Origin of the sequence: Candidatus Poriferisodalis sp. (genome assembly GCF_965221945.1) — a bacterium.
Taxonomy (GTDB): Bacteria; Actinomycetota; Acidimicrobiia; order Acidimicrobiales; family Poriferisodalaceae; genus Poriferisodalis.
This window is the reverse complement of the sequence record NZ_OZ244925.1, coordinates 2,577,333-2,635,003: the sequence shown is the minus strand read 5'-3', so window position 1 is coordinate 2,635,003 and position 57,671 is coordinate 2,577,333. Positions and strand designations below refer to the sequence as shown.

Below are 57,671 nucleotides of genomic sequence, written 5' to 3'. Positions count from 1 at the left end.
GCGCCCTTGAGCCCACCCTCGGCAAGTTCGGCGTACTCGTTCGAGGAATTCGCCTTGTGAAATGCGCGCGCCAAGGCAACGACCGACACCGGCATCAGTAGCGGGTTCACACTGACGGCGGCCGACATGCCAATGCCTGCCGCGAGCCTCGCGAATGTCTCGGTGTCGGCTCGATTCCAGCCGAAGATCACCGAAACCACGCCGACGGTTCCTCCCAGAAGGTCGCCGGCGTCGTAGGTATTCAGGTCGTAGAACCACTTCTTGGGTATGCCGAAACTTGAGTCCAGCGAAGCTGCAACGGCGTCAAAGGTCTCCTTGTCCCAAGTGGCGAGGGGCAGTCCCCGCGGCGTCGACACGTCTCGCAGTAGGCCCTGGATCGCGCCAAGAGCTTCCTGGATGAGGGAATCGTCTGGGGATGCGTTGTGGGACGCCTTGAATGCCCCGAAGATCGTGTGTCCGCCATCGAAGAGCCGGTGGTAGCTGCCGCCGACGCCGCTCTCGATGAACGCAGTATCCATCGCCTTGTCGAAGATGGTCGGAGCGCCCTTGACGGCGGCAGCGACGATTTCGTTGACGGTCGTCGACAGGTCACTGGCCACGAGCGCTTGTGCAGATGAGAACGCCTGCGCGGTGGCTGCACTGGTCGAATCGAACACCCATCGAGCGCTCTTGCCGACGGCTTGTCCACCGGCAACACTCGCTTTGGCGGTTGCACTGCCGACCGCTTGCGCTGCTGATGCACCAGTTGTCACTGCAGTCTTGGCGCTATTGCCGATGGCCCGAGCTGTCGACACTCCGGCCGAGCCGACAACCTCGGCCGCCTCTTGGCTTCCGGAGACTGTCGCATCGGCCGCCTGCTTGCCGGTGGCAAGTGCGGTGTCAGCAAGACGCTTGAGACGTCCGGCTTCGTCATTCTCGAACTCTGGTTCGGCCGGAGAAGCGGGGTCCGGCGCGATCGGGTCGGGACTTTCCGAGGGTGGTCCTTCCCTTTCCGGACGGTGAGCAGCAACCTCGTTCGTGTCTGGCAGTTCCTCGTCCACCTCGTGGAGGTTAGGGCCGACGAGGTTTCTCAGATCGATTCGCAGGTGACGGGCACCTATAGCTGTAACACCCCCTCTCTACCTTGGAAATGAGAGAGGCGGCGGCCGAAGTACGGCACCGCAACCAGCGAATCCGGCCGCTATGGCGAGGGCGCTGGGCTCTGGACGAAGGGAAGAGACATGGGATCAACAACAGCCGACGGTTCAACGAACGGGCAGCTCGAGCGGAGCGGCACGGCACCTTGGGAGCGCGGCGACGACCGCGGAACTTCGGCGGATGACGCACGGCAGGCGAAGAGCACCAAGAGCGGCAAGAGGAGCGGCGATGGGCCGTCGTCGGACCGGTCGAAGGTGTGGATGCTGTTGGATCGATCGGGCTCAATGTCGGGTCGGGAGGCTGCCGTCGTCAAGGGCGTGGGTCGCTTCATCGCCGAGCAGGCGGTTGAGCCGGGCACATGCCGGCTCACGGTGGCCCAGTTCGATTCGGAAGCGCCGTTTGAGGTACTCGTCGACGACGTCTCGGTGCACAAGGCCGATCCGCACTTCCTCGAGCGGTACAAGCCGCGGGGACTGACGCCGCTGTTTGACGCTGTCGCGAGACTGATCAGTGGTGCCGACCAGCGGGTCTCCCAGCGCGCCAAGGCGGGCAAGAAGCCCGAGGATCAGACCTTGGTCATCGTCACCGATGGTCTCGAGAATGCCAGCACCGATTACTCAGCAGCCGACATCCACAACCTCATCACCAAGCGGCGGGAGCAGGGCTGGGCGTTTGTGTACATGGGCGCCAACCAGGACTCGTACTCCGAATCGGCGCGCCTGGGGTTCGACGCCCGGAGCGTGCAGAACTACGAGGCGTCCGACGAAGGCATCGACGAGGCCTTCGCGTCGGTGAGCCGTGCACAGCGAGATCGGCGCACAATGTCGTCTGTCGGGCTTGCGGCAAGTCAGGACGACTTCTTCGGCGGCGTACGCGAGGCCGAGGAAGGGATGCGTCGTCGCGGTAGCGGGGACTAGCTCCGGTCGTTGCGCTTGGCTAGCCCGGTCGCGGCGTACGGCGGCAAAGTACGATCCGCGACGGGCCTGGACAGAAGGAGGGAATATGGACGTCGACTATCCGATTATCTCCGCCGACTCGCACATCGCAGAGGCGCGCAACTGCTACACGGACTACATCGACCCGAAGTGGCGTGACGTCGCGCCGCACGTCCAGTGGACCGAAGAGCGTGGCGACGTCTACGTCATCGACGGCATGAAGCGCACCATTGACATGGGACTCATCGCCGCGGCGGGCCAGAAGCCGGAGGAGCTGAAGCGCAGCGCGGCCTACGAAGAGCTGCCGCGCAGCAGCTACGACTCGACGACGCGCACTGCCGACCAGGATCGCGACGGTGTCTCCGCCGAGGTGATCTACCCGTCAGTCGGCATGGTGCTGTGCAATCACAGCGACCCCGACTACAAGAAGGCGGCCATGGACGCCTACAACCGGTGGATCGCCGACTATTGCTCGGTCGACACCGATCGGTTGCTGGCGGTCGGGCAGACGGCGCTGCGCTCGGTGTCCGAGGCCATCGAAGACATCGAGGCCATGGCCGAAGCGGGCATGCGCGGCGTGATGATGTCCGGCAACCCGCACACCGAGTTCGACTTTGACGATCCCCGTTGGGACCCCTTCTGGCAGGCGGCGGTAGACCTGAACCTGCCGGTCTCTTGGCACATCCTGACGAGCCGCGGCCAAGGCCGGACCCGGGGCCCGAAGGCGAACGCCTTCATGACCATCATCCGGGCCAACCAGGACATCATGGGCACGCTGGTATTCGGCGGCGTGTTCGAGCGCAACCCCGGGCTGCGGGTCGTCTGCGTGGAGGCCGACGCCGGCTGGGTGCCGCACTACATGTACCGGATGGATCACGCCTACAAGCGCCACCGGTACTGGCTGCCGCCGGGACAGGAGCTCTCGAAGCTCCCGAGCGAATACTTCAGCGAGCACATCTACACCACGTTCCAGGACGACTGGGTGGCGTTCAAGATGGTGAACGACGTCAACCACCGGCGCCTGCTGTGGGCGAACGACTTTCCGCACTCGGACAGCACGTGGCCGTGGAGCCAGGAACTGCTCGACGAGCACTCCGCACACCTCACGCCTGAGCAGGCCCACGACATCCTCTGCAACAACTCGGCCGAGCTGTACGACATCGACCTGTCAAAGCTGCCGGTCGGCGGCGACCGGCTTGCAGCAGCCTCAGCCTGACCGGTAGCAAACGGGCGCCTGATCCGACGCGATCAGAGCTTGAGCGAGACCAACTCCCGTGCCCCCGCGCGCCCCAGGCGCCATCAGGCCGAGGGGTACCGTGGGCAGCGTGCGCCCCGCGCGTACGCATCCTGCGAACGAGGAGCCCTCAATAGCCATGAAGAGCCACGAAGTCGACTACGAAGTCTTCGGCGATGACATGCAATTCGTCGAGGTCGAACTCGATCCCGGCGAGACCGTTGTCGGCGAGGCCGGCACGATGATGTTCATTGAGGAAGGCATCACGTTCGAGTCGGTCATGGGTGATGGCTCCGCGCCGGACTCCGGGATGTGGGGCAAGCTCAAGGGTGCCGGCAAGCGCGTCATCTCTGGCGAATCGCTGTACCTCACGCACTTCACGAACACGGGCGCCGCTGGCAAGGCCAAGGTCGGATTCGCAGCGGGCTATCCAGGCAAGATCATCCCAGTGGATCTCGCGGAGATGGGCGGCGAGATCATCGCCCAGCGTGACGCATTCCTGTGCGCGGCGATGGGCACCAAGCTCGACATCGCGTGGCAGCGCGGCGTCGGCACCGGGCTGTTCGGCGGCGAGGGCTTCATCCTCCAGCGCTTGACGGGTGACGGGATGACCTTCCTGCACGCTGGCGGCTCCATCAAGGCCGTCCAGTTGAACAACCAGACCGTCAGGCTCGACACTGGCTGCCTCGTCGCACTGCAACCGTCGCTCAAGTACACGATCGAGCGGGCGGGCAACCTCAAGTCGATGTTCTTCGGTGGGGAGGGCTTGTTCCTGGCGACCGTGTCGGGCACCGGCTGGGTGTGGCTGCAGTCACTGCCGTTCGAACGACTGGCGTCTCGGGTGCTCGCCAACGCAGCGGGACCGATGTCGGACGACTCACGCGGCTTGCTCTCGGGTCTGTTGGAGCGCAACTAACGCCGCACAGCGCTCTCACCGGCTGCCCGGTTCGTGTAGTCGCCATAGGGTCACGGCCATGCAGTTGACGTCGGGCCACATCAACGTCGACGACCTTGCCGACGCGCAGGAGGCGTATCACTCACGCGGCTGGACAGACGGCCTGCCGGTGGTGCCCCCCACCGCCGACGCAGTGGCGGCTTGCTTGGAGTGGGCGATGCTGGCGCCGGACCACCTCATCGGCATCGAGCCCGTGAGAGCCCGAGCAATCACCGCAGAGAAGGCCGCCATCAACGCCGTGATGGCGGGCTGCCTGCCCCCGCACTTTCCGGTCGTGGTCACGGCGCTCACCGCCATGCTGGAGCCGGAATTCGGCCTCCACGGGCCAACGGCCTCCACCGGCGGTTGCGCCGTGCTGCTGATCGTGAACGGCCCCATCAGGCACGAGCTGGCGATGGATGCCACCTTCAGCGTGCTCGGGGGAGCCGACCGGTCACGGGCGGTCATCGGCCGGGCGGTGCGCCTCGTGCTGGCAAATGTGCTCGACGTGCGGCCGGGCGGAATCGACCGCTCGACGCTGGGCCACCCCGGCAAGCTCGGCTACTGCATCGCGGAAGACGAGGAAGCAACCGGATGGGTGTCGCTGGGCGACCAGCGGCTCGGCACCACGACCGTAGAACGCGGCCAAGTGTCGTCAGTGACGGCGGTGGCCTCGATGGCGCCCCGCCAGATCATGAACGAGTGGACGACCGACCCGGCCGAGCTGTGCCAGACCATCGCCGCTGAGATCCGGGCCAACCAGCTCAACTACTCCATCTGGCCCGGCAACTACGCAGTGGTGCTGCCGCCGCAGCTGCGCGAGCACTTTGACACGGCTGGCTGGTCGAAGGACGACATCGCGAGCTGCGTTCACGAGCGAGCGCGCGTGCGCCGGGGGGACTGGGCCGCCGTCGGCAAGGGTGCGGTCGTCAAGGACCGGGCCGAGCGCGAGTACCCGGCGCTTGAGGCACCCGAAGACCTCTTGATCGTCGCTGCGGGAGGACCTGCGGGTGGCTTCGCCGCTGTCATCCCGCCTTGGTTGGGCACCCGCAGCCACGCCGCCACAGTCGCAGTCGGTGCTTGCGTGGACTGCGAAATGCGCTGAACCTGTAACCCGCTACCCAACCGACCGTCCATCGCGCAAGACTCGCAATATGAAGGACAATTCCGGCCCGCAGCAGCCGAAGCACGCCTACGGCGGTTTGCTCACCGAACTGCCGGAGGACTACCTGGCATCAGTCGAGGACTACCACCGGCTGGCGTATGCGGTGGTCGGCGAGGCGCGACGTGTCGCAACAGGACGGTTCGGTCTGCGGAGCCTGGCTGAAGGTTTCGGCACCCCAATCTTCGATGTCCCCATGGGCCGAGCCGGTGAGATGGAGTGCCGCGTGTGGATCGCTGGCGACGAGCTGCACGCGGAAGAGGGCGGCGTGCCGCGCAGCATCCACATCACGACGCTGGCGGCGGCAGCAGCTTTCGTGGGTGTCGCACCGGGGACGGAAGCTCGAGAGCACGACAGTCCTGAGCTTGGTGATGCCGAGCGCTGGCTGCGCGTCAGTCCCGAGGTGGGTGCACATCTGGTGTCGTGGTTCAGACTTGGCAACGACGTCTTGGAACAGCTGCGGGCATTGCCTGGCGCCGTTGACGCCGACGAGGTTCAGCTGTGGCCCGGGCACCTCGACATCGCAACAGCAATCGGCGATGCCGAAGGCGGAACCCGAGCCACATTCGGCCTGTCTCCGGGCGACGCAGCCCATCGGTACCCCTATGCATACGTCGGACCATGGGGCGAGGTGGATGGCGCCGACCCCTATTGGAATGACGCGGCGTTCGGCGGCGCCTCGCTTCCGTACAGCGAGATGCTCGGAACTGCGAATCCCGCCGACGCGGCGTTCGAGTTCTTGTTTGCGGGCTACGACAGCATCAACGGCTGACCTGCCAACCAGAGTGGCCAGTCCGGCGCAGAGCATGCCGGTCGGGGCGATCCTCGTGGCAGCATGTACTCAGCCGGGTGCCAGCGGGAGCGCGGTGCCGCCCAAGGAGGCGTGACGTGGAAATACTGAACCCGACCCACGAGCAAGACCCTGCGGGGTTCGCGGCGCCGGCAAGGCTCGCCACCCTGAAGGGCGCCACTATCGGCATCATCTCCAACGGCAAGGAGAACACCAAGCCGTTCTTTGAACATGTCGAGCGTCTGCTGCGCGACCGCCATGGCGTGGCCAAGGTGGTCCGGAGGATCAAACTCAACTACAGCGCGCCCGCGCAGCACGAACTGCTCACCGAGGCAATGGGCTGGGATGCCGTACTGGCCGGCGTCGGCGACTGAGGCAGCTGTTCGTCGTGCAGTCTGCACGACGCCGTCGCAGTCGAGCGGGTCGGAGTTCCCGCCGTCAGCGTCATGACCAGCGCCTTTGTGGATGCGGCCGAGTTGATGGCCCGGATCCAGGGCGTGCCTGAGCACCCGTTCACGATCATCGAGCACCCAATTGCGAGTGCTGACGGTTCAGGACTCGAGGCTCGCGCCGAAGCAGCCGTCTCGCAGGCTGTTGAGGTCCTGCTTGCCCACTAGCGTCAGGCCACTCCCGCCCTCCGGCGGACCGAACTGCGATTCGCTCCAGGTGGAGCCAACGAACTTCTGGAGCAGCTGATCATGGTGCAACCCATTCCTGACGACTACCCACGTGTCTCCCCGACACTCAGCGTCGACGGCGCCGCCGAGGCGATCGACTTTTACATCAACGTCTTGGGCATGACCGAACGGATGCGCATCGACATGGGCGGCAAGATCGGTCATTCCGAGCTGGCGCTGGGCGATTCGCTCATCATGGTGGCCGACGAGTTCCCCGAAATGGGATTCGTTGGGCCCAAGAGTCTCGGTGGGACGCCGGTCCACATGACTGTCTATGTGGAAGACGTGGACGCCATTTTCGCTGCAGCACTGGAGGCAGGCGCCTCCGAACTGCGTTCCGTCGAGGACCAGTTCTATGGCGACCGATCCGGGCAATTCGAGGATCCGTGGGGCCACGCCTGGAACGTCATGACGCACGTCGAGGACGTTGATCCTGAAGAAATGGCGCGCCGGTCCGAAGCAGCCATGGCCGAGATGTCGGAAGGCTGACGGTTCCCACCCAGCACTTGGCCGACAGCCTCAGCCTGGGAACAGACCGACGGGGCGAGTTGCCGATCATCCCCCTGAGGCCGCGGCCACCGGACGCGGCAGCCGCAGAGTTGCCGATCTCGTTCGCAGGCCAGATGCGGCCCAGAAATCCCGAATTCGGGTCTCGTGCGGACATAGAGTCACTGGCCGTACGTTGCATGCATCAGTCGCATGCACTTTCATCAAGGACTTCAACATGCAGATGCAGAGCGATGCTGCAACAGCAGCGTCACCGCCGCTCTTCGGCCAATTTCTTGAACGATGGTCAGAGGAGTTCTATTTCCTCTTCCGACTCTTCTTCGCGTTCTTCGCATTCCTGCACGGGATCCAGAAGACGTTCCTGCTCTGGGGCTTTCCCGCCGACCATCCGCTGGGCGTCAAGGTCGACATCGCCGGGTGGGTCGAATTCATTGCCGCGATCCTGATAGCGACAGGTGTCTTGACCCGACTCGCAGCCGGCGCGCTCGTCGTGCAGATGATCTGGGCGTACTTCGACGTTCACGCGCCTAACGGCATCTGGCCGCACATCTTCCCGGCTGGCGCCGGCTTCGGCGGCCACGGAGGCGAGGTGCCGCTGCTGTGGTTCGCCATTGCCGGAATCATCGGTGTCCTGGGCGCTCGCAAGTACAGCCTCGAGCGCAAGCTCCTCGGACGCGAACTCTTGTAGACCCGAAGCGCTCGCGGTTGCACGACGGCCTCCCGGCAACGGGGGGCCGTCTTTGTTGCGTCGTCTACGTTGCAGCGAGGTAATCGGCTAGCGAGCGGTGGACGATGCGCGAGTACGTGGTGTTCGATCTGGAGGCGAACGCGGACCGCTCCGACCCGCCGGCGCATGAAATCATCGAGATCGGAGCCGTGCTGGTCGTCGACGGCGCGGAGATTGGTCAGTTCGAGACGCTGGTGCGGCCGACCCGGCCGCTTCGTCTGCACACACGAGAGCTCACCGGGCTGACCGATGACGAATTGGCACATGCTCCGACACCCGACGAGGCGTTACGGCAATTCGCTGCCTTTGCCCGGGACCGACCGCTCATGGCGCACAACGGCTTTGGATACGACTTCCCGTTGCTGGACGCTGCAACGCAGCAGGCGGGCCTGTCCACGTTCGATGGCCAGCGCCTCGACACCTTGGAACTGGCACATTTGGCCTTTCCCCGTGCTGGTCGCGAAGCTGTCCGCAACGTAGACGGCAGTTCTCCACCACCGGGCCGCAACCTCGATGACCTGGCGCAGTGCTTGGTTGGTCAGGCACCCCGCGATATCCATCGGGCGCTCGGCGATGCACGCCTGCTGGCGGCGGTTGTGCCGCATCTGCTGGCGATGCTCGACGAGGATGCGGCCGCCCGTCGCCTCCAGCGCTGGGTCTTGAGAACGGCGGGGCATCCGTGGTCTGAATTCTCGACGTCGCTTGGCCAGTTGGCCAACCTGTCTGATGTTGTGCCAGAAGCTGACGTGACCGAACCCGACCCGGAATCTGGCAACTCCGAATCTGAGTCCGAGTCCGAGCGCGCTGCAGCAATGCTGGACGAGGGCGGGGTGCTCATGTCCCACGGCCGGAAGCCTCGGCCTCAGCAGGTGCAAATGGCTCGGCAGGTCGCCGAAGCACTGCACTTCGGGACGCGCCAGCTCATCGAGGCCCCCACCGGCACGGGCAAGACCCTCGCCTACTTGGTGCCTGCGATCGAACACGCTCGCGCGACAGGTCGCACCGTGGCAGTCGCGCCCCACTCGAAGGTCCTACAGGACCAGATCTTGGTGACCTTGGAGAACCTGCAGGAAGAACTTGCGCCCTTCTCAGCGGTGCTGGTTAAGGGACGCAGTAACTACGTGAGCCTGGATGCTCTGGCGGGCGAACTCGACGCGCTTGCGGAGCAGGATGTAACGAGCGCCGATCTGGATCGGGGCTTGGCATTGGCCGTCATCTGCGGCTGGGTGTCGCAGACGCCGACGGGAGACTGGGACGACTTGCGGACCTGGACGCTCACGGGGCCGCATGAGGCCATGTTGGGTCTGCGATTGGTGCTGTGCGCCGAGGACGGTCCCGGTCCAGCACGCATCCCGACCGACCGGCTTGAATTCCATCGCCGAGCTCGCGAAGGGCTGCGTCGCTGTCATGTAGCGGTGTTGAACCACGCACTCGTGGTGAGCGACGAGGAATGGCTCGATCACGCGAAGCTGCTGGTGCTCGACGAGGCGCACAACTTGGAGGACGCTGCCACCGACGCGCTGTCCGAGGAAGTCAGCGAGTCGGACTTGGCTCGTCTGTGCGACGCACTTGATGACCCGCTCCGGCGACGTGGGACTGTGTACCGGCTTGCTCGGGCAACCGGCTGGCCGCTCTCGCACGAGCATTTGGACGCGCTGCGACGCGCGGTCAATGCGGTGCGTGACCAAGTTGCAGAATTCGGCGAGCCGGCAGTGCACTACTTGCGTGTTCGGACGGCTGCGCGTCCCGACGACACCCACCCGGTCGCCCGTCGACTGCAGGCGGGAATTGACACCGCGCACCCTGACTACTACTCGGTGCTGCGCGAGGGCCGGGGTCTGGCGGAGGCGCTGCGTGGCGTCGCAGGTGCGCTGAATAACATCAACCTGCCTAATGAGTTGCGCGGTCGCTACCGCCAAGAGCGACTCGAGCGAGAGATGCGGCGGTTAGGACGACTCGCCCGTTCCTCGGCCAGGACCATCCGCCAGGTGGTGCACGCCGACGAGCGCGGCCAAACGGCGACCGATGACAAGGCGGCGGCGCGCTCCCCTCGCGGCACTGCCATTGGCAGCCCCGAGTCCGAGACCTGGATCGCCATCGCAGAGATCGCCTACCCCGAGCAAGCCTGGACGTGGAAGCTGCGGCGTTCGCCGGTCTCGGTTGCTGGGCGACTGCGGGCACTATGGGGCGGACTCGATGCGGCGGTGTTGACGTCCGCGACGCTGGCCGTGCGAGGCAGCTTCGATCACATCATCGGTTCCCTGGGACTCGGTGCCGTTCACACCCAGGTGCTGCCGAGCCCGTTCGAGCAGCTGTCGGAGAACCATCTCATGGTGCTCACCGATTACCTGCCGGCGCCACGAGCCCGGCTGATTGACGAATTCACCCATGCTGCCGCCCGTGAAATCGGTCGCCTGCTGCTGCTGGCGGGCGGACGAGGCCTCGTTCTGTCAACCGCTCGCGACCGGATGCTGCGCACACGCGACCATCTTCGGCCGATTCTCGAATCGCACGGCATCCCGCTGCTGGCCCAAGGCGATGCGCCAGCACCTGTCCTCGTCGAGCGAATGCGATCGGAGATGGCGACGAGCCTGCTGGCGCTGCGATCGTTCTGGGAAGGCGTGGACATCCCCGGCGAGGCCCTCTCCCTGCTCATCTTGGAGAAGGTGCCGTTCGATTCCCCGGCGGATCCGATCGTCGATGCACGCATGAAGGCTCTGGAGTGCCGCGGCAAGGACCCATTCGCCGACTACGCCGTTCCGCGCGCTGCGCTGAGATTCGCGCAAGGTGCCGGCCGTCTGATCCGGACTGCGGAGGATCGCGGTGTCACCGTGGTGCTCGACAATCGTGCGTGCCGGGCGACTGCGTGGCGGGACCAGTTGTTGGGCACGCTGCCCGGACCGCCCACACAAGTGCGGGCCCGCCGGCCCGAAGAGGCCTACCGCATGATCGCCAGCCACCTCGGTGATGTGGATCTTGACGACGACAAGCACGCAGAGCTGATGGCGGTGCCGAGCGCTGACCCGTGGGAACGTCTCGATGCGTTCCGCCTGACGCCCGAAGAGGCACAGGATTCCCACATCGTCGCCGACCGTCTGGAACAGGTGAAGGAGCTGTTCGGCTTTGAACGCTGGCGGCCGGGCCAGCACGAGACCATGTCCCGTTTCATCGCTGGTGAGGATGTGCTTGCCGTGCTCCCGACTGGATCGGGCAAGAGCATCACGTTTCAGATACCGGCATTGCTGCTCGAGGGGGTCACGCTGGTGATCTCGCCGCTGGTGGCACTCATGAACGACCAGGTCGGCAACTTGCGTGGTCGCGGCATCACGCGAGCTGCAGCCATACACAGCGGCATTGGCCAGAGCGAATGGCGCGACGTGCTGCGAGGCGCGCAGCGGGGCGACTACAAGCTGCTCTACGTCAGCCCGGAGCGACTGTGGTTGCAGGAGTTTGTCGAAGCGTTGTCGGCCATAGGTGTGGCACGCATCGCGGTCGACGAGGCCCATTGCATCTCCCAATGGGGTCATTCGTTCCGCCCACCGTATGCGCGCATCCCCACAGCGCTGAAGCGGATCACCGAGGCAGCGCAAGGTCGCAGCGGCGAACGGCGTCCGCCGATCTTGGCGGTCACCGCCACAGCAAATGGGCGAGTGCGAGACGACATCATGAGCTTGCTCGAGTCGGTCAGCGACCAGCCGATCGTGCTGTCGCCGGACCGTCCCGAGCTGCGCTACTACACCGAGCACTGCAAGGATCGACGGGATCGGGACGTGCGAGCGGCGCAGATTGTTGACGCCTACCGGTCGCAGTCGGCCATCGTTTACGTGCCGACCCAGCGCGATGCCGTGCGCGTGGCAGGACTGCTGCAAGCCGCCGGTCACCTCGCGCGCCCTTACCACGGTGGCATGGAATCGTCCGCTCGCCAGCACGTCGAGGACGCGTTCCGCTACGGCGAAATCGATGTCGTCGTCGCGACCAAGGCGTTTGGCATGGGCATCGACAAGCCCGATATCGCACTCATTGTCCATCTGGAGATGCCGGCAACCATTGAGGAATATGTGCAGGAAACTGGCCGCGCCGCACGTGGTGCGGGCGATCCCGGTATGCCGAAGACTGGCACTGCCGTGCTGCTCACGATGCCGCGTGATTGCTCGATCCATCGCCGATTCATCAGCAGCGCCGCGCCGACGATCGCTCAGATCCGTCTCGTGTGGGGTCGACTCCGGCCGGGTCTTGCGGCGTATGACCCAATAGACATCGCCGCGGAAGACGACGACAGCGACGATGTCGAGGCCGGGTTAGTGGTGCACTACCTCGAGGACGCCGGCGCATTGCGTCGTCACCCAGACACCTCGTGGCGAGGTCGGGTCACGGTGCTGGAGGACACGCGGCTGCGCTTGGAGCAGTTGGCTGCCGGGTTGGACAGCCGCGACCGGGCGGTGCTTCTGGCCCCCCCTGAGCGCCTGATCGAACAGGCCGAAGCGAGCGACGGCCATTACGAGGCCGAGTCGTGGGAGCGCGCGCTCAAGCGGTCGGCAACCGACATTGCGGCTGACCTGCTGGAGCTGAATCGGAACGATATCGTCGGCTTCAGCGTTTGGCGCTACGCCTGGGTGCTCGAACTCCTCGACGTGGAGCCCGACTGGACAGCGATTGAGCAACTCGCCGACCAACGTCGCGAAGATGTCGAGCGCAAGTCCGAGCAGGCGAAGGTGTTCGCAGCAGACAAGCAGGGTTGCCGAGTGCAGGCCATGCTCAACTATCTCGACGCTCCTGACGCCGGCTCAAGTTCCGAGATGCGGCGAGCATCTCGAACGGGTTGCGGTCGTTGCGACCGCTGCACCGAGCTTCCGAGGCCATGGGCGCACAGCCATCTCACGGCAAACGGACTGCAGCAGGCTCTGCCAGTGCGTCGCATCGTGCTCGGCCTGCTTGACGACGTCCGCGATTCCGGTTACTCGCGCCGCAATATTGAACGGACGCTGGTGGGAGACGTGTTCGGCCGCGAACAGCGACCGCAGGGCGGTACCGCTCACCAGCGTGTGTCCGATCATCCGTCGTCGGCCGAATTCAGCCGCAACGACGTGCCGGAGCGCCTTGCGCAGCAACCGGCCGTTGGCGCACTGGAGTTCATCGGTCCCAAGGGCGTGAGAGAGCTCATCGACCGGCTCGCAGACGAAGGTCTTCTCCAAGTGGTGCCAGCAGAACTTGACAGCACCCCGTACGACCGGCTGGAGATCACCGACGAGGGTCGAGCGTTCCTGTAGTTCTGCTGTTCGGGTCACTAGCGTGACCATTTGAAATGGCATTCATGCAGCCAGAGAACATTGCGAGCCGCAACGATGTCCCTCAGCGGCTGCAATCTGTCGCCGCCTGCCTGCGTGACTTCTTGCCCGGCGATGTCACGGTATGGCTAGAGCGAACCGGCAACGGCGAAACGGCCGCGCTCAGGCGAGAGTTCGAACGAGCACCGCGCTCTGACGACGACGGTGCCTGCTATCTCGTCGTGCTGGATCGATCCGCTGGCATCGCGGTCGTTGAGTCACCGACGCGTCGCCAGGTGATTTCGTGGGGCCGTCGCCGTACCAAGCTGAATCAAGACCTCTTGCGTCGCGAGATTGCTCAGCGAGTCGCATCGCTGCAAGTCGAGATCCTGCGGCACTCGTTGGAGACGTTGCCGGTTCGTCATGTCCTCGGACTGCCCGACGTTTCACGGGCCGACGCTTCGAAATTCGAGACGCGATTGCCGTGCTTGGCTGAAGAGGACTTCGCGCCAAGCCGACTGCGCGACGCGCTGTGCCAGGCTGTCGGCGGCACCGTTCTCCAATTCGAGCAGCCGGCACGCGTGTCCCCGCACGGGAACGGTGATGGCACCTCAGCTGGCGCCGAAACCGGATCCGACTCCGACATTTCCGAAGACGAGTTGAAGGCTGCGCGCGTGGCGGTGCAGCCCGATGTCGTGATCGGTACCGAGGTCGGGCGAATGTTCAGGCCGGTCGATGCCGACAGCGAGAACGTCATCCGGGCGCTGGACCGTGAACAGGAGCGACTGGCGCGCCACCTCGGCGAGGGCTACCGGGTCATACGCGGTGTAGCAGGCAGCGGCAAGACGTTGATCCTGATCCATCGTGCCCGACACATCGCCCGCCACCTGCCTGAATGGCGCATCTTGCTGTTGTGCTACAACATCCCGCTCGCGTCCGCGCTCGGCAACGAGCTGAGCGATGCGCCCAATGTGTCCGTCTCGACCGTCGACCGGATGGCCTACCAGCTGCTCAGGGGCACGGACTGGATCCAGAACGAGTCTGGGCGGCCCGATTTCGAGGCTCGTCGCAGCGCCGCGGCGGAAATTGCGGCGTCCGCGCCAGCCGCCGAACGTTATGACATGGTTCTTGTCGACGAAGCGCAGGACCTCGGTGCTCAAGGCTTGGATCTGGCGTGGGCCTTGCTGAAGCCAGATCGAGAAAATCTCGTGATCGCACACGATGGCGCCCAACGGATATATCGAGGCAAGCGACGGTGGAATCCGCCGGGCCGAACCGCTCAGGGCCGAACCAAGGTCTTGAAAGTGAACTACCGAAACACGCGCGAGATACTCGACGCAGCGATCACCCAACTGGGTGACGCCGTGCAGCGCGTGCCAGGCGAAGAGCAGCCAGACGACTTCGACGTACTAGTGCTGCCTGATCGTGCGTTGCGCCGCGGACCGGTTCCGCTCGTGACAGTGTGCGACGGGTTGCGTTCTGAGGTGGAAGCCGTTCTCAACCATGTGAAACGGTTGCGGTCGGCCAGAGTGCCGCGGGACCACATTGTGATCCTGTCTGGTTGGAAGGAGTTCCGACAAGAGGTGCTGCGGGGCATCGGCCCGACGGCTTCGCTCGACGCGCAGGAGCACCGCGACGAGGTGGCATTGGCCACCAATGTCATCCGGGTAGCGACACTGCAGCTGCTGAAGGGTCTCGAATACCGACATGTCATCGTGGGCGGGGTCAACCACATCTGGGTCGAAGACGACGAGCCAGCAGAGCAGGACCGTCAGCGGCGGCGCTTGCTGTACGTGGCGATGACGCGCGCCAGCGAGACGTTGACGGTCACATACTCCGGCGACGGCATCATGAATGTGCTCAGCCAGCTTCCCGAATTTCGCTGATCCGTGCACACGTTGACCCTTGGATGCTCTGATCCCTGTATGCACTGGCGACGATGCCATTGCACGGGCGAGCACGCCGCTCCCGAGCGGGTGCATCATGCGCGATGCAACCCACAGGAGGTCTGACCGATGAACATCACGTCCACGACACAGCATCGAATCGACGGTGCCACCACCTCGAGCACTCCGTGCGGGTGCGCGGACAAGGCCGCGCAGTTCGAGGAGATGGGGCCTGTCGGCGGCCTGGTCTGTCGAGGCCTCCCATGACCCGTTTCTGCCGTTGGCGCTGGCATCGGAGCGAACCGAGACCATCGAGCTCGGCACGGCCATCGCTGTCGCGTTCGCTCGCAACCCGATGACCTGCGCGGTGACGGCGTGGGATCTGCACTGGATGAGCGGCGGGAGGTTCATCCTCGGCCTCGGCACGCAGATCAAGCCCCACATCACCAAGCGGTACAGCGAGCCGTGGTCACGCCCCGCCGAACGTATGCGGGAGTACATCGAGGCGGTACGCGCCATCTGGCACACCTTCGAGACCGGCGAGCGGCTCAACCACCGCGGCGAGTTCTACACTCACACCCTCATGACGCCGTTCTTCAATCCCGGCCCGATCGGGATGGAGGCACCGCCGATCTACGTGGCCGGCGTCGGACCCCGCATGGTCGAGGTGATCGGTGCCGCCGCTGACGGCTTCTTCGTCCACCCCTTCCACACGGCCCAGTTCATGACCGACGTCACGCTGCCGGCGCTGGCTGCGGGTGCGACCTCCGCAGGGCGTGACATCGGCGATGTGACTGTCGCGTGCCTGTCCATCGTCGCGATGGGAGAGAACGACGAGCAGATCGAGCGGGCGCGTCGATCGGCAGCCGGCCAGCTGGCGTTCTACGGCTCGACGCCGGCCTATGCGGGTGCGCTCGACCACCACGGCTACGACGGGCTGCAGCCCCAGCTCAACACGCTGTCCAAGCAGGGCAATTGGCGAGAGATGACCGATCTCATCGACGATGATCTGCTGGACCTCGTCGTCGTGTCCGGCACCCCGTCCGAGGTGGGCAGCCAGATCGCGCAACGCAACACCTTCGCCGACCGCACGACGATGATGTTCTACGGACCGACGCCTACCAACGACGCCGTCGCCGCAGCCAGCAGCGCATGACCCAGCCGGCCGAAGTGCCTTCGGGTCTCCGGCGACGAACCGACGGGACGCTGGCGTGCTGGTGGGGCGAAGGCCACGACGACTACGAGGCGTACCACGACACTGAGTGGGGGGTGCCGGTGACGGACGACGTCCGTCTCTACGAGAAGATGTGCCTCGAGGGCTTCCAGTCCGGGCTGTCGTGGCTGACGATCCTGCGCAAGCGGGAGAACTTCCGGGCGGTATTCAGCGGATTCGACTTCGAGGCGGTGGCTGGCTTCGGCCACGCCGACGTCGAACGGCTGATGGGCGACGCAGGCATCGTGCGGCACCGCGGCAAGATCGAAGCGACGATCAACAACGCCCGCGCTGCACTCGAAACGATCGAGGCGCACGGCAGCCTGTCCGCTTTCTTCTGGTCGTTCGAACCGGTCCCCGATGATCGGCCAGCCGTCATCGACCACAGAGCGCTGGCCTCGATGGCAACGACGCCCGAATCCACCGCGCTGAGCAAGGCACTGCGCAAGCTGGGCTGGCGCTTTGTCGGCCCCACCACCTGTTACGCCCTGATGCAGGCCTCGGGCATCGTCAACGACCACATCGAAGGCTGCCACCGCCGACCGGTGATTGAGACGGCTAGAGACGCGCTGATGCGGCTGGGAAGCTTGAAAGTCAGCTGAGCCGGTTGGTTACCAAGCCTCTGTCGAGGATGCTGCAGTTGACGGTCACGCCATCGCGGTAGGCAACGGAGTCACCCGGCGGTGCCAGATCGCTCGGTGTAGGAGTCGCGTTTCGTCTTTCATAGTGATGGCAGTCGACATGGCCATCAGTTCGTGACCGCGGTGTGGTCGAGCAGCGCTGTGGCGAAGGCCGAATTGAAGGATGTTGTTGTTGCAGTACAGGTCGTCGGCGACTCTGGGGTCGCAGTCGTAGCTGACGATCCAGCGCTGATAGCCCGAATTGAGCTTCTCGGCGAGCAACTGGTGCTTGGAGTAGCTCATCGCGTCCAAGTAGAGGTCAGTGGACTTGGTGAGGTACGGCGGGTCGGCGTAGACGAACGCCTCGTGGCTGTCACTTGCGCAACGCTGTTCGAGTAGGTCTATGGCGTCACCAGCGTGCAGGGTGATTCGCTTGGAAAGTTGCGCCACGAGTTCAAGCCGCCGAATCAAGTCGGCTCGGTTGAAGCGGCAGTCGAGCGGATACGGACCATCCTGGTTGAGTCCGCCAATCGGCCGCGCACGCAGGATGCCCGAACGGTTGGTGCGGTTCAGGAAGAAGGCCGCGAATCCAAGCGCGACGACATCAGCCGGGTCTGCGGTTTCGAGCAGGTGGAATTGCTCGTGCCATGTGTCAAGGGTGACATCGCAACTGCACACGGCGTCCGCGAGTTCTTCAGGGTGCTCGAGCGCTGCCCGCCAGAACGCAGCAACAGCGGGATCGGCATCGCCGATGACGGCCTCTGGAACTGCATCCGAGTGCAGGAGTCCTAGAGCGATTGCAGCGCCGCCCGCGAATGGCTCGATGTATCTCGCAGGGGCAGGGTCCATGGCCTCAACGAGCTGTCGGACAAACTTCAGTAGGAGTCCCTTGCCGCCGGGATATCGAAGTGGACTGAGGAAGCGCACTTGGGGACGACTCAGCCAGACCGCAGTGCTGTGCAGATTTCTTCGAGCAAGGGCCTGTAACCGATGGCGATGCTATTCAGGTCCGATTCACCTGGGGCCGTATCCGCATTGTGCACGTACTCGTGTAGGTGTCTCACCGACATAACACTTGACGCGTTTTGCAGATGGGTCTGTACGGCGTGGAAGCGCTGATCGTCGTCCGCGATACCCAGTTCCTTGAGGGCTGCGCGGACAAGTTGGGCCAGCCTTGCCGATTTGGACACCGACTGGCCTCGGCTCTTGAGGAACTGCACAACGCTGAGTTCTACGACGCACCTCTGAAGCACTGCAATCGCATTCGGGTGTATGTTCGGGTTCAACGTGGCGAGTTCGTTCACGACTTGTCGGGTGCGAGGAAGCAGCCCCGTCGTGTCGACTTCGCTAAACGGGTGTGCAATCGGTTGCGTTCGCCGCAGTCGTGAACTGGTTGTGGAGGCACTGCTGTCATCGGCGCTCGTTTCGCCGTCGGTGGTCGTCGAGGGACTCTCGCTTCCAGCTTCACTGACAGGCTCGCGACCCACATCGAGCGTGAGCTGGGGGTCTGGCGGCTCTTCCCCCTCCTCGCCATAGAGCAGTTGGTCGATGTAGCGGGCACGATCATGCTTCCGCTTGAGCGTTGTGACGGTGGTTCCCGTCGCCAAGTCTTTGACGACGTGCGCGAGCCGATCCACGACGGTGTCGACTTCTGCACGAAGAGAAATGGTGTCGCCCGCAAATTCGAAGCCCACGCGGCTTCGTACATAAGGATCGCCTGCGAGACGCCCCAGGTTCGTGACTCTGCCGCGTTCAACTGCGTCCAAGTGTGTGTGAGCCGGATGGTCGGAGGGCAGTTTCCGGCGCAGCCAATCCAAGATGACAAGCGCCTTGCTCGTCTGGGTGTTGGGGGTCCCCGCCACCGCAGCTCGAAATCGCTGCTTGGCCGTCGATCCCCAAGACACGGTTCCGACGCCCTCCAGTTCGCCGGAATGAGTTCGCTCGAGCCACAGCCTCGCTTCGCTGCGAGTCGCAACGACTGCACAGGTAACGGTCTCGGGTTGATTCCCCGAGTTCGCGACTGCCGCGTTGAAATCAGGTGTCCGCACCTCGTCGGGGAGGAGTGAAGGAGTCCGGAGGAGACGCAGCGCAGCTAGGCGTCGATTTCCGTCCAGCACCGTGTAGCGACCATCGTCCGCCTTGAGCACGATGAACAGGTCTGCGATGTGAAGTCCGCTCGCGTGGATATCGACCGCGATGTTGACCAGCTTGACGCCTTGATCTTCGATGAGTCGCGCTAGGGCTAGATCTTGGCTCTCGACTTCGCCATGACGGGGATTCTCGCGATCGAGGTCGAGTAGCTCGACTGCAATCGGCTGGGGGTCGGTGTGACCTGCTGACATGACAAGCAAGCAGGCTACTCATCCAGTTTCGGGCGGGGCAGAAACCGGTATCAGCCAGGTGATTCCACTTGTGCCCCGCCCTGCCGTTCAGGGCATCGGCGAAGCGATGAGGTCGTGGCCAAGCAGCCCGGCTCCCCTCAGGGGCTGATGCCAGCGTCCATGGGTCGAAGCTGTATGAGCCACACGCGAGCAGCCCGAGACATCGAACTCGGCGTGCGATTCTGCCTTTCGCGGCCCACTTCTTGTCGAAATAGATTTGGTAGTGACACTCAAGGTCTTTAGTCTCGGAGTCGGCACTTCCCGCTGTCGCATGCGCATGCATGCGCGTTCGCGAGGAGGGTCATGGACGGTCAGGTACTCGCTGTCAGACGGCACGTACCCTTGCGTCCCGTGAACGCCGATGAGCTGCTGAGCCGGCTGGTGGCGCGCAGAGTGGCACAGGAGGTGCCGCCTGGCCCTGGCGCATCACGGACGGTCCGCTTCGGTCACCTCGAAGTCGCGACGGCATCCAAGGCCGGCGAGACGTTCATGCGTGCCCGGTGGCGCGAACGGGTCGGCAGTTCGGAGTTGGGATACCTGCTCGTCTTCGACGACTCGAAGACCGATGGGAGCGTCCTGGTACTCGGCCCACGCGCAGCGACTGAGCCACTTCGTTCAATGGATTGCGAAGGACTTGCGTCCGCAATCGAACGGGCAGCGGCCATGCCGTCGCTGGAGGCGTCGCGTCACATCGCCACCGAAGTCGTGCGTCTCGCAGGCCGGGGTCTGCTGGTGTCGGGATTGCTTACCCGGCATATGCTCGAGCACCGCATTCTGGATGATCCAACGTTCGGCCTCTTCGCTGCCGAAGCGCTTCAAGACGTGCACTGGGACGGCGATTGGCGCTCGTTGCCCGCCGGGCTCGGCTACGACATCGAAACCCTCGAGCCGCGTGGGTACTTGCTTCGATTCGACAGCAGTCCCGTGGCCGTAGTGCATCCCAAGGCGGATCCGAGCGACTTCATGCGACTCGACGATGCCGGTCGCCCGCCTGAAGGCGTGTTGGCTGCAGACTGCCGGTCACGAGGTGCTCGATACGGGCTGCTCGCCTGCAGGAACCGTTACCGCCTCTTTGACTGCGACCCTGCAGCCTCGACGGCGGAATGGCTGGACCTCGACGCTCAGTTGCTCGGCGATGAACGCCGCGCATGCCTCGCACTGCTCGCCCCTCGCTATCTGGCTGAGGGTGGCTTCACCGAATTGCAAGATGAGGCTCAGACGTTTGGCTCGGCACTGCGGCGCCGACTCGACCGCACCATTCGTCACGATGCGCTGCCCGCGCTAGCGGCCGGGCTTGAGCGCTGGGTGGCTCAGACTGGGGCGGATATTGATGATGATGAATTCAGGCAGGAGCTTCAGCGCGCCGCGCTCACCCTGCTGTTCAGGCTGCTCTTCGTGCTCTACGCCGAGAGTTCGCGCTACCTGCCGACCGATGACGCGACATACCGCCGGCATTCTCTGGCCGAACTCGTGGCCGAAGCGCAGCAGACACAAGACGATGTCAGCGACGCTTCGACGGGTTTGTGGTCCAGCTTCGGCACGCTGGTGCGAGCACTCCGGACCGGCAACCCGGCGTGGGGAGTGCCCGCCTACAACGGCGCCCTCTTCTCAAACAGGGATTTTGAGGGTGCAGCACTCTTGGAAGAGATCGAACTCGACGACCGTTGCTTTGCCGAGGTATTGACAGCAGTCGGCATCGATGCAGAGACCGGCCGCGGCGTCGACTACTCCTCCTTGGAGATCGCTCACATCGGTCACATCTACGAGACGCTGCTGAGTCTGCAGCTAACCGTGGCAGATCGTCCGCTGCGGTACGACCTCGGGCGGGACCGATACATAGCCGCCGCCGACGAGCCTGAAATCGTCTCGGGATCGTTGCTGTGGCAAGCCCACGAGGGTGGTCGCAAGGCCGGTGGCGTTTACTACACACCGGTGCCGCTGGTGAAGCACCTTGTGCGCCAAGCGGTCCTGCCTGCATTCGAAGGTCACCTCGACGAGGTACGGCACATCGCGAAGGAGGACCCGGTCGCCGCAGCCAATCAACTGCTCGACTTCGCTGTGCTCGACCCCGCCTGTGGCAGCGCGCATTTCTTGGTCGAAGTCACCGACCTGCTCGCCGAGAGCACGGTTACGTTCCTCGCCGAAACGCCGCTGCCGAAAATCCGAGAGTCGATCAATGGCCTGCGGTCCCAAGCGCGAGCGGGGATCGATGTCACCGACGCGGCCCTTTTGCGCAGGTTGCTGCTCAAGCACTGTGTGTACGGGACTGATGTGAGTCCGATGGGCGCTGAGATCGCCACGTTGTCGCTGTGGCTCGCCTCATTCGTCCCCGGCCTGTCGCTGGCGTACTTGGGCCGAAACGTCGTCGTCGGGAATGCGCTCATTGGTGTCGCCTCGGCCTCCAGTGTTGTGCCGGAGGGCACGTTCCAAGAGCAGTCGCTACGAACGGCCCTAGCGGACGCCTCCGAGGCAGCGGAGCGAGTAGCTGAGATCGACGACCGCACACCGAGCGAAGTTGAGGCAAGCAAGGCTGCCGATGCCGAGACCGCGGTTGCAACCGCCGGCATGCGACGCCTCTTCGACCTGTGGACGGCCGAGGGCTTCGAGGTTGTCGGCGCGCGGGAGGCGGCCGAAGTATCGGGTTCCGACATCATCGCTGACACGGTGAGCGAAGACATTCGCAAAAAATTAGAAGCGGCCATCCGATTCGCGGCACAGCACCATTTCCTGCACTGGCCACTGGAGTTTCCTCGGGTCTTCGCAGACGGGCGCCGTGGCTTTGATGCCGTCGTAGGCAATCCGCCGTGGGAAGAAGTGACGATCGAGGAGCTTGCGTTCTACGGGCTTCACCTACCCGGACTTCGGGGTCTCCCCAGCCATCAACGACAGGCTGAAATCGTTGAGCTCCGCGCCGAGCGACCCGAACTCGCCGGCCTGCTGGAACAGGAACAGGAACGCGTCACCGTCGAGAGGGCCGCACTGGCATCGGGTGAGTATGTCTCGACTGGCGGCGACCCCGACCTCTACAAGTACTTCTGCCAGCGGTACAGAAGTCTCGTCCGGGAGGGCGGGATGATCGGCGTGGTGTTGCCGAGATCGACGTTCGTGACCCAAGGTTCGGAGGGTTTTCGCGACTGGCTCTATACCGAAATGACGGCTCGCCGCATTGACACGCTGATCAATCGGCGGCTGTGGGCATTTGAGACTCACCCGCAATTCGGCGTCGCACTCGTCACCGCCCAACGCCAAGAGCCGCCCGATGGGCACATTGTTGCGATGCTCGGGATCGCGGACTCGAGCGAGGCCTGGGAATCTCAGGCTGCGTCAACGGGGGTGCCGGTGGCGGTCGCATCGCTTGGCGACGGTTGGCTGACGCCGCGCCTGAGGTCGCAGGCCGAAGCTGACCTATTGGCCAAGTTGCGCACGGGTTCGAGATTTCCCCTTGGTTCGGGCGGAAGATGGATGTGCTTTGGCGTGGCCGAGCTGCACGAGACCAATGACAAGTCTCTTTGGCAGAGTGGCCGAGGAGGTCGGCAGTTGTGGAAGGGCGAGAGCTTCGATCAGTATGAACCGCACGGCGCGGCGGCACGCAAGTGCTCGGCCAGTGCTGCGGTGCTCCAGAAGATCCGCAAGCCACGACCGGGCAGCGGCTCGCTCATCGCTGACCATGTCAAGTTGGCAGTGCGCCGAAGGACGGTCAGTTCGGAACTTGAACGCGCACGGGTGGCATTCCGCGATGTCTCGCGCTCAGACGACAGCAGGACTGCCCGCGCTTGTTTGGTTCCTCCCGAGGTTCTTCTAACCAACAAGGCGCCGTACATCGCATTCGTCGACGGCGACGAGATGACTCAAGCTGCCTGTCTTGGCATCATCAACAGCCTGCCCTTTGACTGGCAGGTGCGTCGCTACGTCGAGATCAACATGAATTTCTTTCTATTGGAGTCGTTGGTCGTGCCCAATCTTGATGACGCCGACTACCCGGCGGTTGTCTCCGCTGCGGCCCGCCTCTCGGCGGTAGATGACCGCTTCGCACAATTCGCTGAGGCCGTTGGTGTCGAGTACGGCCCGCTGGCGGCCGACGAGCGCGAGCACCTGCGCATCGACATTGACGCGCGTGTCGCACGTGCTTGGCAACTCACCCATGACGACCTGGAGACGACGTTTGTCGACTTCACCACTGATGCCGTGACGCCGGCCTACCGCGAGGCTCTTGTTGCGCGGCTGCGCGAACTGAGCTGAGGCCGTGCTTTCTCGCCCGGACTTGCTGGACAACCTCGGCGACTCAACTTGTCATGCTGAGGCGCTCACGTTTCTTCTCGACGACATCAGCAACGATGACGGTCTCTCGGTGGCCACAGGATTCGTCAACCTCGGAGGACTCGCGCATCTCGCAACGGCAGTCGACGATGGCCGACAGGTGCGTCTAATGATCGGTGCCTCTCCAGCGCCGGCGCTCGGAGCGCAGTTCCCCAACACGCTGTTCGAGACGACACTCGCCGGCCTGCGCCACGACCGGGATTTGGCGCGGTTCCCGCCCAGCAGGGCGGCGGCGCAACTGGCCGCTCTCGACACATGGCTGGATGATGAACACGTCCAGGTCCGCCGTTACACGAAACGCTTCCTGCACGGCAAGGCGTATCTCTTCGGTGATGCCGAGAATGCCCGTGCTGCGCTTGTCACCTCGGCGAATCTCACACGTGCCGGCCTGTTTTCGAACCTTGAGCTCGGGCTTGTCGACTACAGCCCGAACGTCGCAGGCCGGGCCGTGTCGTGGTTCGATGCATTGTGGGAAGAAGCCGTCGACTTCAAGGCCGAGTTGCGGGAGCTGTTGTATCCCGACATCGGCCTGGTCAATCCTCGGACGGTGTACCTGCGAGCACTGGTGGAACTGCTCGGAGAGGAGACGGATCAACCTGAAGGCCCTGCGCCCGGCGCCATTGAGCTAGCCGCGTTCCAGCGGGATGGGTTCAACCGAGCGCTGCGCATACTCGAACGGCACCACGGCGTGATCTACGCCGACGGAGTCGGAACCGGAACGACCGAGATCGGCCTTGCACTAGTCGAGGAATACGCCTTGCGCCGGGGCCTCCACGCGCTCGTCGTCACTCCTGCACAGCTCGTCGAGCACTGGCGCGGTCGGCTCGCGCGGGCTCGTCTGCCAGCCGAGGTCGTCAGCTTCCACCAGCTGGCATCAGACGAACAACTCGCGGCCTCAGGAACTGCGAACCCACAACTGCACCTCCACAGCGACAAGGACGCCTACCGGTTGGTGGTTATCGACGAGGGGCATGCGCTTCGGACTCCGGGGACCACTTGGTACCGCGCTATGTCGCGCTTGCTCGGCGGGGTTCAGAAGGATCTCGCGCTGTTGAGTGCCACCCCCATCAACAACGGTCTGTGGGACCTTTACCACTTGGTCATGACGTTCGCCCGTCATGACCGCGCGTTTGCAGCATGGGGGATTCCGTCGCTTCGGAATCTGTTCGTCCGAGCTGGTGCCAACGAGCGGGACGCCGAGAATCTCGATCCTGACGTGCTGTTCGAGCTGGCCGATCTCGTCAGCGTGCGTCGAGACCGGCGCTTCATCGAGCGGCACTACCCGGGTGCCACGTTTCCCGACGGGACACCTGTCGCATTCCCTGAGCCAGAGCTGTCCACAGAGCGTTACGACCTCGATGCCGCATTCCCCGATCTTGTGCAGACCATCACCGACAATCTCGGACAGCTGACGATGGCCCGCTATCGGCCCAGCGCATACCGACGCGATGGCTCTGAGACCGGCCGAGAGGCGGTGCTCAGCGCACTGCTGCAATCGGCGGTACTCAAGCGATTCGAGTCGTGCTGGCATGCGTGTCTCTTGACCGTGCGTCGAATGCTCGCGGCTCATGACGTGTTCCTCGAAGCATGGGACAACGGATATGTCCTCAGCGGCGAGTCGCTCCGGCAGGCGACCCTGGCCGACCTCGACGAATCGGGCCTCGCCGGATGGCTCGACGAAGAAATGGACGAATTCGTATCCGAGCCGACCGAGGATTTCCTGGAGCCGTACCGAGACGATGTCGCTGGCGACCGTGACGTGCTGGAAGCGTGTGCTGACGCACTCGACGCACTCGACGCAGCAGGAGACCCCAAGCTGGAACTGCTGAAGCGAGTGCTTCGCGACGTGCCATCGGACAAGGTCGTCGTTTTCTCGACCTTCGCCGACACCGTCCGTTATCTCGACGAGCACTTGCCGGACGTCGCCGATGGGCGCAAACGCGTGACCGTGATCGGCGCCGAGACTGATCCCGATCAGCGCACCGGGTTGCTGGCTCGCTTTTGCCCGGCGACCGTCATTCGCCCCGACTACGAGCCGCCCGACGGTGAAGTCGACTTGCTGCTCAGCAACGACGTGCTCTCGGAGGGGCAAAACCTGCAACAGGCGGCGGCGGTGGTCAGTTACGACATGCCGTGGAACCCCCAGCGCGTCGTACAGCGATACGGCCGGGTGGTTCGGCTGAAGAGCCCGCATGACACGGTGTCACTGGTGTCGATGCTGCCCGAACCCGGCGATCTGGAACTGATCCTTCGGCTCGAAGCGGCGATTCAGCGCAAGATTGTGGCAGCGCGACCATACGGAATGGAGATCGAGGTCACCGACGCGCAAGTGGAAGAGGAAATGCGCTCCTATGCCTTGCGTCTTGAGAGTGACGACGCAACCCTGCTAGATGAAGATGACCCGACTGCTGAAGGCCAAGTGCTGAGCGGCGAGCTGCTGCGGGCAGAGCTCCAGCGAGCAGCTGCTGAAGGCGAGATTGAGCGGCTGCTCAACCTGCCTTGGGGAATCGGTTCGCAGTTCGTGCTAGGCCCTGCGATTCCATCAGTAGGCCCGTCGGGCGTCTTCTTCGCTTGCCGCACGCCCGATGGTCATAGGCACTGGCGTTACGTCGCTGAGGATGGGCAGATGTCCTCAGCCCCGGCGACCATTCTGCGCCGCATCGACCCGGGCTCCGCCCCTGGCGTTGACGCACCGGATCTTGACCTCGAATCAGCTTGGAGTGATGCAGCTCAGTCGATCATCGACGATCACAATGAAGGAGTCCAGGCGGTGCTTGAGGGCCGGTCGCTAGGACCCATTCAGCGGTGGGCCCGGGGGTTGTTGGCGGATCCATCGGTTCCGCAGCCGCCATCGGCGAACGAGGTCTTCGAGGCGCTGGCCGTCGAGCGCAGCACCGCCGTGCGAAGGGACCTCGGCGAAGTCAGGCGGGCCCTGGACGACGGGTCGATCGACGGAGCCACAGCGGCCATTCGGATTTCCGAGGTTGTCGACTTCCACGGACTCTTGCCAGTCGAATTGCCGTCAACTTCCTCGGCCATCTCCGAAGAAGACATCGGTGTTGTGTGTTGGATGGGCGTGCTCCCAGCGCCGCGCTAACCGCATCTCGAACCAGGTGCCGGTCTTTCCGGCGAGGTTCGCTGTCAGTTTGAGCTGGGAGCGATGATCGTGACCACCATCGACACGGTCATCCCCGTGACTCGTTCAGGCTGGCCAGCGAAGACGGCCGCCCGCTCAGGCGACGCTGCGAATTCGGAGTACGCGGCTTCGTAGTCGCCGGGGTGGCTGACTGCCCAGACGAGTTGATTGTTCTCACGGTCGGCATACATGAACTCGACCTTGAAACCGAACTTCTCCCGCACGGCGATGATGTTGGGGAACCATTCGAGCAACGAGTCCATTTGGCCCTCGACAACGTCGTAACGGCGCAGTTGTGTCGCCATATCGGCTCCTTTCGCACGCGGAATGCCGCGATCTTGGCCTGGGCGGTTCGGGCCCGTTCGGCTGTGGCGCCGCCCACCGTACTGTCGCCATGACCAGCACGGCTGACTGCGAATAGGCCAACGCCGACCATTTGGCCGTGCGCGATGCGGGGCAGCCAGCTACTGACCGCCGTCGGGTTCGACGGCGACCACACCATCCTCGGTGGCGAGGTGTGTCATGGGCACATCGTGGGCCTCGGAAGGCAGCCGGTCGAAGATCAGCTCACGACGTGAGATCCCAATCCGGGGGCGGTCAGCAGGAAGCCTGGCCAGCAACTCGTCGAAGTAGCCAGCGCCGTGGCCGAGACGCGTCCCGGTTCGGTCGAAGGCCATGCCCGGTACAAGGGCCAGCGCGATGTGACGGGGCTGCAACTCGAATGCGTCAGCGATCGGCTGCGGGAAACCGAACCGATGCTGCTCCATGGCGCCGACTGCCGGGTGCAGCGTGAGCGAGCCGTCCGGGGGAGTCCGCGTCACGGCGAAGCGTTGCCAGCCCAGCGCATCGGCGAGGCCGTCAAGCGAGAGCTCCTGCGGCATCGCCCGGTAGAAGAGAATCAGCCCGTTCCCGAGGGGCGGAGCGCCGCCGACGCGGTCGTTCCAGGTGACATCGACAGACTCGATGAAGCGGTGCAAACTCGTCACCAACGTTTCGGCGGTGCCGGGATCGACCTGCATCTGCCGATCGCGCAACCAGCGCCGCCACATATCCTTGGATGCTCCCGCAGTGGGAGGCTCGCGCACCTCGCACACGCTAGATGCAGCAGATGCGACCGATCGGACTGGGACGGCCAGCGCCAGCGGGGGCGACAGTCAATTTGACAGTCGAGATCGCTGTGTCGGTGCAGAATCTTCACTTCTTCGATCTCGGGGATCACACGGCGATCTGGGACTGACGACGAGGGCGCGGTGCCTGCTGACTTGCAAATCATCACTCGGCAGGGGCATCCAGACTTTCTCGATCTTCCATGGGAGCAGCCGCTTGAGCTGTGGAGCGGCACAACGGACCGGCTCATCAGCGTCCGCCGTGGATTGAGCCGCCATGTCGTGCGCATGGTCTCCTACGACGGTCGGGTCTACGCGCTCAAAGAAACCGAACAACGGCTCGCGGAGCGCGAATATCGGGTACTTCGACACCTCGAGGATTCGCGCCTGCCCGCTGTCAAAGCAGTCGGTGTCGTCACCGGTCGTCGCAGCCGCGATGGCCGGGATCTCAAGTCGATGCTGATCACGCGCTTCTTGGACTTCGCGCTTCCGTACCAGCACCTGTTTCGCACAACCGCGACCTCGTTGCTGCGCGATCGCTTGCTCGATGCCGCGGTCGTCCTGCTGTCGAGGCTTCATCTCGAGGGGATCTACTGGGGCGACATCTCGCTGGCGAATGTCCTGTTCAGGCGCGACGCGGGCGCGCTGATGGCATATCTGGTCGATGCGGAGACAGCAGAGTGCCGCCCGAGCCTCAGCGACGAGCTGCGCGAGCACGATCTGGCGCTCGGCATCGAGAACATCGCAGGGGGCCTGTACGACGCCATCAGTGAAGGCCTGCTCGAGGTCGACGCGGATCCGATCGAGATCACCGATGATCTTCTCGACCGATATCGCTGGCTCTGGGCAGAGCTGACACGCGAAGACGACATAGCGGCGCATGAACGGTGGCGCATCCGCCAGCGCATCGAGCGACTGAACGCGATGGGCTTCGACGTCGAAGAGCTCTCCGTGGTGCAGTCGTCCGACGGCTCTCGGCTGCGGATCCGGCCTGTGGTGCTCGAAGAGGGCCACGCACACCTGCGACTACGGCGACTGACTGGTCTCGAGGTCCAAGAGAACCAGGCACGGACGCTGCTCAACGCGGTCGACGCGTACGGGCTGGCGCTCGAACGAGAAGCAGGTCATGTGCTGCCCGAGTCGGTGAAGGCCTACCGGTGGCTATCCGAGCGGTACGAGCCGGTGATTGCTGCGATTCCAGACCGGTATCGGGACCGTCTCGACGACGCCCAGCTGATCTACGAGTTCATCGAGCATCGGTTTGAGCGCTCGAAAGCGGCTGGCCGTCAGGTCGAGAACGACGAGGCGATGGTCACCTTTGTCGACGAGGTGCTCGAGCGGCTGCCCCGAGAGCGGACGCTCATCGATCATGACGGAGGCAATGACCCCGGCGATGTCTTGCTAGGGGCGCCTGAGCTGGGGGCGCCTGAGGCACCCACCCCAACCGCAGGCGAGGCGTAGGCTGCGCGCAGTGGGGATCGGGGAAGTCACGCTTCCGCCGCTGTACGAGCGTCCGCCTCGGCCGCTGGCCATGACGCGCTGGCTGGTCACCAAGTATTTCTGGTGGCAGAACGCGCTCTGGATTGTCATCGGCGTTGTGGCCTGGACGTGGCTGACGCCATCGCTCGACCGCTTCGCCGCGCCCGCCCCGTGGGCGGTCGCGCTGGTGTATGCGCGCAACGTCGGGCTCATGGTCGTCATCGTCGGCGGTTTGCACTGGTGGCTGTACATGCGGCGCTCCCAAGGGACGCAGCACAAGTACGACGAACGATGGTTGTCAGTCGGGCGGCGGCCGTTCCTGTTGCGGCATCAGACACGCGACAACGTGTTCTGGTCGCTGGTGAGTGCCTGCTCGATCGCAGCGCTGTACGAGTCGCTGATGCTGTGGCTGTATGCCAACGACCTGATCTGGACGATCCCGGCCCGCAGCAGCCTTCTGTATGCAGTTGCGCTGACGTTTGCCATGTTCCCGCTGGTGTCAGTGCACTTCTACGCCAACCACCGACTGCTGCACACCCAGCTCCTGTACCGCACGGCGCATTCGCTGCATCACCACAACGTGAACATCGGTCCGTGGACCGGCGTCGCCATGCACCCCGTTGAGCACGTGCTGTATTTCTCAGCGCCGCTCATGTTCCTGCTGATACCGGGCAATCCGTACCTCGTGACGCTGACTGCCACGTACCTGCTGCTGTCACCTGCACCGTCGCATTCGGGCTTCGACCGCTACATCGTGGCCGGCGGGCGCACCATCGCAGGCGGCGACCGCTACCACACGCTTCACCACCGTTACTTCGACTGCAACTACGGCACGTCGCTGGTGCCCATGGACAAGTGGTTCGGGACGTGGCACGACGGCAGCGACAAGGCCACCGATCAGGTCAAGCAGCGCCGCGCGAAGAAGGCGAGCACGCGCTCGACCGGCTGAGTCGAGCCGCTGGCTCGACCCAGCCGTGAATTCGAGACGACGGGACGCGCCCGCTAGGCGATCGTCTCGGGTTCGGTCGTGACCAGCAGCTCGGCCACTGACGCTGTGTTCGGCAGTCGCAGGATGGTCGCGACCGTGTGAGCAAGGTCGTCCGCCTGGATCATGATCGAGGGGTCGACGCCGAATTCTGCGGTCATGTCGGTCTGCACGTAGCCAGGACACACTGCGGTGCAACGGATCCCATCAGGGAACGTCGCGTGGCGGACCGAATGGTGCAGCGACATCGCGGCGTGCTTGCTCATGGCATAGCCAGGGGCGAAGGTGCCGCGCACCCGCTTGCCCGACATGGAGATCACGTTCACGATGCGCCCTTCGCCGCTGCGACGCAGGTGTGGCAGCGCGGCCCGGATCATGCGGAATGGGCCCTTCGCGTTGACCTCCCACAGCAGGTCGAGAGTCTCCTCGGTCAGCTCGTCGAGGGTGTCGGTCGAGGCGACGCCCGCATTATTGACGAGACAGTCGATGCGGCCATGGGCGTCGAGCGTCTCCGCGGTCCAGCGTTCGGCGCCGGCTCGGTCGGTCACCTCGTAGTGGTGCAGGCTCACTGCGGGACCACCGCTCCAATCGGTCCGATACGCCGTGGCCGACTCCTCGAGGGACGAGAAGTCGCGGGCCCCCAGCGACAACGCCCAGCCGTCGGCGTGCAGCGCCGCCGCGAGTGCTGCGCCGATGCCTCGGTTGGCTCCGCTGATCATCGCTACGCATCCGGTGATATCTCGCATCTCGCACCCTTTCGGGCGGGTCATCCGGGCATGCAGCAATGCCCCGCAGTAGCGTTCCCAAGCGGCCCCGGCGCCAAACCCGGCACGCCGAAGGGGAGGCTAGGGCGATGGTGCAGAGCTTGTCGGCCGGCGGCGAGGGGGCTACATACCTCCCAGGCACGCCCGAACGCGACGAACTGGCACGCCGAACCATCCGGGTACTGCAACTCGGCGTCATCCCCAGCGGACTGGCCATGACGGCGTCGTTCTCGGCGTCGACCCTGCTGGCCGACCAGATGACCGGCAGCGAGACGAAGGCCTCACTGGCGGCCGTGTGCCTGAGCATCGGCGGCACGCTGGCCGGAATCCCGCTGGCCGCGCTGATGGCACGTCATGGTCGCCGCGCCGGACTGGCCGCTGGCTACATGACTGGTGCAATCGGTGCCACGCTCGCACTGCTGTCCGCGTTCGCCGGCCGGTACTCAGTGCTGGTTCTCGGCATGGTGCTGATCGGCACCGGCCAAGCTGCCAACTTGGCGTCGCGCTACGCCGGAGCCGATCTGGCCACTGACGAGAATCGTGCCCGCTCGATCAGCCTGGTGCTCTGGGCCAGCACCGTTGGGTCGGTGCTGGGTCCCACGGTGGCGCTTGGCCTCAAGAGCCTCTTCACAGACACCGAAGGACTGAGCGGTTTCGCGCTGCCCTATGCGCTGGCCCTCGGCCTCTTCGTGCTCGCAGCCGTCAACATCTCACGCCGCCTGCGCCCCGACCCGCTCCACATCGTGGCTGCCGACACCGGGTCGAAGAGCGTCCAACTGCCGAGCCTGGCCGAGGCCGGACGCGTCCTCGCGCACCCGGTGGCGTCCATCGCTCTGATCGCGATGATGCTGTCCCAAGCCGTGATGGTCGGCGTCATGACGGTGTCCCCGATTCACATGTCCCAGGGCGACCAGAATCCCCTGATCATCGGCATCATGCTGTCGCTGCACATCTCGGGCATGTTCGCCTTCTCACCGTATGTGGGCTGGCTGGTCGACCGGATTGGCGGCCAGATGGTCATCTTGGCCGGTGCCGGGGCGCTGGCACTGGGTGCCGAAATCGCCTCCAACGCCCACGCCGCCCACGCCGGCGGGCACCTCTGGGGATTGTTCTTGGTGGGCATCGGCTGGAGCTGCTGTGTCGTTGCCGCCAGTTCGCTGCTGACGGCGTCGTTCCCCGTTGAGCGACGTGTCAGCGTGCAGGCCACGGCCGATGTGCTGATGACCGCCCTCGGCGCCGCGGCCGGCGTGGGCTCAGGCCTGGCAGTTGAACACCGTGACTACGCAGATCTCGCGCACTGGGGAGCGCTGGTGGGCTTGGCGCTCGGCGTTGTGGCCACTGTGGCCCTCGTGCGCCACTTGCGCGTCACTCGTCGGATCACGCTGTAAGAGGCTGAGCCGCTAGGCGACTCGGGTCGCCGCGCTCAGAACAGCCCGTCGAGGCAGGCAGCAAGCTTCGAGTCGGGCACCGGCGACTGGGCAGTGATGCGCGACAGGAATGACACTGAGACGTAGTCGTGCATGACTGCGCCGGTGTCGACGTCGACAGGCATGTCGACCGCATCACCCCAGTGCATCGCGACCCGGAACGCATCTGCGTTGTCGGAGTGCGGTTCGAGGCTGACCGAGGTGATCGAGCGCGGTGGCAAGGTGCCCACCTCGGTGAGTCGCCAGCCCTTCATGTCTGGGACCTCACAATTCGGAACGTTGAGGTTCACTGCCCATGCCCCCTCGTGCACGTCTGCGAGCAGGCCGCTGAGCACGACGCTGGCCACTTCGGCTGCTGAGTGCCATTTCTGGTCGGCGATGGCGTCTTCCCAGCCTTGGCCCTCGACACCGAATCCCTCGACGGTCTGGCTGACTGCCAAGCCTGGAATGTTGCCATTGCGGCCGGTCAGCACCGCTCCGACGGTGCCGGAGTGGTACACCGAACGACCTACATTCGCCCCTGGATTGATGCCCGATACGACCAGGTCGACGGGCCCAAAGGCGCCGAGCCGGGCGAACATCACGCACAACGCCGGCGCTCCCGACACTGCCCAGGCGTCTTCGATGCCTTCGAATCGCACCTTGTGAACCTCCGGATCCATCAGGTGCAAGGGACCGATCGCTGCACCAGCTCCCGAGTATTCGGAGTCGGGTGCGACCACTACGACGTCGCCGTGAGCCGTCATCGCGCTGGCGAGAACGTGCAGACCCTCGGATTCGATGCCGTCATCGTTGGTCACCAGGATCCGCACCGTGCAGAAGGTAGTGCCCAAGGGTGACATACCGACGTATGGCCTGCGAACAGGTGATGCCGCACGGCTGACACCCAGCTGACATGCGGTTTTCAACGGTGTCGTGCTCGTGGCTTGGTCCTGAAATCTCCGGCTGATGTCTCTGGCAGTGTGCCGTGGCAAGCTGTTTCGCTGTGAAGGGACTGGCCGAGACTGGGACTCCCAAGGCGTTGCCCCCCACCGGGCACACGTTGCGGGTCCTGCACACGTCCGATGTTCACATCGGTCATGTCCGGGGACCCCAGGGGACGCACCGCGATGTCTGTCAGTGCCCCATATGGGCCCTGGCCGAAACCGCCGCGGCCCACGAAGCCGATGTGCTGCTGATCGCCGGCGACCTGTTCGACCACGCCCGGCTGAAACGGTCCGACGTTGCGCACACGATGGAACTGCTGGGCGGTGTCGACGCCTCCGTCGTGATCATTCCCGGCAACCACGACGTCCACGACGAGCGGACGTTGTGGGGCACCCACGCCGACCACGAACATCGCCTCGAAGTCACCGGCGCCGGCGTGAACTTCCTCGACGATCCCGAGGGTGCAACGCTGCACTTCGGCGAGCACGACCTGACCCTGTGGGGCCGCGCAATGGACTCACATGACTCCGACTACCGCCCTCTCGCCGGTGTGCCGCCCCGTCCCGATAGCGGCTGGTTCATCGCAGCGGGTCATGGACACTTCCAGCGCACTGCTGACGATGCGCATCGGTCATCGCCGATTGCCGCCGAAGAAATCGAAGCCACCGGCGCCGATTACGTGGCACTCGGCCACTGGCACGTGCCCACCGACGTCTCAGTCGGTGATGTGATCGCGTGGTACCCGGGCGCCCCTATGGGCATACCTTCGAACGGGACTGCCTGCTTGGTCACCTTCTCTCAGCACGTCGACGGCAGCGCCGGAACGGTCTCCGTTGACCATGTGGCTGTCACGCCGCCCCCCGACGGCTGCGCGGAGCGGTACTGAGACGACCGCTCGAATCCAGACTGCGATCACAGGCGGCTACAGGCCAGCCGCAATGCGGTCGATTCGTCGTTGCAGCGATTCGCACTCGGTCATGTGGCGCATGGCCTCGGACTTGGCAGTGCCATAGTCCTCGGCGACGCGGCGTGCGAGTTCTGGGTCGTCGTAAGTAGCCGGATCGCCGAGGAGCGCTTGCAGTTCTGCGATGCGGTGTTCGGCGGTCTCCCAGTCGCGTTCGGCGGCAGCCAGCGCCCGACGCAGATCCGCAGTCGCATCGTGGGCAGCCCGGCGCTTGCTGGCTCCCACGCGGCGGCGCTCGGCCGCGACTGCCCGCGACGTCGATGCTTCGGGGGCGCCATCGGATCGGCCCCCGGTGATCCGAGTGCCGGTGCTTCCTCCAGCGGTCCGTCTCGTACTCAGCCCCGGCGGCCGCAGCAGATTCTCGTCGACGCCGGGGTGCAGGGTGGCGGTGCCGTCGCGCACAACGATCAGCGAGTCGGCCACACTGCGGATGAGATGGCGATCGTGGGTCACCAGCAGCACCGTGCCCGGATAGACCGACAGCGCATCCTCCAGCATGTCGCAGCTCGGCAAGTCGAGGTGGTTGGTGGGCTCGTCGAGCACGAGCAGGTTGACCGGGTTGGCCATAGTGATCCCCAGTGCCAGCCGCGTCTGCTCGCCACCGGACAGGTCCGCAACCTTGCGGTCCGCGGCATCGCCCGGAAACCCGAACCCGCCGAGCATCGTGCGCACGTTCCGACCTGGCTGGTCGCCAACTGATGCGGTGAATTCCTCCACCACCGAGCGGCGGGGATCCATGACTTCGGTGAGGTGCTGCGCGAACGTTGCCATGTCCACATTGCGGCCCCGGTGCAGCTCACCACCGAGAACCCCCAATTCGCCCTGCAGCACTCGCAGCAATGTCGTTTTTCCCGCACCGTTCGGCCCGACGACGCCCACCGTGGTGCTGCGTTCGATGACCAGGTCCACTCCTTCGAGCACCGGTGCGTCGCCGCCGGCATAGCCCAGAGCAGCGTCGATCAGCTCCACGACAACCCGAGACGAGCGCCGCGGCGTGCCGAAGCCGAAACGTGCGGCCAGTTCCTTGCGGCTCGGGATCTCGACCGGCTCCAGCTTCGCCAGCGCCTTGATCCGGCTCTGCACCTGGCGGGCCTTGGTGGCCTTGTAGCGAAAGCGCTCGATGAACCGCTCGGTGTGCGCCCGACGGCGCGCCTGCGTGGCAGCGACCGCTTCCGCGGCTGCAATGCGCTCCTCGCGAGCCGCGACGAACTCGGCAAAGCCGCCGACGTGCTCGTACGCGCTGACGCCGTCCATCTCGATGACCCGATTGGCGACCGCGTCGATGAAGTCGCGGTCGTGGCTGACGAACAGCAGCCCACCGTCCCACGAAGCGAGTTGTTCTTCTAGCCAGGCCACCGAGTCGACATCGAGGTGGTTGGTCGGCTCGTCAGCCAGCAGCACATCGGGCTTCGACAGCAACAGCTGCGCGAGTGCGACCCGCATCCTCCAGCCGCCAGACAGCTGTGCGACGGGGCGCTGCGCATCGTCGGGAGCGAAGCCCAGTCCAGCGAGCACCCGGTGGGCCTCCGCTTCGAAGCCGTAGCCGCCGAGCTGGCGGAAGCGGGCCTCTAGCTCGCCGTACCGTGCGAGCACACCGTCGTGGTCGGCAGCATTGACATCTGACAGGCGCTCCTCCAGCGAGCGCAGCTCGGCAGTCATTGCGGTGATGTCGCCTGCGCCCGCCAGCGTCGCCTCGAGCACGGTGCCTTCGGTGATGTCGTCGAGCTCCTGGGGCAGGTAGCCGAGAGTCAACCCGCTCTGGCGGTGGACCTCGCCCTCATCTGGCTCGCCGATGCCCGCCAAGATCTCGAGCAGCGTTGTCTTGCCGACTCCGTTGCCGCCCACGAGCGCCACCCGCCGCCCCGCAGCGAGCTGCACGCTGACATCAGCGAACAGCCGCCGCGGCGGGTACGACTTGGCAAGCGATGAGGCCCACAGCACGGCCTGAGTCTGCCGGTGGGCCGCCAGTTTGGGCGGATACGAGCCGGCGGGGGCTAGGCGAAGTGAGGGGCGACATCGGACATGAAGGCGCGCAGCGCGTCGAGGCGGCCCTCGATGCCGCCGCGCGCCACTGGGTCGAGCACTAGGTGCGTCACGCCGGTATCTGCGACGTGGCCCACGCTGTCGATCATCTGCTCTGTGCTGCCGGCAATCGACACCGCCGGCTTCATCGCCGACGCCGGGTCGAGGTAGTAACGCAACGACAGGGTGATCTCGTTGCGGTCGCGGCCGGCTGCATCGCACGCCTCACCCACCTGCGCCCAGCCGGCCGTGACGTCGTCCAGCGGTTCGAATGCCGCATGGAAGCCGTGCCCGTACCGCGCCACACGCCGATACGCAGCCGCCGAATTGCCGCCCACCCACACTGGCACCGGGTCCTGTACGGGCTTGGGCTCGAAGCCGACCGCCGGGAACGAATAGAACTCGCCGTCGAAGCTCGGGTCGTCTTCGGAGAACAACGTGCGGAACACTTCGAGCTGCTCGTCAGAACGCTTGCCGCGGCGCTCCCACGGCATGCCCAGCACCTCGGCTTCCTCGCGCATCCAGCCCACGCCCACGCCCAGGATCAGCCGGCCATTCGACAGCACGTCGATGGTCGCCAGGCGCTTCGCCGTCTCGACCGGCGGTCGGTAGGGAAGGATCAGCACGCTGAAACCCAACCGCAGGTTCTCGGTGACCGCTGCAACGAAATGCAGCGTGCCGATGGGGTCGAGCCATCCGGTCTTCGGCGGCGCCGGGAACGAACCGTCGTCAGAGTAGGGATAATGCGAGACCAGCTCGGCGGGCCAGCAGACATGATCGGACGCCCAGCCAGAAGCGAAGCCGAGCTGATCGACTTCCGAGGCGAACGTGATGAGCCCGTCGCGTGTACCGACGCGCCCCAAGTGCGGCAGAGTGACTCCCCATTCCATGGGCCGACACGCTATTCCGAGCCGCTCGAGCGTGCTGTGCAATCGAAAATCCATCGTCCAAGTCCGGGATTGTCACAGGATCGTCGCAAGTCAGCGAAAAACGCTCAGCGCAACGCGATTACTCTCGCGCGAACCGCCGTAGCGGTCTTTGGGGGACGGTTGAGGGCCACGGCCCTCGTCGTTCACCTCGCGATGCCGCGGTGGTTGCAGTTCCACCGAGGAGGAACCCATGCAACTATCCAAGAACCGCTTTCTGCGCTTGCTAGCGCTGCTCTTCGCGTTCTCGCTCGTAGCGGCCGCCTGCGGCGGCGACGACGACGGCGACGACGCTGCCGAGACGCAGACCACCGAGGCCATGGCCGAAGAAGAGGAAATGGCCGAAGAGGAGGAGATGGCCGAAGGCGAGCCTGAGGAAGAGGCCGGCGGCCTCAGCCAGGACGTCATCGAGCAGGCGTCGCAAGACGACGAGATGGCCGACGAGGAGGAGATGGCCGACGAGGAGGAGATGGCCGACGAGGAGGAGATGATGGAGGTTGACCGCTCCACCATCGAGGGCATCTTCGCAGAAGCCGAGTTCCGTCGCGCGAAGGTCGTTGAGCGGCTGACCGCTGGCATCGAGTCCGGCGACTTCGGCGTCGGCGACGACAACATCCTGCGCGGCCCCGAGGGCTTCTCGATCGACCTGAATGAGTGCCCTGACGACTGGTCGAACACCGAGGGCATCACCGATGACGAGATCCGTATCGGCCAGACGGGCCCGCAGTCGGGCACGCTGGCGCTGTACGGCAACGCTCGACTCGGCTGGCAGACGTATCTCGGCCACGTCAACTCCGAGGGCGGTATTGCCGGTCGCAATGTCGTGATGAAGTCCTATGACGATGCCTATGTCGCTGCACAGACCATTGAGTTCGTCGACGAGCTGATCGAGAACGACAACGTCTTCTCCATCCACACTCTGGGTTCGCCGAACACGCTGGCGGTGTACGGCACGCTGAACGCCGAGTGCATCCCGCAGCCGTTCGTGTGGACGGGCCACCCGGCGTGGGGCGACCCCGAGGTGCATCCATGGACCACTGGCAGCATCCTGTCCTATTCGACGGAATCTGTGCTGTGGGGCAACTGGATCAAGGAAAACCTTGCCGACGAGCTGCCGGTCAGGGTTGCCGGTCTGGTGATGGACAACGACTTCGGCTTGGCCTACGAGCTGGGGTTCGAGGACTACGCGCACAACAATCCCGACGTTGTGTCGGAGTTCATCCCGGTGCGTCACGACCCGGCATCGCCGACGATCACGAACGAGATCACGACGATCGCAGCAGGCGATCCGGATGTCTACATCTCGATGACCGCGGGCAACGCGTGCCTGCTGGCCATTCAAGAGGTGGCGGCTTCGGGCCTGAAGGAAGAGCTGTCTGCGGCCTTCACCCCATCGGTATGCAAGGCGCCCGCCAGCTGGATTTCGCCCGCTGGCGATGACGGCCATGACTGGTTGATCGTCGGCGGCGGTGTCAAGGACACCACCGACCCGGTGCTGATCGAGGGCGACGCCTTCATCCAGTTCGTCCGTGCGAGCTTGGAGGCGAACGATCTCGATCCTGACATCGCGATGTTCGGCAACGGCTACATGATTGGCTACCCGTACATCGAGGCACTGCGCATCGCTGCGGAGCTGCCGGGCGGCCTGAACCGGACGAACTTCATCCTGTCGGTGCGGGCGATTGACATCCATCACCCGATCTTCCTGGATGGCATCACGTTCGCCATGAACGGCAACGCAGATGCGTTCCCGATCGAGGGCACCGACTTCAGCCAGTACGACTCGTCCACGCACTCCTGGATCGTCTCGAACGTCATCGACGTGAACGGCGCTTCAGGCAACTGCGTCTGGGACAAGGACGATGGCGGCTGCCGCTAGGCAGGCGCCGCATCAGAGTCGGGGCTGCCGTTAGTCCTGACTGACTGAGCGAGACGCAGCGGCCGTCGCCGCCGGGATCAATCTCGGCAGCGGCGGCCGCTCGTCGCGTCTATGGGTCGATGAGGACGCCGGGGTTGAGAATGCCGTTGGGGTCGAGGCGCTTCTTTGCGGCTCGGATGGCCTCGGCGAACAGCTCTGGACGCTGGCGGTCGTACGCGTTCGGCCGGTGCATGCGGCCCACCGCATGGTGGTGGGTGGCGGTACCGCCTGCGGACACGAGCACTTCGTTGGCGGCGTCCTTGACGGTTTGCCACTGCTCGAGCTCGCCGCCCTGGGTGCCCATGCCCGACCACGTGTAGTACGGCGCCGGGCCGTCGGTGTAGACGTGGGTGAACCGACACGAGAGCGAGTAGTGCTCGCCGAACACCTCAGCGAGCACCGCGCCCACTTTCTCGCGCACGACGGCGTCGAATTCGGGCCATTGGTCCCAGGTGATCGCAGTCTCGAAGGTGTCATTGATGAGGCCCAGCGAGGTCTCGACACCATTGCCGACGCCGATGAACGCACTGCGCCATGCCTCCACGGCACCGCCGCGGCCCGTCGGCGTCCCCGTGCCGTCGTCGATTTGGATCTCGTCGTCAGGAAGATGGCCGCCGCAGCTGCGTGCGATCTTGGCGGCTTGTGCGATGTTGTGGCACTGGGTCAGCTCTGCTGACTCGAACGACACGATGACCAGTGCGTGTTCGCCGTCCATCCCGGCGGCACGGCCAGCCTCCGCGGGGTCGAGGATGCGCAGATTGGCCGGCCACAGCTTCGCCTGGACAAGGTGTCGCACAGCGTCGTACCCGGCTTCCCACGATGGGAAAGTGATGCCGGCTGTTGCTCGGAACGTGGGCCGCTTCTGGATGCGCATCCACGCCTCGGTGATGATCCCGTAGATGCCTTCCGAACCGATCACCATGCGGTCGGGGCTGGGGCCCGCTCCCGATCCCGGCAGGCGGCGTGACTCCCACCAGCCCGATGGTGTGATCATCCGCGCCGATTCCACGAATTCGTCGATGTGGGTGTGATTGGTGGCGTAGTGGCCGCCAGAGCGGGTGGCGATCCAGCCGCCGAGGGTCGAGAAGCGGAACGACTGCGGGAAGTGCCGCAACGTGTGCCCGCTGGGGCGCAGCTGGTCTTCGAGGTGCGGGCCGAATACGCCGGCCTGGATACGAGCCGCCCGCGACACGTCGTCGATCTCGAGCACTTGGTCGAGTTGGTCCAGCGAGATGATGACGGTGGGACCGCGGTCTTCGGGGGGTGCGAGACCCCACACCACCGACGAGCCGCCCCCATAGGGCACGGCGATGTAGCCGTTGGCGTCGCACCAGTCGAGCGTGGCCTCCACCTCGGTCTCGTTGCGAGGGTGCGCCACGACGTCGGGCGGGTTCGGGAAGTCCAGGTTGAACGCTCGCACCCGCTCGGTGAAGTGGGCACCGTAGGCGTACCGGGCACGGTCGTAGGTGCTTACGGAGCACCAGTCCGCGACCGAGTCCGGAATCGGGATGCGGGGTGCGCGCAGGTCGGCGTCGTCGACCGAGGGCACCGGCTTGGCCGTGATCTCAGTGCCGTACTGGGCCGACAGCTTTGCTGCCAGCGCCGCTCGATCGGCGTCCGTCGGTTCCTCTGATTCCAGGCACCACGCCCAGAATGACTTGCGATCTGCCATCTCTCATGCCTCCACGTGCGTGAGCGTCAAACTAGGCGCGCAGCATCTCAGTCGTCGGCGAGCAGTGCCCTGCTGATGACCAGCTTCTGGATCTCGCTGGTGCCCTCGCCGATGATCATCAGCGGCGCATCGCGGTAGTAGCGCTCCACTGGATATTCGGTGCTGTAGCCGTTGCCGCCGTGAATGCGCATGGCATCCAGCGCCAACTCCGCGGCGGTCTCGGAGGCGAACAGCTTTGCCATCCCCGCGGCCAGATCGACCCGCTCGCCCGCGTCGGCCTTGCGGGCGGCGTCGTAGGTCATGAGCCGTGCAGCGTGCAGCTTGGTGGCCATCTCGGCGATCTTGAACGCGATGGCCTGGTGCTTCGCTATGGGCTTGCCGAAGGCCTCGCGCTGCTTCGCGTACGCCACCGCCGCGTCGTAGGCGGCCTGAGCCACGCCGACGCCACGGGCGGCCACGTTGATGCGGCCCAGCTCCAGCGCAGCGAGTGCCCAGCGCAGACCGTTGCCGATGCCCCCTGCTCCATTGAGACCATCGCCGCCCAGCACCCGGTCGGCGGGCACGCGGTGATCCACGTAGGACATCTCGACGGTCTCGAGGCCGCGGTACCCGATCTTGTCGATCTTGGGGCTGACGGTGATGCCCCCAGAGCTCTTGCCCGGTGTCTTGTCCACCAGGAAGCAGGTGATGCCCGAGCTGCCGGACGCGTCGCCTTCGGGCACGCGTGCCAAGAGCGCCACGATGCCCGCGCGCTCGCCGTTGGTGACCCACATCTTCGTGCCGTTGATGACGAACTCGTCACCGTCGCGGACAGCCCGGCAGCGAAGCGCGGCGGCGTCGGAGCCGCTGTCGGGTTCGGAAAGGGAGAAGCAACCGCGCAGCTTGCCGGTGGCCATCCGCGTTAGCGAGCGGTCCTGTTGCTCTGCGGTGCCGAACTGCGAGATGAGCTTGGCGCAGATGAGGTGGCTGTTGATAATGCCCGCCAGCGACATCCAGCCCCGTGAGAGTTCCTCGATCACCCGTGCGTAAGTGAGGTGGTCGAGGTCGAGTCCGCCGTGCGATTCACCGATGGTCGCGCCGAACAGACCGAACGCCTCCATCTGTTCGGCCATCTCGGTGGGGTACTCGTCGGCAAGCTCCAGCGCCGACGATCCCGGCACGACAACGTCGTCCACCCAGCGACGCAGCGTGTCGATGATCTCGTCGGCAGTGTCGTCGACTGACCCGTCATTCGGGACCTCGCTGGCACCTGTGTGCGTTGCATCGCTCATGCGTCGGCCTGACGTCGGTGTGGTGTTGCTTCTAACATGCGCGCCGACCCCCCAGCGGACGGAGTACATCGATGAAGATATCCATGGCAATTGGAGCCGGTGCGAGCTTGGATCCCAAGCGGCTGAGCCGCCATGTGGCGGATCTCGAAGCTGCCGGCGTCGACATGCTGTGGGGCGGCGAGATCTACGGCTTCGATCTGGTCTCCACCCTCGCGTACGTCGCGGCCAAGACCGAGCGCGTGCAGCTCATGACCGGCATCCTGCCGATCTACTCGCGCAGCCCGACCATCCTCGCCCAGACGGCAATGACGATCGACACCCTCTCCGAAGGTCGCTTCATCCTCGGCCTCGGGACCTCAGGACCGCAGGTGATCGAAGGCTGGCACGGCGTGCCCTTCTCGAAGCCGCTCGGGCGCACCCGTGACGTGATCGAGATCTGCCGAAAGGTGTGGTCAGGCGACAGGGTCGTCCACGACGGTCGGGCCGTCAGCCTGCCCCTGCCCGAGGGCGAGGGCAGCGGGCTGGGCAAGCCGCTCAAGCGCATGGGCAAGCCGTATCGCCAGGACATCCCGATTGCGGTGGCTTCGATCGGGCCGCGCAACGTGGAGCTGACCGCAGAGCTGGCCAACGTCTGGCAGCCGATCCATTTCCTGCCCGAGAAGTTCAACGAGGTGTGGGGTGACCCGCTGGAGACCGGCGGTTCCCGCCGGGCCGACGACCTTGGCGACCTGCAGATCGTGGCCGGCGGCACCGTGGCGCTCGGCGACGGCTCGATGGTCGATTCGGTGCGCAAGGGCGTGCGGGACGGCGTCGGCTTCTACGTGGGCGGCATGGGCGCGCGCGACAAGAATTTCTACAACGACCTGTTCAAGCGGTACGGCTACGTGGACGAGGCGGAGAAGATCCAGGATCTGTTCCTGACCGGCAAGCGCGACGAGGCGTTCGCCGCGGTGCCTGACGACTATGTCGACCGGGCCAGCCTCACCGGCGATCCCGAGCGGGTAAAAGAGCGTGTCGAGGTGTACCGCTCGGTCGGCGTGAGCTACCTGGATATCACCATCCCGCCCGAGACCGAGAACCCCCTCGAGGTCATCTCCCAGATCAAGGCGTGGGCTGAATAGCCAGACGGCGTCTGGGGCAGTGGCCGACAGCCATCACATGAGCTCGGGGCGTGCGAGCGCTCGCGAGCGGTTCCTGGCCGGAGCACAAGAGGTGGGGATGGCGCCGGGGATCCTGAGCTTTCCCGACGGCACGCGCACGGCCGCGCAAGCGGCTGCAGCAGTGGGCTGCGAACTGGGCCAGATCGTGAAGTCGCTGGTGTTCCTGTGCGACGGCGAGGCCGTGCTGGCGCTGACGTCGGGTTCCAACCGTGTGGACACGGTTCAGCTCGGGACGGTGCTCGGCGGCACGATCACCCGAGCCGACGCTGACGGGGTGCGCGACGCCACGGGCTATGCGATCGGAGGTACGCCCCCATTTGGCCATGCCCGTCCGCTGCGGGCAGTGGTGGACCGAGCGCTGCTGGCGTACGACACCGTGTGGGCGGCGGCCGGAACGCCCGACACGGTCTTCGAGCTGACGCCCGACGAGCTGGTGCGCGCCAGCGGGGCAGAAGTTGCTGATTTCGTCGATGATTGATCGTCTCTGGCGGGGTGCCGACCGCTGAGACTCGCTGGCGTTGCGGTCTCGCCCTCAGGCAGGCCGCTCGGACTGCTCACGCAGCTCGCCCTCGATACGAAGATTCGGGATGACCCGGTCGAGCCAGCGTGGCAGCCACCAGTTGCGGGCCCCGAGCAGTTCCATGGTGGAGGGCACGATGAGCATCCGTACGAGCGTCGCGTCGATGGCAATGGCGGTGGCCAGCCCCATGCCGAACAGCTTGACGACCCGGTTGTCCTCCAGCACGAAGCTGCCGAAGACCACCACCATGATCGCTGCCGCGGCGGTGATGACCCGAGCGGTGGCGGCAAGGCCGTCGGCGACGGAGTTGACCGGGTCGCCGGTGCGCTCGTACTCCTCTTTCATGCGCGACAGCAGGAAGACTTCGTAGTCCATCGACAGCCCGAACAGGACCGCGAAGAGCATCATCGGGATGAACGGCTCGATCGGCGCCGCCTCGATCCCGAGCACGCTGCCGAACCAGCCCCACTGAAACACGGCCACCAGCACGCCGTAGGACGCACCGATCGACAGCATGTTCATGACGACGGCCTTAAGCGGCACAATTAGCGAGCGGAACACCGCCATCAGCAGCAGGAACGACGCTCCGAGCACCGCGGCGAAGAAGATCAGCATGCGCCCGGACAAGAAGTCGCTGAAGTCGATCTGGAACGCCACTGCGCCGCCGACCAGGGCGTCGACGCCAGTGCCGTCGAGGGTGGCGGGAATCACGTTGTCACGCAGTGCGTGAACCAGCGACTCGGTGTCGGCATCCTGGGGGCCGGTGGTCGGCTGAACCCGGATCAGCGCTGCCCCGCCGTCGGGGCTCGGCACCGCCGGCGACGCAAATGCAACGCCGTCGGTTTGGTTCAGCACCCCCGACAGCCCGTTGAGCGTTGCGAGATCGGCAGGGGTGGATGTCTCGGCCACGATGAACAGCGAGCCGTTCGCACCTGGACCGAATCCCGCGGCCAGCAGGTCGTACGCCTTGCGTGTGGTGGTGTCAGCCGGGAAGTTGCCCTCGTCGGAGAAGCCGAGTCGCAGGCTCAGCACCGGAGCTGCCAGCAGGAGGAGCAGTGCCGTGCCGCCCAGCGCGAACAGCCACGGGCGCGCCTGGACAACCCGGCTGAGGCGGTACCACGCGGTGTCGCGCAGCGCCTTGGGCGCGCGGTGACGCAGGACGCGTCGCAGCGGGTTGCGATCGCCGCCGAACGCTCCGGCAATCAACACCGCAGCGGCTGCGGGGAGCGCGGCGAGCAGGGGGCGGATGCCGGCGCCGAAGCCCAGGAGGGCGACTGCCACCAGCGCTGCGGCCGTGATGCCGCGGACCCTGGTGGTGGTCATGCGATCGCCGGTCAGACCCAGCACTGCGGGCAGCACGGTCATGGAGCCGACCATCACGATCGCCACCGTGACGGCCGCCGAGAGCCCGATGCCGGCCACGAAGGGCAGGCCGATGAGCAGCAGCCCCAGCAGCGAGACAACCACCGTTGCGCCGGCGAACACCACTGAGCGGCCAGCGGAGTCCAGCGCGGCGCCCACGGCCTCGGAGGGCTCGAGCCCTCTGCTGAGCCACTCCCGGAAGCGGTTCAGGATGATGAGCGCGTAGTCGATGCCCACGCCGAGGCCGATCATGACGCCCAGCGTTGGCGCGAATTCGGGCACGGTCACGGTGTTGCTGAGCGCCGTGATGGCCAGCACGCCGATACCGACCCCGACCAGGGCCGTCCCGACCGTCACGCCCATGGCGACCACCGAGCCGACGGCCGCGATCAGCACGAAGACGGCGAATGCGAGCCCGATGGCCTCGGTTTCGGGTGGCTCCTGGCGGGCCAGCCAGGAACCGCCCATCTCGACTTCGACGCCGTCCATGGAGCGCAGCCCGCTGGCGTCGATGAGGTCGATGATCTCGAGGCCCAGAGGTCCGGCTTCGTCCACGTTGAAGTTGCGGCTGAGCTCGACGTCGGCGAAGGCGTACTTGCCGGCGCCCGATCCCTGGGTGGCGATGCGGCGACCGCCGTCCCGGTCGTAGGGCGAGCTGACCGTCACCTCGTCGATGGCGTCGACCGTGACGAGCAGTTCGGTCATGGCCGCGCGCACCGCCGGGTCGTTCACGCCGGACTCGGCCTTGAGCACGATGGTGCCGTTGATGGTGGAGCCGACGCTGCCGAAGTGGTCTTCGAGCACCTCGGCGCTGCGGTTGGCCTCCGAGTCGGGGGTTGACAGTGCTGCGCCGTAGGAGGCGCCAAGGGTGCCTGCGAGCACGGCGGCGGCAACGGCGAAGACCAGCCACGATGCGAGAATGCGCCACGGGTTGCGGAAGCACCATTGGCCCAGAGCTGCGTACACAGTCGTCTTCCTTCCGCGAGGGTGAGCGCCGTTGCCGCCCAGCGTGACGACCAGGGGCCGGGGTGCGGCGCCCGGAGGGGGGACCAAGCGGCGAAGCTACTGGCCTGAGTGGGCTGTGCTGTGCTTGGATCGGGCGGCTTGTGCGCTGGCTTCAGTGCTGGCTGGCGGGTTCGGCAGGCGCCGCTGCTTTGCTGGCGGCCAGACCATTTGTCGGGTGCACTGCCTTGCCTGTCTCCGCGACCTCGAGCTGGATCACCACCGTGCGTCCCGTGATGACTTCGAGCAGTGCGCTGCGGGCTCGGGCGGTGAACAGTTCCACCGAGGTATCGGCGCCTGGTGAGACCCGTGCTATCAGCCTGAGTTCATGGGGGGGCGCGTCCGCCACCCGCACGCGCGTCACGACCTGACGGTTGGAGCGGTCCAGGCCGATCGCCACCCGAAGCATTGCCGCCATCCACCGCACCTTGTTCTTGTCGGTCGAGCTCAGCGAGGCGAAGTCTGCGTGCTTGGACCTGGGCGCGCTCTTGCGGTGGTAGCGGGCCACCTGGGCGATGATCTCGATCTCGCGCTCGGTGAAGCCAGTCAGGTGCTCGCTGTTGCGGATGATGTAGTAGCTGTGGCGGTGGTGGGCGCTGTGGGAGATGAAGATGCCCACGTTGTGCAGCAATGAGGCTGCCTCGAACAGCTCCCGATCCTCATCGTCGAGCCCGTGCTGCGAGCCCAGGCCGTCGAACAACTCGAGTGCCAGATCGGTGATGTGCTCGGCGTGCCCGAGGTCTTCGTGGTAGCTGTTCGCCACGTACATCACGCCTGAGCGCCGCAGATCCTCGAGGCGATGGAACGGGTCCAGCTCCGGCGCAGCGGCCCGCCGCATCTGCTCGAACAGGACGCCTTCGCGCAGTGCGTAGTCGGAGACCTCCATGCGCTTGATGCCGAGCAGCTTGAACGTCTGCTCCAGCAACAGCGCGCCGCCCACGATGATGTCCGCCCGGCGTTCTTCCAGCCCCTCGATAGCGAGGCGGTGCGCGGGTTCCGTGGCGTTTACGAGATCCGCGGTGAGCGAGCGAAGTTCGGCCGCCGTGAATGACAACCGCCCGGTACGACTGTCGCGATCGCCACGCCGGATCGCGCAAATGCGCGCAAGTGCCGCGATAGTTCCCGACGAGCCGACCGCGGTCTCGAAGCCAAGCTCCGCGATCTCGGACGGCAGGTGCCCGAGGAACGACTCGATGTAGATACGGCACTCCAGCACGGACTGCTCGCAGGTCCGACCTTCGGGAAAGAAGCGATCAGTCAGCCGGATCGAGCCCAGCTTCAGGCTGCGCAACAGCAGCGGTTCGACGCCGTCGCCGATGATGAACTCGCTAGAACCGCCGCCGATGTCGATGAGCAGGTGGCGCTTGTCGAGCAACGGGACCGCCGCCAGCACGCCGAGGTGGATCAGCCGGGCCTCCTCGACACCGGACACCACTTCGATGTCCACTCCGGCCTCACTGCGGGCTCGCTTGGTGAACTCGTTGCGGTTGTCGGCCTCGCGCACAGCGCTGGTGGCCACCGCGGTGACGCTCGTCGCTCCGGCATGGGTAGCGATCCGTCGCATCCGGCCGAGCGTTTCGATGCCGCGATCCATGGCGTCGGGTTCGAGGCGCTTCATGTCTTCGCCGCCCGAGCCGAGCCGGACCGGCTCGCGCTCGCGGGTCAGGACCTCGAAATGGCCCTCGGCGTCGACGGAGGCGACGACGAGGTGGAACGAGTTCGTTCCCACGTCGATCGCTGCGATGACGCTCACGTACCGCAACGCTAGCCCTGATTATTCACGAGCCGGGCGGAGTGGTTTGTCCGGGTCCGCGGAAAAGCCCCTCTGACCTGCAACGATGCATATCTGCAATGAAAGCATCCGCAGTTTCAGGGGGGCATCTCCGAGGTGAAACCTAGCAGTGTCACAAACGCGTGTCTGGCAGGCGGCGGGGACCGGGTGGTGTGGGGTGCGGGGCTGTTCGCTTTGGGCGGTTTCGCGGACCGTGTCGGGCTGACCGAGGCGCTGTCGGCCGCGGTGCCCCCACGGGGCGAGCGGGCCCCGGTTCATGACCGTGGCGAGGTGCTGGTCCATGGATTGTTGATGCTGGCCGCCGGCGGTGAGGCGTGCACCGATATCGAGTATCTGCGCGCTCAGCGGGAGCTGTTCGGCGACGTGGCGTCGGACTCGACGCTGTACCGCACGATCACGGGCCTGGGCGCGAGCGGCCCGGCGGCGCTGTTGGGCGCGGCCGCAGTGGTGCGCGAGCGGTTGTGGGCCGACCGTGACCGCAGCGGCCCGCTGGTGGTCGATGTCGACTCGACATTGTTGGAGGTCCACTCGGAGAACAAGGCGGGCGCTGCGCCCCATTACAAGGGCGGGTTCGGGTTCCATCCGATGGTGTGCTCCACCGCGGACGGGGAGCCGCTGTGGATAAAGCAGCGGCCCGGCAACGCCGCAGCGAACGACATCGCCGATCACCTCGAAGTGATCGACGCCGCGGTGGCGACGCTGCCCGAGCCCGACGCCGCAGGCCACCGCGAAGGCGACGACGACAGTCTCGTGGGGCGTGCGCTGGTGGTGCGCGTCGACGCTGCGGGATGCTCGCCCGCACTCGCCGCGAAGCTGCGTGACCGCAACATCGGCTACGCGGTGTCGGCGCGGTCGAATCGCGGCATAGAAGCAGCCATCCGCGCCGGGCTGGGCGACCCGGACCGCTGGCACAACGCCCCGAAGCGGCCCGGCCAGCGCAAGCGACGCGCCGCTCAGGTCGCGGACCTCACCGACCTCGCGGACCTGTCGGGGTGGCCGCAGCGCACACGGCTGGTGGTGCGCCGCGAGCCGCGCCACCCCGGAGCGCAGCGCACCCTGTTCCCCAGCGACAACTTCCGCTACTGGGGATTCCTCACCGACCAGCCCCGCAGCGCCGTGCAACTGGACCAGCTGATGCGCTCACACGCCGACGTCGAGAACGCCGTACGCCGGCTCAAAGACAGCGGCCTGACGCGCATGCCGTTCACAGACTGGCACGCGAACAGCGCCTGGGCCGCCATGTCCATGATCGGTCTCGCGCTCGTGGGCTGGTTCCAGAACGCATGCCTCACCGGCGCGCTGCGCCGAGCAGCCCCCAAACGGCTCCGCTGGCAGCTATGGCACCTGCCCGCCCTGGTGTGCCACAGCGCACGGCGCGCCCTCTTGCGGCTGCCCCAACAGCACCCCGGCGCCAAAGCACTCCTCGCCATCGCCCACCCCCGCTGACTCCCCAGCCGACCTGCTCTGCTCGACGCCTGCCCCGGCGGGACAGCCCCGCCACGCCCCCACACCCACCCGACACCCGCCCGAGCACCAACACCAAGGCCATCGACCCCTCTGAGACGCTCCCGCCGACACCCCGACAGCCCCACACCACCAAACCGGGCGCAACCCACACCGAAAATACGATCAACAGCATTCTCGTGAATAATCAGGGCTAGAGGGATCGGTGGGCGACCCGGAAGATGGCGGCGGTCGTTGCCCCCTAGCGTTGCGCCGATGGCGACCCACGCGACCACGATCGTGCCGCGCTTCGGCGAATTGGACCCGTATAACCATGTCAACCACGCGGTCTACGTGTCGTACTTCGAAGCGGCTCGATGCGTGGCGCTCGAGTCAGCCGACCTCGCGTTGCCGGACCTATCAAATCAGAACGTGCAGATCGTGGTGACCAACCTCGAGGTGCGTTTCCGAGAACCTGCGACGGCGCGAGACACGCTGCGTGTCGAAACCGAGTTGGCGGAGCGTCGGCGCGCGAGCACGCGCTGGCAGCAGCGGATCATCCGCGAGGCCGATGAAGCGGTGCTCGTGGAAGCCGACCTCGTCGCGGCGATCTGCGACAACGACGGCAAGCCCCGCCGTCCGCCCCCCGACCTGATGGGCAAGCTCGAAGCGCTGCTGGCCGGCTAGACGACGGGGGACAAGCCCCCGCAGTGCCGGTTGCGACGGTGGGTTGCTGTTTCGTCGCGCTCAGACGACGGGGGACAGCCCGCCGTCGATGTTGATGGCGGTGCCGGTGACATAGCTGGCGGCATCGCTCGCGAGGAACAGGGCGAGGTTCGCGAACTCTTGGGCATCACCCATGCGACCGGCGGGAATGCGGTCCCCGACCGCTGCGGTGAATTCGGTGAACGTGGTGCCGGCTCCCTCCCGCTCCCAGCGCGTACGCCACTGGTGAGTGACGAGCAGGCCGGTGATGAGCGCATTCACGAGGACACCGTCGGCAGCGAACTCTGAGGCGAGCGCCTTGGTCATCGCCATGCCTGCCGCCCGGGTTGCAGCAGTCGGGCACGTCTGCGCGCTTGCGGCCTTCGCTCCGATGTTCAGCGAGTTGATGATGCGACCCCAGCCCTGGTGGCGCATGTGCGGCAGGCACAGCCGGCACAGCCGGATCGCAGAGAAGAGCTTCAGGTCGAAGTCGTCCTGCCAGTCGTCATCGTCAATCTCGAGAAACGGCTTGGCGTTCGATGTCCCGCTGTTGTTGACGAGGATGTCGATCGGCCCGCATGCGGCCACGGCCTCGGCATGCGCCCGAGCGACCTCTGAGGCCTGACGGATGTCAGCGGAGATCGCCGCATGGGCTGCATGGGGGTTCGCAGCCTGCAGTGCCGACAGCGTCTCGTCGAGCACGTCGCGGTCGCGTGCCACCACCGCAACTGATGCACCCGCTGCGGCGAATGTCTCGGCCATGGCGCGGCCAAGACCCCGGCTGCCGCCGGTGATGAAGGCTGTGCGGCCGTCGAGTCTCAATTCCATGCGCGCACGATATGACGGGGCGTTGCTTCGCGCTATGACGGGGCGCTGCCTCGCGCTTCGTCTCGGCCAGCGCGATCTCGCAAGCGGTGCGCGATTATGTGGGCATGCGTACGGGACTGGTGACCGGCAAGGGACGATTCGAGTTGCGAGAGGTTGACGAGCCGACGCCTGGGCCGGGCGACGCGCTTGTCGAGATCTCGCTCTGCGGGGTCTGCGGAAGTGACGTGCATGCGTATGTCGAGGGCTGGCCCTACGCGCCGGGTATCTGCGGCCACGAGTGGGTCGGCACCGTTGTCGCCGTGGGCTCCGATGTTCGTGTCGTGGGCACGGGCGACCGCGTGACGGGCGGGCTGGCCCCCGGCTGCGGTCGCTGCGCAGAGTGCCGAGCCGATCTCGGCGCGTACTGCTCGACGGCGCGCTCGTACTACATCGGTGCCAACGCGCCGGCCTCGGGCGGCTTCGCGCCGTTCATGGCAGCAAGCGCCGATCGACTGGTGCGGGTGCCCGACGAGCTCACCGACGACGACGCTGCAGTGATCGAGCCCGTCTCGGTGGCGCTGCATGCTGTACGCCGCAGCCGCATGCGCGCTGGCGATGTGGTGTGCGTTGTCGGCTGCGGCCCGATCGGCCTGCTGGTCGCCCAGTGCGCGCGCCTGGCAGGTGCCGGCAAGGTGATCGCCGTGGAGCCCGACTCCGACCGACGCAGGTTGGCGCTTGACACCGGTGCCGATGTCGCGGTCGAGCCCGGCGCACAGATGCGGGAGGCGGTGAACGAGGCGACGGGTGGCTTGCGGGCCGACATCGCCTTCGACTGCGCCGGCATCCCACAGACCATCCAGCAGTCGGTTGGCATGGTGCGTTACGGCGGCTCGGTCTGCATCGTCGGCGTGACCGGCAGCGATGCCACGATCCGTCCGAACCGCTGGCTGTTCAAGGAGATCTCGGTGGACACCTCGCTGGCGTTCAGCCTTGATGAGATGCGGGCCGCGGCCAGCTTCATCGCTGACGGCCGCATCAGCGTCACTCCGCTCGTGAACGGCACGACCACCCTCGCCGAGCTGCCGCAGACGATCGACGATCTCGCCACGAAGCGCAACCCCGCCGTCAAGCTGCTGGTTGACCCCACCGCCGGCTGATCTGGCTGCGCAACACGCGGTGCTCGGTCCAGGCGGGGTCCGCCCGAGATTGCTAGCCCGACGGCGCGATCGGCGCGCAGGCCACGAGCATGTCGTGCGTCGCTGACAGTCGACGTGCTTCGGCCTCAGGGATGTCAGCGCCTGATCCGTACTTCCTGAGCACTTCGGCATAATTCGGGGCACCGCCAGCAGCAAGCACGCGGTCAATCTCGGCGGCGGGAACTGCGACGTTGCGATCCGGATCGGGGCCGCCCACGATCTCGCCCCATTCGATCATGCAGTAGATGTCGAACAGATCAACACCAAGCCGCTCCGCGGCAAGTCGCGCACGCACTGGCTGGTCCACTTGGACACGAGAGCAGCAGCCCGACAGCAGCCAAATTCCGGGCAAGACACCTGCCAGAAGCAGCGCGCCCGCAAAGCACCTCGGCACTGCGCGTACCCTCAGGACACTTGGACCCTGCGGTCGCGTGTGAACGGCTGCGGTCCCATGACCCGAGGGGCGAAGGCAAGAAGAGGGGGCCGGATGGGCTGGGAGCCTGAGATTGCTGAGCTTCGGCGCCGGGAGGCGTTTGCCGAGGCGCTGGGCGGGCCCGACAAGGTCGAGCGACAGCACTTCTTCGGCAAGATGACCGTGCGCGAGCGCATCAACGCCGTGGCCGACAAGGGTTCGTTCCACGAGATCGGCAAGACCGCCGGCGTCGCGGAATACGACGATCACGGCAACCTAGTCCACCTGACGCCGTCGAACTTCATATTCGGCCTCGCCCGTATCGACGACCGTCCGGTCATCCTGTCCGGCGACGACTTCACAGTGCGGGGCGGCTCGTCGGACGCCACCATTCCAGAGAAGCGCAACGCAGCCGAGTCCATGGCCTACGAAATGCGGCTGCCGCACATCCGGTTGGTGGACGGCATGGGCGGTGGTGGATCGGTGAAGTCCATTGAGATGGCGGGCCGCACGTACATCCCCGAGCTGCGCGGCTGGGACACCATCGTGAACCACCTCTCAGTGGCGCCGTCGGTGTCGCTGGCATTGGGCTCGGTTGCGGGCATCGGCGCCGCCCGCGTGGCCACGGCGCACTACTCTGTGATCGTGCGCGACACCGCGCAGATGATGATCGCCGGACCGGCCTTGGTGGAGCAGGCGTCACTGGGCGACCACGGCAAGGAAGAACTGGGTCACGCCGACATTCACACTGCGAACGGCGCCATCGACGACGTGGTCGACAGTGAAGCCGAGGCGTTCGAGCGCGCACGGCAATTCCTGTCGTACCTGCCCTCGAACATCGACGAGCTGGGAGAGCGCGTGCTCAGCGGCGACAGCCCGCAGCGCCGTGACGAGGAGCTGATCTCGATCGTGCCCCGCGAGCCGCGGCGGGTCTACAAGATGCGATCCATCGTCGAATCGGTGTTCGATCAGGGCAGCTTCTTCGAGATCGGGAGCCGCTGGGGACGCTCGATCATCACCGGCCTTGCTCGCCTCGACGGCTGGCCGGTGGCGGTGTTCGCTGAGGATCCCTACGTGTACGGCGGCGGCTGGACTGCCGATGGATGCCGCAAGCTGATCCGCCTGCTCGACACGGCCTCCACGTTCCATCTGCCGGTCGTGCACCTTGAGGATTGCCCAGGCTTTCTCATCGGCAAGGAGTCCGAGGAGAGCGGCACCATCCGGTTCGGATCGGCTGCGCTAGCAGCCCTCGGGCAGTTGACCGCTCCGTTCGCGTGCGTGGTGATCCGCAAGGCCTTCGGTGTCGCGGGCGCCGCCAACAACAAACCCGGCGCGCGCAGCTTCCGCTTCGCCTGGCCGTCGGGCGACTGGGGCTCGCTGCCGATCGAGGGCGGCATCGAAGTCGCCTACAAGCAGGACCTCGCCGACAGTGAAACGCCCGACGAGCTCCTGGAAGACATACGCGAGCGGTTGAACCTGGTGCGCTCGCCGCATCGTTCGGCGGAGTTCTTCGAGGTCGAGGAGATCATCGACCCTCGCGACACCCGCCCGCTGCTGTGCGAATGGGCAGATCTGGCCCGCCGCTCGCTGCGGCCCGGGCCAAGTACGTTCGGCTACCGGCCGTAGCCGAACCATTGGGCACGGCGGCTACCGGCCGTAGCCGAACCATTGGGCACGGCGGTTATAGGCCCGGAGCCATCGCAACCAGCCGCGTGGCAGACTCAGCGGCGAGCAATAGGGGAGCGCGACCATGGATCCCACATACACCGAAGAAGCGGAGGACTACCGGGAGAAGATCCAGGCGTTCCTGGCCGAGCACCTGCCGCCCAACTGGGGTGGAATGGGCGATCTCTCCGAGGAGGCCCGGGAGCAGTTCGTCGAGGAGTGGCGTGCGCTCTTGTCCGAGAACCAGTTGTTGGCTGTGTCGTGGTCGATCGAATATGGCGGCGCCGGGCTCAGCGAGGTGGAGCGTGTCGTGCTCGCCGAGGAGTTCTTGAAGGCAGGCGTGCCGACGGGCGGTGACAACGACGGCTTCAGCATCACGATGGTGGGCAACGCCATCATCGAGTGCGGCACAGAGGAGCAAAAGCGCCACTTCCTGCCCAAGATCATCTCCGGCGAGCATCGTTGGTGTCAGGGCTACAGCGAGCCCGACAGCGGCTCGGATCTCGCCAACCTGGGCACTCGCGCCGTGCTCGATGGAGATGAGTGGGTCATCAACGGCCAGAAGATCTGGACCTCCAGCGGCCACACGGCCAACTGGATCTTCGTGCTGTGCCGGACGAACCCCACCGAGGCCAAGCACCGTGGCATCTCGTTCCTGCTGGTCCCGGTGGATCAGCCCGGCGTCGAGATGCGCCCGATTATCAACATCAACAACCGGCACGACTTCAACGAGGTGTTCTTCACGGACGCCAAGACGGCGAAGGAGAACGTGGTCGGCGACGTGAATGACGGCTGGCGGGTGGCGAACGTGCTGCTCGGCTTCGAGCGAGGCCACGGGGCCACCACCGACGCGCTCCGGTTCCGCAACGAGCTGGACCGAGTCACCGCGGTCGCCGTTGAGCGGGGGGCAACCGACGATCCGCTGGTGCGTCAGAAGCTCGCGCAGGCCCACTGCAAGGTCGAGATCATGAAGTGGATGGGCCAGCGCAACGTCACCAATGTGCTTGCCGGCAATGCGCCTGGGCCGGAATCGTCGCTGCACAAGCTGCTGTGGAGCGAGTACCACCACTGGCTCACTGAGTTCTCGCTGGAGATTCTGGGCATGGAAGCCACTGCCCCGAGCGGCCATCCGGCGGTGAACGGCATCAACACCGACGCGGTCGGCGCAGAGTTCTCCTCGCTCTCATGGGTGCAGACCTTCATGGGCGCGAGGCCGGGGACGATCTACGCCGGCACGTCCGAGGTGCAGCGCAACATCGTGGGCGACCGGGTGCTCGGGCTGCCGCGTGAGCCGCGCGCCGACGGCGGTCCCTGGAACCAGATCGGCAAGAATTAGGGGATTGAGCATGGAATTGCGACTGGATGGCAAAACCGCACTGGTGACCGGCGGCTCGGCTGGCATCGGCAAGGGCATCGCGAAGTCGTTCGCTGATGCTGGCGCGAACGTGATGATCACGAGCCGCAAGGCCGACAAGTGCGAGGCCGCTGTTGCCGACATTGGCGGCGAGTGCGATTACATCGCCTCGCACATCGGCCATCTCGATCAGGCCGAGCGTGTGATGGGTGAGACCATCGAGCACTTCGGATCGCTGGACATCCTTGTCAACAACGCCGCGACCAACCCGTGGGCCGGTCCGATGGTCGATTGCGACGTTCCGCGGCTCGACAAGACCTACGAAGTGAACCTGCGGGCGCCGTTGCAGTGGACCCAGACGGCGTGGCAGATGTGGATGTCCACCCACGGCGGTTCGGTCATCAACATTGCCTCGGTCGGCGGGCACCACACCTCCGAAGCGTTGGGCGTCTATTGCATGTTCAAGGACGCGCTCATGCACATGACCCGCCAACTCGCAGCCGAGTTGGGTCCCAATGTGCGGGTCAACTGCATCGCCCCGGGGCTGATTCGCACCGATTTTGCGCGAGTGCTCTGGGATGGGCCGCGCGGGAAGATAATCGCGAACCAGCTGCCGATGAAGCGGCTCGGCGAGCCGTCTGACATCGGCGAGGCGGCACTGTTTCTCTCGGCGGCCGCGACCTGGCTGACCGGGCACGTCATGGACATCGATGGCGGCGAGTGCGTGAAGATCTCGGGCGACCTGCCGCTCGAAGAGGGCTAGCAACGGTCCGGAAGCACGCACGAGCGGCGGCATCATCAAGGTGATGCAGTCCACGAACAAGGCGCCGCTGCGCCCGAATGGCGCTCGATTTCCGCTGCTGATTCTGGCGGCGTGGACCGTGGCGATCTGGTTGACTCGCATCGTCAACGTCGCCCAAGCGGGCGACCTCGGCTTCGGGGGAACGCTGTGGCGCGTGCTCGTTGCCCTCATGTTTGTGAATCTCGGGCTCGCGACGCTCGTCTGGGCTGTCTCAGGCAAGTTCGGCCCGAGGTGGTTCGTGATGCTGGCAACGCTGTCGGTGCTCTACTGGCCCATACGCAGCGCGCAGCTCTGGGCCGACAGCACGCAGACCACCGGATTCAAGCTTGTGCACACCGCGCTGATGCTCGTCACCATTGCGGCCGTGGCGCTCGCGGTCTGGGCGGTTCGCCGCGCTCGCCGGCTCCCGCCCGACGCTTCGCCTACCTCAGACTGAACTTCAAGAAGTCCCAGTGAATGCGAGAAGGGTTGCCAACCACGCTGCGACAGCGCGGGGATCCTCGACCATGGCGTTGTGGCCGAGGCCGTAGAACACGTGCGGTGTTGTGACCCCGGCGGCGAACGGGTTTGTGGCGGCAGTCGCGGCCAGGTCGTCGTGATGATCGGGGGCGGCGAGCGGATCGTGCTCTCCCAGCGCCATCACCACCGGGCACTTAGCTGCGGGCAGCAAGCCCGTCATGTCCGGCGGACCGACGCCGACCGTGGCGGGATCCTGGGTGGTTCTCCAGAGCGCATCGGCGCCTACTGCGCCTGAGGCCTGATCGGCGATCACACCGGAGTCGATCGTTGCCGCGAGACCCGGGTCATCAGGTGCGAACACGCCAAACAGCCCCGACAGCTTCATGAACCACTCGACGGCGCCGTCCCGGTCGTCGAACATGCGCGGCGGCCGCGCAGCGAGGCCGTCGATACGAAACAGCTCCTCGTCGGACCAGCGCAGCTTCACGCCGATCGTCGCCACATGTGTCGGCGGCGGTCCGAACCAGCCCGAGGCGAGTGCAAGCCCGACCGCCCCGCCCATCGAGTGTCCGACGACCGCGTACGGCCCCCGGCCGTGGTCACGCTGCAGC

General features: G+C 65.5%; 45 protein-coding genes (2 of these 45 cut by a window edge). 29 read left to right on the top strand and 16 right to left on the bottom strand.

Going from position 1 to position 57,671, the window contains the following annotated elements; all coding sequences use genetic code 11:
- Window positions 1-1,040, bottom strand: the 5' portion of a protein-coding gene (locus tag ACOQPH_RS12220; RefSeq protein WP_420621656.1) for a hypothetical protein. It extends 508 nt beyond the left edge of the window; 1,040 of the gene's 1,548 nt are visible here — the first part of the coding sequence; it begins with the start codon at window positions 1,038-1,040; the stop codon falls past the left edge of the window.
- A 180-nt stretch (window positions 1,041-1,220) separates the two neighbouring features.
- On the opposite strand from ACOQPH_RS12220, the gene ACOQPH_RS12215 reads away from it, so the two are divergent.
- From ACOQPH_RS12215 to ACOQPH_RS12160, 12 genes are all read left to right on the top strand, one after another.
- Window positions 1,221-2,054, top strand: a complete 834-nt coding sequence (locus ACOQPH_RS12215; protein WP_419554324.1) for a vWA domain-containing protein — start codon at window positions 1,221-1,223, stop codon at window positions 2,052-2,054.
- 85 nt (window positions 2,055-2,139) lie between these two features.
- Complete coding sequence (locus tag ACOQPH_RS12210; RefSeq protein WP_419554323.1) at window positions 2,140-3,288, top strand: amidohydrolase family protein; 1,149 nt, start codon at window positions 2,140-2,142, stop codon at window positions 3,286-3,288.
- Between the two features lie 157 nt (window positions 3,289-3,445).
- Window positions 3,446-4,222: a TIGR00266 family protein gene (locus ACOQPH_RS12205; RefSeq protein ID WP_420621655.1), complete on the top strand. Its 777-nt coding sequence runs from the start codon at window positions 3,446-3,448 to the stop codon at window positions 4,220-4,222.
- A gap of 58 nt (window positions 4,223-4,280) precedes the next feature.
- Complete coding sequence (locus ACOQPH_RS12200; protein ID WP_419554321.1) at window positions 4,281-5,345, top strand: hypothetical protein; 1,065 nt, start codon at window positions 4,281-4,283, stop codon at window positions 5,343-5,345.
- 49 nt (window positions 5,346-5,394) lie between these two features.
- The gene (locus tag ACOQPH_RS12195; protein ID WP_419554320.1) at window positions 5,395-6,174 is read left to right on the top strand and encodes a hypothetical protein; all 780 of its coding nucleotides are present in this window, start codon (window positions 5,395-5,397) and stop codon (window positions 6,172-6,174) included.
- Between the two features lie 116 nt (window positions 6,175-6,290).
- The gene (locus ACOQPH_RS12190) at window positions 6,291-6,809 is read left to right on the top strand and encodes a UGSC family (seleno)protein (RefSeq protein ID WP_420621654.1); all 519 of its coding nucleotides are present in this window, start codon (window positions 6,291-6,293) and stop codon (window positions 6,807-6,809) included.
- Between the two features lie 81 nt (window positions 6,810-6,890).
- On the top strand, window positions 6,891-7,358 hold the full coding sequence (locus tag ACOQPH_RS12185) for a VOC family protein (RefSeq protein WP_419554318.1): 468 nt from the start codon (window positions 6,891-6,893) through the stop codon (window positions 7,356-7,358).
- A gap of 235 nt (window positions 7,359-7,593) precedes the next feature.
- Window positions 7,594-8,064: a DoxX family protein gene (locus ACOQPH_RS12180; protein ID WP_420621653.1), complete on the top strand. Its 471-nt coding sequence runs from the start codon at window positions 7,594-7,596 to the stop codon at window positions 8,062-8,064.
- 104 nt (window positions 8,065-8,168) lie between these two features.
- Window positions 8,169-13,370 (top strand): RecQ family ATP-dependent DNA helicase, encoded by a 5,202-nt coding sequence (locus ACOQPH_RS12175; RefSeq protein WP_420621652.1) that lies wholly within the window; start codon window positions 8,169-8,171, stop codon window positions 13,368-13,370.
- Window positions 13,371-13,405: 35 nt separating this feature from the next.
- On the top strand, window positions 13,406-15,253 hold the full coding sequence (locus ACOQPH_RS12170) for a 3'-5' exonuclease (protein WP_420621651.1): 1,848 nt from the start codon (window positions 13,406-13,408) through the stop codon (window positions 15,251-15,253).
- A gap of 280 nt (window positions 15,254-15,533) precedes the next feature.
- Window positions 15,534-16,409: a TIGR03617 family F420-dependent LLM class oxidoreductase gene (locus ACOQPH_RS12165; protein WP_420621650.1), complete on the top strand. Its 876-nt coding sequence runs from the start codon at window positions 15,534-15,536 to the stop codon at window positions 16,407-16,409.
- Window positions 16,406-17,068 (top strand): DNA-3-methyladenine glycosylase I, encoded by a 663-nt coding sequence (locus ACOQPH_RS12160; RefSeq protein ID WP_420621649.1) that lies wholly within the window; start codon window positions 16,406-16,408, stop codon window positions 17,066-17,068. The genes ACOQPH_RS12165 and ACOQPH_RS12160 overlap by 4 nt, the downstream gene beginning before the upstream one ends.
- 45 nt (window positions 17,069-17,113) lie before the next feature.
- On the opposite strand, the gene ACOQPH_RS12155 is transcribed toward ACOQPH_RS12160, so the two are convergent.
- Both ACOQPH_RS12155 and ACOQPH_RS12150 read right to left on the bottom strand, forming a co-directional pair.
- Window positions 17,114-17,935: a DNA adenine methylase gene (locus ACOQPH_RS12155; protein ID WP_420621648.1), complete on the bottom strand. Its 822-nt coding sequence runs from the start codon at window positions 17,933-17,935 to the stop codon at window positions 17,114-17,116.
- A gap of 89 nt (window positions 17,936-18,024) precedes the next feature.
- Complete coding sequence (locus ACOQPH_RS12150; RefSeq protein ID WP_420621647.1) at window positions 18,025-19,428, bottom strand: hypothetical protein; 1,404 nt, start codon at window positions 19,426-19,428, stop codon at window positions 18,025-18,027.
- Between the two features lie 390 nt (window positions 19,429-19,818).
- On the opposite strand from ACOQPH_RS12150, the gene ACOQPH_RS12145 reads away from it, so the two are divergent.
- Window positions 19,819-23,706 carry an Eco57I restriction-modification methylase domain-containing protein gene (locus ACOQPH_RS12145; RefSeq protein ID WP_420621646.1) on the top strand — a complete coding sequence of 1,296 codons (3,888 nt, stop codon included), beginning with the start codon at window positions 19,819-19,821 and terminating at the stop codon, window positions 23,704-23,706.
- Window positions 23,707-23,710: 4 nt separating this feature from the next.
- Window positions 23,711-26,881, top strand: a complete 3,171-nt coding sequence (locus ACOQPH_RS12140; protein ID WP_420621645.1) for a helicase-related protein — start codon at window positions 23,711-23,713, stop codon at window positions 26,879-26,881.
- Window positions 26,882-26,925: 44 nt separating this feature from the next.
- Here the strand turns inward: ACOQPH_RS12140 and ACOQPH_RS12135 are convergent, their stop codons facing one another.
- Window positions 26,926-27,225, bottom strand: a complete 300-nt coding sequence (locus ACOQPH_RS12135; RefSeq protein ID WP_420621644.1) for a hypothetical protein — start codon at window positions 27,223-27,225, stop codon at window positions 26,926-26,928.
- 159 nt (window positions 27,226-27,384) lie between these two features.
- Window positions 27,385-28,005 carry a 5-formyltetrahydrofolate cyclo-ligase gene (locus ACOQPH_RS12130; RefSeq protein ID WP_420621643.1) on the bottom strand — a complete coding sequence of 207 codons (621 nt, stop codon included), beginning with the start codon at window positions 28,003-28,005 and terminating at the stop codon, window positions 27,385-27,387.
- A 23-nt stretch (window positions 28,006-28,028) separates the two neighbouring features.
- Between ACOQPH_RS12130 and ACOQPH_RS12125 the strand changes: the two genes are divergently transcribed.
- From ACOQPH_RS12125 to ACOQPH_RS12115, 3 genes are read left to right on the top strand one after another with little or no spacing between them, the layout of a single operon-like run.
- Entirely contained in the window at window positions 28,029-28,157 is a 129-nt protein-coding gene (locus ACOQPH_RS12125; RefSeq protein WP_420621642.1) for a hypothetical protein, read from the top strand.
- A gap of 13 nt (window positions 28,158-28,170) precedes the next feature.
- Window positions 28,171-29,487, top strand: coding sequence for a DUF4032 domain-containing protein (locus ACOQPH_RS12120; RefSeq protein ID WP_420621641.1), 1,317 nt, complete (start codon window positions 28,171-28,173; stop codon window positions 29,485-29,487).
- A gap of 10 nt (window positions 29,488-29,497) precedes the next feature.
- Window positions 29,498-30,454 carry a sterol desaturase family protein gene (locus ACOQPH_RS12115; protein WP_420621640.1) on the top strand — a complete coding sequence of 319 codons (957 nt, stop codon included), beginning with the start codon at window positions 29,498-29,500 and terminating at the stop codon, window positions 30,452-30,454.
- 53 nt (window positions 30,455-30,507) lie between these two features.
- Here ACOQPH_RS12115 and ACOQPH_RS12110 read toward each other — a convergent pair whose 3' ends face one another.
- The gene (locus ACOQPH_RS12110; RefSeq protein ID WP_420621639.1) at window positions 30,508-31,236 is read right to left on the bottom strand and encodes an SDR family NAD(P)-dependent oxidoreductase; all 729 of its coding nucleotides are present in this window, start codon (window positions 31,234-31,236) and stop codon (window positions 30,508-30,510) included.
- Between the two features lie 107 nt (window positions 31,237-31,343).
- Between ACOQPH_RS12110 and ACOQPH_RS12105 the strand changes: the two genes are divergently transcribed.
- Window positions 31,344-32,642: an MFS transporter gene (locus ACOQPH_RS12105; RefSeq protein ID WP_420621638.1), complete on the top strand. Its 1,299-nt coding sequence runs from the start codon at window positions 31,344-31,346 to the stop codon at window positions 32,640-32,642.
- A gap of 35 nt (window positions 32,643-32,677) precedes the next feature.
- On the opposite strand, the gene surE is transcribed toward ACOQPH_RS12105, so the two are convergent.
- A complete protein-coding gene (gene surE, locus ACOQPH_RS12100; RefSeq protein WP_420621637.1) occupies window positions 32,678-33,493 on the bottom strand; it encodes a 5'/3'-nucleotidase SurE in 816 nt (271 codons plus the stop codon).
- Window positions 33,494-33,666: 173 nt separating this feature from the next.
- Between surE and ACOQPH_RS12095 the strand changes: the two genes are divergently transcribed.
- Complete coding sequence (locus ACOQPH_RS12095) at window positions 33,667-34,494, top strand: metallophosphoesterase family protein (RefSeq protein ID WP_420621636.1); 828 nt, start codon at window positions 33,667-33,669, stop codon at window positions 34,492-34,494.
- A 36-nt stretch (window positions 34,495-34,530) separates the two neighbouring features.
- On the opposite strand, the gene ACOQPH_RS12090 is transcribed toward ACOQPH_RS12095, so the two are convergent.
- Together ACOQPH_RS12090 and ACOQPH_RS12085 are read right to left on the bottom strand one after the other, a co-directional pair.
- The gene (locus tag ACOQPH_RS12090) at window positions 34,531-36,513 is read right to left on the bottom strand and encodes an ABC-F family ATP-binding cassette domain-containing protein (RefSeq protein ID WP_420621635.1); all 1,983 of its coding nucleotides are present in this window, start codon (window positions 36,511-36,513) and stop codon (window positions 34,531-34,533) included.
- A gap of 53 nt (window positions 36,514-36,566) precedes the next feature.
- Window positions 36,567-37,484 carry an LLM class F420-dependent oxidoreductase gene (locus ACOQPH_RS12085; protein ID WP_420621634.1) on the bottom strand — a complete coding sequence of 306 codons (918 nt, stop codon included), beginning with the start codon at window positions 37,482-37,484 and terminating at the stop codon, window positions 36,567-36,569.
- 229 nt (window positions 37,485-37,713) lie between these two features.
- Here ACOQPH_RS12085 and ACOQPH_RS12080 point away from each other — a divergent pair, with 229 nt between their 5' ends.
- Window positions 37,714-39,399, top strand: a complete 1,686-nt coding sequence (locus ACOQPH_RS12080; RefSeq protein ID WP_420621633.1) for an ABC transporter substrate-binding protein — start codon at window positions 37,714-37,716, stop codon at window positions 39,397-39,399.
- Between the two features lie 109 nt (window positions 39,400-39,508).
- Here ACOQPH_RS12080 and ACOQPH_RS12075 read toward each other — a convergent pair whose 3' ends face one another.
- Window positions 39,509-41,110 (bottom strand): FAD-binding oxidoreductase, encoded by a 1,602-nt coding sequence (locus tag ACOQPH_RS12075; RefSeq protein ID WP_420621632.1) that lies wholly within the window; start codon window positions 41,108-41,110, stop codon window positions 39,509-39,511.
- Between the two features lie 47 nt (window positions 41,111-41,157).
- A complete protein-coding gene (locus ACOQPH_RS12070; protein ID WP_420621631.1) occupies window positions 41,158-42,381 on the bottom strand; it encodes an acyl-CoA dehydrogenase family protein in 1,224 nt (407 codons plus the stop codon).
- Between the two features lie 83 nt (window positions 42,382-42,464).
- Here ACOQPH_RS12070 and ACOQPH_RS12065 point away from each other — a divergent pair, with 83 nt between their 5' ends.
- A complete protein-coding gene (locus ACOQPH_RS12065; protein ID WP_420621630.1) occupies window positions 42,465-43,502 on the top strand; it encodes an LLM class F420-dependent oxidoreductase in 1,038 nt (345 codons plus the stop codon).
- A 37-nt stretch (window positions 43,503-43,539) separates the two neighbouring features.
- Window positions 43,540-44,019: a YbaK/EbsC family protein gene (locus ACOQPH_RS12060; RefSeq protein ID WP_420621629.1), complete on the top strand. Its 480-nt coding sequence runs from the start codon at window positions 43,540-43,542 to the stop codon at window positions 44,017-44,019.
- A gap of 54 nt (window positions 44,020-44,073) precedes the next feature.
- Here the strand turns inward: ACOQPH_RS12060 and ACOQPH_RS12055 are convergent, their stop codons facing one another.
- Window positions 44,074-46,389 carry an MMPL family transporter gene (locus ACOQPH_RS12055; RefSeq protein ID WP_420621628.1) on the bottom strand — a complete coding sequence of 772 codons (2,316 nt, stop codon included), beginning with the start codon at window positions 46,387-46,389 and terminating at the stop codon, window positions 44,074-44,076.
- Window positions 46,390-46,540: 151 nt separating this feature from the next.
- Window positions 46,541-48,178, bottom strand: a complete 1,638-nt coding sequence (locus tag ACOQPH_RS12050; protein WP_420621627.1) for a Ppx/GppA phosphatase family protein — start codon at window positions 48,176-48,178, stop codon at window positions 46,541-46,543.
- A 135-nt stretch (window positions 48,179-48,313) separates the two neighbouring features.
- Between ACOQPH_RS12050 and ACOQPH_RS12045 the strand changes: the two genes are divergently transcribed.
- A complete protein-coding gene (locus ACOQPH_RS12045; RefSeq protein WP_420621095.1) occupies window positions 48,314-49,663 on the top strand; it encodes an IS1380 family transposase in 1,350 nt (449 codons plus the stop codon).
- A gap of 273 nt (window positions 49,664-49,936) precedes the next feature.
- Window positions 49,937-50,347 carry an acyl-CoA thioesterase gene (locus ACOQPH_RS12040; RefSeq protein ID WP_420621626.1) on the top strand — a complete coding sequence of 137 codons (411 nt, stop codon included), beginning with the start codon at window positions 49,937-49,939 and terminating at the stop codon, window positions 50,345-50,347.
- Window positions 50,348-50,407: 60 nt separating this feature from the next.
- Here ACOQPH_RS12040 and ACOQPH_RS12035 read toward each other — a convergent pair whose 3' ends face one another.
- Complete coding sequence (locus ACOQPH_RS12035; protein ID WP_420621625.1) at window positions 50,408-51,193, bottom strand: SDR family oxidoreductase; 786 nt, start codon at window positions 51,191-51,193, stop codon at window positions 50,408-50,410.
- Window positions 51,194-51,297: 104 nt separating this feature from the next.
- Here ACOQPH_RS12035 and ACOQPH_RS12030 point away from each other — a divergent pair, with 104 nt between their 5' ends.
- Entirely contained in the window at window positions 51,298-52,329 is a 1,032-nt protein-coding gene (locus ACOQPH_RS12030) for a zinc-dependent alcohol dehydrogenase (RefSeq protein WP_420621624.1), read from the top strand.
- A gap of 52 nt (window positions 52,330-52,381) precedes the next feature.
- Here the strand turns inward: ACOQPH_RS12030 and ACOQPH_RS12025 are convergent, their stop codons facing one another.
- Complete coding sequence (locus ACOQPH_RS12025) at window positions 52,382-52,675, bottom strand: hypothetical protein (protein WP_420621623.1); 294 nt, start codon at window positions 52,673-52,675, stop codon at window positions 52,382-52,384.
- Between the two features lie 180 nt (window positions 52,676-52,855).
- On the opposite strand from ACOQPH_RS12025, the gene ACOQPH_RS12020 reads away from it, so the two are divergent.
- The 4 genes from ACOQPH_RS12020 to ACOQPH_RS12005 all read left to right on the top strand — a co-directional run bounded on the left by ACOQPH_RS12020 (window position 52,856) and on the right by ACOQPH_RS12005 (window position 57,037).
- Window positions 52,856-54,406, top strand: coding sequence for an acyl-CoA carboxylase subunit beta (locus ACOQPH_RS12020; RefSeq protein ID WP_420621622.1), 1,551 nt, complete (start codon window positions 52,856-52,858; stop codon window positions 54,404-54,406).
- A 124-nt stretch (window positions 54,407-54,530) separates the two neighbouring features.
- On the top strand, window positions 54,531-55,781 hold the full coding sequence (locus tag ACOQPH_RS12015) for an acyl-CoA dehydrogenase family protein (RefSeq protein WP_420621621.1): 1,251 nt from the start codon (window positions 54,531-54,533) through the stop codon (window positions 55,779-55,781).
- Between the two features lie 10 nt (window positions 55,782-55,791).
- On the top strand, window positions 55,792-56,562 hold the full coding sequence (locus ACOQPH_RS12010; protein WP_420621620.1) for an SDR family oxidoreductase: 771 nt from the start codon (window positions 55,792-55,794) through the stop codon (window positions 56,560-56,562).
- 43 nt (window positions 56,563-56,605) lie between these two features.
- On the top strand, window positions 56,606-57,037 hold the full coding sequence (locus ACOQPH_RS12005; protein ID WP_420621619.1) for a hypothetical protein: 432 nt from the start codon (window positions 56,606-56,608) through the stop codon (window positions 57,035-57,037).
- Between the two features lie 3 nt (window positions 57,038-57,040).
- Here ACOQPH_RS12005 and ACOQPH_RS12000 read toward each other — a convergent pair whose 3' ends face one another.
- On the bottom strand, window positions 57,041-57,671 hold the 3' portion of the coding sequence (locus ACOQPH_RS12000; protein ID WP_420621618.1) for an alpha/beta fold hydrolase. 191 nt of this gene lie beyond the right edge of the window; only the last 631 of its 822 coding nucleotides appear in the window; its start codon lies off the right edge, out of view — the gene reads right to left on this strand; it ends in the stop codon at window positions 57,041-57,043.

Excerpts from the sequence above, each read along its gene's own strand:
- ACOQPH_RS12215 (WP_419554324.1), top strand. The coding sequence starts at position 1,221 with ATGGGATCAACAACAGCCGACGGTTCAACGAACGGGCAGCTCGAGCGG.
- ACOQPH_RS12210 (WP_419554323.1), top strand. The coding sequence starts at position 2,140 with ATGGACGTCGACTATCCGATTATCTCCGCCGACTCGCACATCGCAGAG.
- ACOQPH_RS12205 (WP_420621655.1), top strand. The coding sequence starts at position 3,446 with ATGAAGAGCCACGAAGTCGACTACGAAGTCTTCGGCGATGACATGCAA.
- ACOQPH_RS12200 (WP_419554321.1), top strand. The coding sequence starts at position 4,281 with ATGCAGTTGACGTCGGGCCACATCAACGTCGACGACCTTGCCGACGCG.
- ACOQPH_RS12195 (WP_419554320.1), top strand. The coding sequence starts at position 5,395 with ATGAAGGACAATTCCGGCCCGCAGCAGCCGAAGCACGCCTACGGCGGT.
- ACOQPH_RS12185 (WP_419554318.1), top strand. The coding sequence starts at position 6,891 with ATGGTGCAACCCATTCCTGACGACTACCCACGTGTCTCCCCGACACTC.
- ACOQPH_RS12180 (WP_420621653.1), top strand. The coding sequence starts at position 7,594 with ATGCAGATGCAGAGCGATGCTGCAACAGCAGCGTCACCGCCGCTCTTC.
- ACOQPH_RS12175 (WP_420621652.1), top strand. The coding sequence starts at position 8,169 with ATGCGCGAGTACGTGGTGTTCGATCTGGAGGCGAACGCGGACCGCTCC.
- ACOQPH_RS12170 (WP_420621651.1), top strand. The coding sequence starts at position 13,406 with ATGGCATTCATGCAGCCAGAGAACATTGCGAGCCGCAACGATGTCCCT.
- ACOQPH_RS12160 (WP_420621649.1), top strand. The coding sequence starts at position 16,406 with ATGACCCAGCCGGCCGAAGTGCCTTCGGGTCTCCGGCGACGAACCGAC.
- ACOQPH_RS12155 (WP_420621648.1), bottom strand. The coding sequence starts at position 17,935 with ATGGACCCTGCCCCTGCGAGATACATCGAGCCATTCGCGGGCGGCGCT.
- ACOQPH_RS12150 (WP_420621647.1), bottom strand. The coding sequence starts at position 19,428 with ATGTCAGCAGGTCACACCGACCCCCAGCCGATTGCAGTCGAGCTACTC.
- ACOQPH_RS12135 (WP_420621644.1), bottom strand. The coding sequence starts at position 27,225 with ATGGCGACACAACTGCGCCGTTACGACGTTGTCGAGGGCCAAATGGAC.
- ACOQPH_RS12125 (WP_420621642.1), top strand. The coding sequence starts at position 28,029 with ATGCGACCGATCGGACTGGGACGGCCAGCGCCAGCGGGGGCGACAGTC.
- ACOQPH_RS12110 (WP_420621639.1), bottom strand. The coding sequence starts at position 31,236 with ATGCGAGATATCACCGGATGCGTAGCGATGATCAGCGGAGCCAACCGA.
- ACOQPH_RS12105 (WP_420621638.1), top strand. The coding sequence starts at position 31,344 with ATGGTGCAGAGCTTGTCGGCCGGCGGCGAGGGGGCTACATACCTCCCA.
- ACOQPH_RS12085 (WP_420621634.1), bottom strand. The coding sequence starts at position 37,484 with ATGGAATGGGGAGTCACTCTGCCGCACTTGGGGCGCGTCGGTACACGC.
- ACOQPH_RS12080 (WP_420621633.1), top strand. The coding sequence starts at position 37,714 with ATGCAACTATCCAAGAACCGCTTTCTGCGCTTGCTAGCGCTGCTCTTC.
- ACOQPH_RS12075 (WP_420621632.1), bottom strand. The coding sequence starts at position 41,110 with ATGGCAGATCGCAAGTCATTCTGGGCGTGGTGCCTGGAATCAGAGGAA.
- ACOQPH_RS12070 (WP_420621631.1), bottom strand. The coding sequence starts at position 42,381 with ATGAGCGATGCAACGCACACAGGTGCCAGCGAGGTCCCGAATGACGGG.
- ACOQPH_RS12065 (WP_420621630.1), top strand. The coding sequence starts at position 42,465 with ATGGCAATTGGAGCCGGTGCGAGCTTGGATCCCAAGCGGCTGAGCCGC.
- ACOQPH_RS12060 (WP_420621629.1), top strand. The coding sequence starts at position 43,540 with ATGAGCTCGGGGCGTGCGAGCGCTCGCGAGCGGTTCCTGGCCGGAGCA.
- ACOQPH_RS12040 (WP_420621626.1), top strand. The coding sequence starts at position 49,937 with ATGGCGACCCACGCGACCACGATCGTGCCGCGCTTCGGCGAATTGGAC.
- ACOQPH_RS12035 (WP_420621625.1), bottom strand. The coding sequence starts at position 51,193 with ATGGAATTGAGACTCGACGGCCGCACAGCCTTCATCACCGGCGGCAGC.
- ACOQPH_RS12030 (WP_420621624.1), top strand. The coding sequence starts at position 51,298 with ATGCGTACGGGACTGGTGACCGGCAAGGGACGATTCGAGTTGCGAGAG.
- ACOQPH_RS12020 (WP_420621622.1), top strand. The coding sequence starts at position 52,856 with ATGGGCTGGGAGCCTGAGATTGCTGAGCTTCGGCGCCGGGAGGCGTTT.
- ACOQPH_RS12015 (WP_420621621.1), top strand. The coding sequence starts at position 54,531 with ATGGATCCCACATACACCGAAGAAGCGGAGGACTACCGGGAGAAGATC.
- ACOQPH_RS12010 (WP_420621620.1), top strand. The coding sequence starts at position 55,792 with ATGGAATTGCGACTGGATGGCAAAACCGCACTGGTGACCGGCGGCTCG.
- ACOQPH_RS12005 (WP_420621619.1), top strand. The coding sequence starts at position 56,606 with ATGCAGTCCACGAACAAGGCGCCGCTGCGCCCGAATGGCGCTCGATTT.